This is a genomic window from Gordonia namibiensis NBRC 108229 (genome assembly GCF_000298235.1).
Taxonomy (GTDB): domain Bacteria; phylum Actinomycetota; class Actinomycetes; order Mycobacteriales; family Mycobacteriaceae; genus Gordonia; species Gordonia namibiensis.
Map to the genome: position 1 here is coordinate 1 of NZ_BAHE01000043.1, position 43,565 is coordinate 43,565.

27 protein-coding genes are annotated in these 43,565 nt (G+C 68.9%); 21 read left to right on the top strand and 6 right to left on the bottom strand.

Going from position 1 to position 43,565, the window contains the following annotated elements; genetic code table 11:
• Positions 1-13 precede the first annotated feature (13 nt).
• On the top strand, positions 14-9,880 hold the full coding sequence (locus tag GONAM_RS18100; RefSeq protein ID WP_217997550.1) for a non-ribosomal peptide synthetase: 9,867 nt from the start codon (positions 14-16) through the stop codon (positions 9,878-9,880).
• On the opposite strand, the gene GONAM_RS18105 is transcribed toward GONAM_RS18100, so the two are convergent.
• The 4 genes from GONAM_RS18105 to GONAM_RS18120 all read right to left on the bottom strand — a co-directional run bounded on the left by GONAM_RS18105 (position 9,852) and on the right by GONAM_RS18120 (position 15,059).
• Positions 9,852-12,227, bottom strand: coding sequence for a HelD family protein (locus tag GONAM_RS18105; RefSeq protein WP_006868212.1), 2,376 nt, complete (start codon positions 12,225-12,227; stop codon positions 9,852-9,854). The two genes, GONAM_RS18100 and GONAM_RS18105, sit on opposite strands and share 29 nt — an antisense overlap.
• A complete protein-coding gene (locus tag GONAM_RS18110; protein ID WP_006868213.1) occupies positions 12,224-12,883 on the bottom strand; it encodes a hypothetical protein in 660 nt (219 codons plus the stop codon). The genes GONAM_RS18105 and GONAM_RS18110 overlap by 4 nt, the downstream gene beginning before the upstream one ends.
• 91 nt (positions 12,884-12,974) lie before the next feature.
• On the bottom strand, positions 12,975-14,093 hold the full coding sequence (locus tag GONAM_RS18115) for a DoxX family protein (RefSeq protein ID WP_006360764.1): 1,119 nt from the start codon (positions 14,091-14,093) through the stop codon (positions 12,975-12,977).
• A gap of 285 nt (positions 14,094-14,378) precedes the next feature.
• A complete protein-coding gene (locus GONAM_RS18120; protein WP_006868214.1) occupies positions 14,379-15,059 on the bottom strand; it encodes an MBL fold metallo-hydrolase in 681 nt (226 codons plus the stop codon).
• A 265-nt stretch (positions 15,060-15,324) separates the two neighbouring features.
• Between GONAM_RS18120 and uvrA the strand changes: the two genes are divergently transcribed.
• Complete coding sequence (gene uvrA / locus GONAM_RS18125) at positions 15,325-18,207, top strand: excinuclease ABC subunit UvrA (protein WP_006868215.1); 2,883 nt, start codon at positions 15,325-15,327, stop codon at positions 18,205-18,207.
• A 90-nt stretch (positions 18,208-18,297) separates the two neighbouring features.
• Here the strand turns inward: uvrA and GONAM_RS18130 are convergent, their stop codons facing one another.
• Both GONAM_RS18130 and GONAM_RS18135 read right to left on the bottom strand, forming a co-directional pair.
• A complete protein-coding gene (locus GONAM_RS18130) occupies positions 18,298-18,600 on the bottom strand; it encodes a hypothetical protein (protein ID WP_006868216.1) in 303 nt (100 codons plus the stop codon).
• Positions 18,601-18,985: 385 nt separating this feature from the next.
• Positions 18,986-19,411, bottom strand: a complete 426-nt coding sequence (locus GONAM_RS18135; RefSeq protein WP_006868217.1) for a DUF1844 domain-containing protein — start codon at positions 19,409-19,411, stop codon at positions 18,986-18,988.
• A gap of 315 nt (positions 19,412-19,726) precedes the next feature.
• Here GONAM_RS18135 and infC point away from each other — a divergent pair, with 315 nt between their 5' ends.
• From infC to tyrS, 19 genes are all read left to right on the top strand, one after another.
• Complete coding sequence (infC, locus tag GONAM_RS18140; protein ID WP_081712428.1) at positions 19,727-20,329, top strand: translation initiation factor IF-3; 603 nt, start codon at positions 19,727-19,729, stop codon at positions 20,327-20,329.
• 120 nt (positions 20,330-20,449) lie between these two features.
• Positions 20,450-20,644 (top strand): 50S ribosomal protein L35, encoded by a 195-nt coding sequence (rpmI, locus tag GONAM_RS18145; protein ID WP_005200211.1) that lies wholly within the window; start codon positions 20,450-20,452, stop codon positions 20,642-20,644.
• Positions 20,645-20,687: 43 nt separating this feature from the next.
• On the top strand, positions 20,688-21,068 hold the full coding sequence (gene rplT, locus GONAM_RS18150; protein ID WP_005178731.1) for a 50S ribosomal protein L20: 381 nt from the start codon (positions 20,688-20,690) through the stop codon (positions 21,066-21,068).
• A gap of 47 nt (positions 21,069-21,115) precedes the next feature.
• On the top strand, positions 21,116-21,925 hold the full coding sequence (locus GONAM_RS18155) for a TrmH family RNA methyltransferase (protein ID WP_006868218.1): 810 nt from the start codon (positions 21,116-21,118) through the stop codon (positions 21,923-21,925).
• Between the two features lie 46 nt (positions 21,926-21,971).
• On the top strand, positions 21,972-24,440 hold the full coding sequence (locus GONAM_RS18160) for a Tex family protein (RefSeq protein WP_040536891.1): 2,469 nt from the start codon (positions 21,972-21,974) through the stop codon (positions 24,438-24,440).
• A gap of 272 nt (positions 24,441-24,712) precedes the next feature.
• Positions 24,713-26,140 (top strand): acyltransferase family protein, encoded by a 1,428-nt coding sequence (locus tag GONAM_RS18165; protein WP_006868220.1) that lies wholly within the window; start codon positions 24,713-24,715, stop codon positions 26,138-26,140.
• Between the two features lie 95 nt (positions 26,141-26,235).
• On the top strand, positions 26,236-27,288 hold the full coding sequence (pheS, locus tag GONAM_RS18170; protein WP_006868221.1) for a phenylalanine--tRNA ligase subunit alpha: 1,053 nt from the start codon (positions 26,236-26,238) through the stop codon (positions 27,286-27,288).
• A gap of 56 nt (positions 27,289-27,344) precedes the next feature.
• Positions 27,345-29,816: a phenylalanine--tRNA ligase subunit beta gene (gene pheT / locus GONAM_RS18175; RefSeq protein ID WP_006868222.1), complete on the top strand. Its 2,472-nt coding sequence runs from the start codon at positions 27,345-27,347 to the stop codon at positions 29,814-29,816.
• Positions 29,817-29,886: 70 nt separating this feature from the next.
• Positions 29,887-30,945, top strand: coding sequence for an N-acetyl-gamma-glutamyl-phosphate reductase (argC, locus tag GONAM_RS18180; RefSeq protein ID WP_040536893.1), 1,059 nt, complete (start codon positions 29,887-29,889; stop codon positions 30,943-30,945).
• Complete coding sequence (gene argJ / locus GONAM_RS18185; RefSeq protein WP_006868224.1) at positions 30,942-32,216, top strand: bifunctional glutamate N-acetyltransferase/amino-acid acetyltransferase ArgJ; 1,275 nt, start codon at positions 30,942-30,944, stop codon at positions 32,214-32,216. The genes argC and argJ overlap by 4 nt, the downstream gene beginning before the upstream one ends.
• A complete protein-coding gene (argB, locus tag GONAM_RS18190) occupies positions 32,213-33,139 on the top strand; it encodes an acetylglutamate kinase (protein WP_006868225.1) in 927 nt (308 codons plus the stop codon). Before argJ ends, argB begins: the two co-directional genes overlap by 4 nt.
• Complete coding sequence (locus GONAM_RS18195) at positions 33,136-34,383, top strand: acetylornithine transaminase (RefSeq protein WP_006868226.1); 1,248 nt, start codon at positions 33,136-33,138, stop codon at positions 34,381-34,383. Before argB ends, GONAM_RS18195 begins: the two co-directional genes overlap by 4 nt.
• Positions 34,380-35,303, top strand: coding sequence for an ornithine carbamoyltransferase (gene argF / locus GONAM_RS18200; protein WP_006868227.1), 924 nt, complete (start codon positions 34,380-34,382; stop codon positions 35,301-35,303). Before GONAM_RS18195 ends, argF begins: the two co-directional genes overlap by 4 nt.
• 27 nt (positions 35,304-35,330) lie before the next feature.
• Positions 35,331-35,837: an arginine repressor gene (locus GONAM_RS18205; protein WP_006868228.1), complete on the top strand. Its 507-nt coding sequence runs from the start codon at positions 35,331-35,333 to the stop codon at positions 35,835-35,837.
• A gap of 159 nt (positions 35,838-35,996) precedes the next feature.
• Positions 35,997-37,196 (top strand): argininosuccinate synthase, encoded by a 1,200-nt coding sequence (locus GONAM_RS18210; RefSeq protein WP_006868229.1) that lies wholly within the window; start codon positions 35,997-35,999, stop codon positions 37,194-37,196.
• Positions 37,193-38,644, top strand: coding sequence for an argininosuccinate lyase (argH, locus tag GONAM_RS18215; RefSeq protein ID WP_005200198.1), 1,452 nt, complete (start codon positions 37,193-37,195; stop codon positions 38,642-38,644). The genes GONAM_RS18210 and argH overlap by 4 nt, the downstream gene beginning before the upstream one ends.
• An 85-nt stretch (positions 38,645-38,729) precedes the next feature.
• A complete protein-coding gene (locus GONAM_RS18220; RefSeq protein WP_006868230.1) occupies positions 38,730-41,726 on the top strand; it encodes an AMP-binding protein in 2,997 nt (998 codons plus the stop codon).
• Positions 41,727-41,731: 5 nt separating this feature from the next.
• Positions 41,732-41,947: a Trm112 family protein gene (locus tag GONAM_RS18225; RefSeq protein WP_005200196.1), complete on the top strand. Its 216-nt coding sequence runs from the start codon at positions 41,732-41,734 to the stop codon at positions 41,945-41,947.
• 75 nt (positions 41,948-42,022) lie between these two features.
• Complete coding sequence (gene tyrS / locus GONAM_RS18230) at positions 42,023-43,354, top strand: tyrosine--tRNA ligase (protein WP_006868231.1); 1,332 nt, start codon at positions 42,023-42,025, stop codon at positions 43,352-43,354.
• The last annotated feature ends 211 nt before the right edge of the window (positions 43,355-43,565 follow it).

Below are 43,565 nucleotides of genomic sequence, written 5' to 3' on the forward strand. Positions count from 1 at the left end.
GACCGCACCCGGCGTGACCCAGGTGGTGGCGTCCGTGATGGCACTGCCCGCCGGCGAGCAGCTCGTCGCTCATCTGACCGGCGCCGACGTCGATCTCGATGTCGTCCGGACCGTTGCCGAGAAACTGCCGGGATACATGCGTCCGACGTCCTGGGTGATCCTCGACGAGATGCCGTCCAACACCGCGGGCAAGATCGATCGCAAGGCACTCCCGCTTCCGATGTACGCGGCCGACGAGTACGTCGCCCCGTCGACACCCGCCGAGATCGCCGTCGCCGACGTCTTCGCCGATGTGCTCGGGGTCGACGAGGTCTCGGCCGGCACCAGCTTCTTCGACGCCGGCGGGAACTCGTTGGCAGCAACCCGTCTCGCGTCGCGACTGGGACGAACGCTCGGCATCCCGGTCACCGTGCGGGATGTCTTCGACGAGCCGACCGTTCGCGGCCTCGCCGCCCGCGTCGAACGTTCCGGCGCCGATCCCGCGGCGCTCGGCCCGGAGGTGGGCGAGAGGGCATCGTCGCCGCGTCCCGACGTCCTGCCGCTCTCCAGTGCGCAACGACGTATGTGGTTCATCAACCAGTACGAACCCGACGCCGCCTCGTACATCATCCCGTTCGGATTCCGTATCCGCGGGCAGGTCGACGCCGATGACGTCCGGTCCGCGATCGATGACGTGATCGCGCGGCATGAGATCCTGCGGACCACCTACCCTCTCGGGCCGGACGGCCGACCGCACCAGGTCATCGCCGACGATGTCGACTTCGATTGGCGTCTGGTCGATTCCGATGCCGAGGCGATGGCCGTCACCGTGGTGCCGTACGACCTCACCCGGGACCTGCCGGTGAGGGCACGTCTGCACCGCGACCCGGCCGACGGTGCATTGCTCGTGCTTGCGATTCACCACATAGCAGCGGACGGTGCGTCGGGACCGGTCCTGGCCCGCGACCTGCTTACCGCCTATGTCGCGCGACGTGACGGCCGCGCACCGGACTGGGCGCCCTTGCCTCGCCAGTACGCCGACCACGTCCTGGAACTCCGGCAGGGCGACGCGACCGCGGCCACCCGACGCCAGTGGTGGGCGGACCGCCTCGCCGGTGCTCCGGCGCTCCTCGAGCTCCCGACCACAGACCCGCGGCCGTCGACCCGCGACACCCGCGGTGCCACGGTCGACTTCACGATTCCGGGCCGCACCGCGTCGGCCGCCGCCGATCTCGCCCGTGCCACCGGGACCACGACGTTCATGGTGCTGCACGCCGCGCTCGCGGCACTCCTGAGCCGCCTCTCCGGGAGCGGAGACATCGTCATCGGCACCGCCACCGCCGGCCGCGACGGCGAGACCGACGACCTGATCGGCATGTTCGTCAACACCGTCGCCCTGCGCAGCCGGGTCGCGACGGATGGCGGGTTCGCGGACCTCCTCCACGAGATCCGCGACGACGACCTCGACGCCCTCGCACATGCCGACGTGCCGTTCGACGAGGTGATCGACGCGCTCGGGACCACCCGGGCCGCGTCGTATGCGCCGCTCGTCCAGGTCCTGCTGACGACGACCGACACCGCAGACACCGCAACGCTGCCTCCGCGTTTGTCGACAGAGCTCGCCGGCCTCGACATCAGTCCGGTGCCCGTGACGGACGACTCTGCCAAGTTCGACCTCACGGTCGCGGTGCGCACCGACGGGGCGGCGGGCGCACCCTGGCGCGGCACCCTCACCTACGCCACCGACCTCTACGACGATGCCGACGCCCGGCGCCTGGCCGACCGATTCGTCGGCCTCCTCGTCCACGCGGTCGCCGACACCGCGACGCCGGTCGGCGATCTCGATCTGCTCGCCATCGACGAGGACACGGGGCCGCTGGTCTCCGGTGACCCGGACCCGGCCGTCGTGACCCTGCCCGAACTGCTCGCCGCCGCCGTCCGGTCCCGCGGCGACCACCCCGCCGTCATCGACGAGCTCGGCAGCTGGACGTATGACGAGCTGGACCACGCGAGTTCGCATCTCGCCGCCGAACTCACCGAGCACGGCGTCGGCCCGGACGACGTCGTCGTGTGCGCATTGGGACGGTCGGCACGGGCACAACTCGCGCTGTGGGCGATCGCCAAGACCGGCGCGGTGTACTGCCCGGTCGATCCCCGCCATCCCGCGGATCGCATCGCCCGCGTGGTGGGAGGCGCACGCGCCAAGGTGGGTCTCACCGACGGCTCGGTGCAGACGTCGGCCGGGGTGCACTGGATGCTTCTCGACGCCGACCGGGCCGCCGAGCTGAGGTCCCGAGCGCCTCGGCCGGCTCCCGCGATCCGGCGCCCGGTGTACCCCGACGACGGTGCGTACATGATCTTCACCTCGGGTTCGACCGGGATGCCCAAGGGTGTGCTCGTCACTCACCGGGGCCTGGCCGGCGTGGCCGCAGTGCTGCGTGACCGTCACGGTTCGGGGCCGCAGGCCCGATGGCTGGGTATCAGCTCACCCGCCTTCGACGCCGCGATCCTCGAGATCCTCGGCGCCTACGGCAGCGCGGCCACACTCGTCGTCGTCCCGCCGGAGATCTACGGTGGACGTGAACTGGCCGACTTCGTCACGACGCATCGCACGACACACGCATTCCTGGTGACCTCCGTGGCCGCGTCACTACCCGACCCCGCGTCGTTGCCGTTCACCAACGTGCTCGTCGGCGGCGAAGCCGTCCCCGACGCCGAGAAGGACCGCTGGGCCGCGCACACCGCCTTCCACAACGGTTACGGACCCACTGAGACGACGATCATCAGCGTCACCTCACCGGCGGTCGGCCTCGACGAACCGGTCCGGCTGGGCCGTCCCGCGCCCGGCGCCACCGCGCACGTCCTCGACGGCCGACTCCATCCGGTGCCGCCCGGCGTCGTCGGAGAGCTGTATCTCGCGGGCGGGGAACTCGCCCGCGGTTACCAGGACCGCCCGGCCCTCACGGCCGAGCGTTTCGTGTCGGCTCCGTTCGGACCACCGGGCAGCCGCATGTACCGCACCGGGGACCTCGTGCGCCGATCACGCACCGGCGAACTGACCTATGTGGGGCGCAGCGACTTCCAGGTGAAGCTGCGCGGCCAGCGCCTCGAACTCGGTGAGATCGAGGCGACGCTCACCGCACACCCGGCCGTGCGCAACGCGGTCGTCATCGGCGTGGGAGACCCCGTCACCGAGCTCGCCGGGTACGTCGAGCCCCTCGACCCGGTTGAAGACCTCGACGTCGCGGATCTCCGCGAACAGCTGGCCGCTCAGCTGCCGCCGTACATGGTTCCGGCGAAACTCCAGGTCCTGGAGCACCTCCCGCGCAATCCGGTCGGCAAGATCGACCGCAGGCAGCTTCCGGAGATCGACACCGTCGACGCGACCGACGCCCACACACCGCCCGCGGGTCACACCGAACGAATCCTCGCCGCGATCGTCGCCGACATCCTCGACCTCGAGAAGGTCTCGGCCACTGCAGACTTCTTCGCCATCGGCGGGAACTCGCTGTCCGCGACCCGATTGAGCGCGCGTGCCGGAGACCAGTTCGGCGTCCGCCTGGGTGTCCGCGACGTCTTCGAGTCGCCGACCGTGCGCGGGCTCGCGCGGCGCATCGAGACCGCCTTCGACACGGAGCCGCCGCAGGCGCCACTGGTGCGCGTCGTCGACCGCCCAGACCGGATTCCGTTGTCGTATGCGCAGCAACGCATCTGGTTCCTCAACCGGTTCGAACCGGAGTCGGCGGCCTACACCATCCCGTTGGCCGTACGACTACGCGGTCCGCTCGATTGGTCGGCGCTGCGCAACGCCGTCGTCGATGTGCTCGCGCGGCACGAGATCCTGCGCACCGTTTTCCCGGCCGACGCGGGTGAACCCTTCCAGCGAATCCTCGACATCGAGGAAGCCCGAACGGCATTGCGGTGGGAAACCGACACGCTGCCCGCCGATCCGCTCACCGCCGACGACCTGTCCGTGCTCCTCGGGCCGCCCGGCTTCGACATCACCACCGAGATCCCGCTGCGCGTACGTCTCCTGGCAGCCGGAGACGACGGCCCGGACGGTGACGATCACCTCCTCGTCGTCCTTCTCCATCACATCGCGGCCGACGGCGAGTCGATGCGACCGTTGCTGTCCGACCTGTGGACGGCGTACCTCGCGCGGGCCGAGGGACGGCCACCGGCGTTCACCGAGCTACCGGTCCAGTTCGCCGACCACGCACTGTGGCAACGGCAGACCCTCGGCGATGTCGACGCCCCGGACTCGGTGCTCGGCAAGCAGGTCGGGTACTGGGTCAACAGGTTGTCGGACCTGCCCGACCTCCTCCCGTTGCCGACAGATCGTCCGCGGCCGCCGGTTGCCTCTCAGCGTGGCGGCCGTGTCACCGCGGAGATCCCGGCCGACCTGGCCGCACGGATCTCCGCGGCGTCCCGGGATCGCGGGATCACCGACTTCATGACGATCCACGCCGCGCTCGCGATCCTCCTCGCCCGCCTGTCGGCGAGCCGCGACATCGCGATCAGCACGCCGGTCGCCGGGCGCGGCCACGCTCATCTCGACGACCTGGTCGGCATGTTCGTCAACACCCTGGTCCTGCGGACGGAGGTCGACCCGGCGATCGACGTCCGGGACTTCCTCGACCGCGTCCGCGTCGACGACGTCAACGCGCTCGCCCGCGCGGATGTCCCGTTCGACTACCTCGTCGACCGGCTGTCCCCGGCGCGATCCGAGGCCTTCGCCCCGCTGAGCCAGGTGATGCTGTCGGTGCTGCACGCCACGGGCACTGCTGGGACCGCCGACGCAGCCGAGGCCCCCGGCGGACTCCGTCTGGAACCTCTCGCGGTGTCCACCGGGACCACTCAGCTCGACCTGACCGTCGCGGTCAGCGTGGACCCGCAGGGTGCGTGGCCGGTCGAGATCGTCTACGCGACAGACCTGTTCGACGCGTCGACCATCGAGGTGATGATCACGCGGCTGATCCGGGTGCTCGAGGCTCTCACCGGTACGGAAATCGACGGTCGGCCGGTGGGCGAGATCGATCTGACCGACGACGCCGAGCGCACGCGGATCGCCGAACTGGTTTCCGGCCCGGACCTGTCCGTGCCGTGGTCGACGGTCTCCGAGGCGGTCGACGCCGCGGCCCGACGCACCCCCGGCGCGATAGCTCTGGTGGCGGGGGATCGGACGCTGACCTACGCGGAGTTCACCACCCGGGTGTCCGATCTCGCGCAGCGGCTCTCGGGCCACGGCGTGGGACCGGATGTCGCAGTGGGCGTGTGCATCCCGCGTTCGGTCGAGCTCGTCCTGGCGATCCACGCCGTGGTCGCCGCCGGTGGCGCCTACGTGGTCATCGACCCGGCAACGCCCGCGGAGCGACTCGCGGCGATGATCGACGCGGCGTCGATCTCGGTGATCCTGGCCGCAGACCCTCGACCCGAGGTCCTCGCCGGTGTCACACCGCACGTCCTGGTGGTCGACGCCGACACCCCGGTTGCCGACGACCACGCCGCGGCGGTGTCCCGCGCCGCATTCCGTCGGGTGGTCGACCCCGACAACGCGCTGTACACGCTGTTCACCTCCGGATCGACGGGAACACCCAAGGGCGTCACGGTCAGTCACCGGGCAGTCCTGAACCGTCTCGCCTGGATGCACATCCGGGAACCATTGAGCGACGACGACGTCGTGATGCTGAAGACCCCGGCCACCTTCGACGTGTCGGTGCCGGAACTGTTCGCGCCACTGATGGCCGGTGCCCGGCTGGTGATCGCCGAGGACGGTCGGCACATCGACCCTGCCTACGTCCTCGACGAGGTCCGGCGCCAGGGGATCACGTCGATTCACTTCGTGCCGTCGATGATGGCGGCGTTCGCCGAGTACGTCGGCGACAACCCCGAGCGGCGCGCGGCCCTGGCGACGTTGCGGCGCATCAACGCCTCCGGCGAGGCGCTGCCCGCGGCCACTGCGCATGCGATGGGTGCGCTCGTGCCGGCTGCGGACATGGACAACCTATACGGGCCCACCGAGGCCGCAGTCGAGGTCACCGTATATCGCCTCGGCACCGACGAGGTGACCGTGCCGATCGGCCGGCCGATCGCGAACACCACGACCTGGGTCCTCGACGACCGGCTGCAACCCGCACCGGTCGGGGTCGTCGGCGAACTCTATGTCGGCGGTGGGCAGCTGGCTCGCGGCTACGCGTCCCGGCCGGATCTCACCGCCGAGCGCTTCGTCGCCGACCCCACCGGCCGTTCAGGCGCCCGTCTGTACCGGACCGGCGACCTGGTCCGATGGAATGCGGAAGGTGAACTCGAGTACCTCGGGCGCTCCGACTTCCAGGTGAAACTCCGCGGACAGCGCATCGAGCTGGCGGAGATCGAATCGATCCTCGCGCAGATCAACGGCATCACGCACGCCGCGGCGACCGTCCGCAACGGACCGACGGGCGAGGTCCTGGTCGGTTATCTCGCCGGCGACGTCGACCTCGATGTGGTGCGGGCCCGCGTTGCCGAGACACTGCCGCAGTACATGCGGCCGACGCAGTGGGTGATCCTCGGCGACGTCCCGCTGACCGCCACCGGCAAGCTCGACCGTCGTGCGCTGCCCGCTCCGGCCGCGGTGTCAGCCGAGTTCGTCCCGCCCGCCGACGGAATCGAGCGCGCCCTGGCGGCGGTCTTCGCCGACGTCCTGGCACTCGACGAGGTCTCGGTGACAGTGCCATTCTTCGACCTCGGCGGGCATTCGCTCGCCGCACTGCGTGTCGTGGCCGGCGTCGCCGAACGTCTCGGGGTCGACATCGACATCCGCGACATCTTCCGCGCACCGACCGTACGAGAGCTCGCGCGTACGCTGACCCAGCGGCGTCTGTCGGCGCAGCCGTTGAGCCGTCGTCGGCGCCCCGCGCAGATCCCGCTGTCGTATGCGCAGCAACGGATCTGGTTCATCAACCAGTTCGATGTGGCATCGCCGGTGTACAACATGCCCGTCGCCTTCGATGTGCTCGGCGACCCGGACCTCGCCGCGCTGCGCGAGGCCTTGCTCGACGTCATCGCCCGACACGAACCGTTGCGCACCGTCTACCCGATGGCGGTGGATGGGACACCGGTACAGCTCGTGCTCGACACGAGCGACGCGGCAACCCGCTTGCGCTGGAACGAGACAGCCGACGTCGACGCCGCGATGGCGGTCTGCGCCGAGGGATTCGACGTCACCGTCGACCTCCCGGTGCGGGTCGCGATCGCGCCCATCGACGGCGGATACCGCGTCGTCGTGGTGATCCACCACATCGCCGGTGACGCCGCATCCCTGCAGATCCTGACCGGGGAACTGCTGGTTGCATACCAGGCGCGAACGTCGGGAACGAATCTGCCCGCACCGGAGCCGCTTCCGGTGGGTTACGTCGACCACACGCTTTGGCAGCGTGCGACTCTCGGCGACCTCGACGACCCGACCTCGCTGATGGCTGCCCAGTTCGACTACTGGTCGACGGCGCTCGACGGCATCCCCGCGGCGCTCGACCTTCCGACGGACCGGCCGCGGCCGCCGGTGATCGATCACCGGGGCGCACGACTGCCGATCGAATTCGGGCCCGAACGCAGCGCCGCGGTCGCCCGTACCGCCCGGGCGCACGGGCTGACGCCGTTCATGGTGTGCCACGCCGCATTCGCCGCGGCGCTCGCCAGACTCGCCGACGTCGACGACGTGAGTATCGGTGCCGCGGTCTCGGGTCGAGGGCAGGCTGCGACAACGAGGATGATCGGCATGTTCATCAACACCGTCGTCCTGCGGACGAAGATCGGCGCCGACGACACCGTCGCCGATCTGCTCGATCAGGTACGCGACACCGATGCGGCGGCCTTCGCGCACGCGGACATCCCGTTCGAGACGCTCGTCGAACGTCTCACGCCCGTCCGGTCCACCGCGCACGCCCCGCTCGTCCAGGTCATGATCAACTACCTTGCCGACACCTCGGCCGGACACAGCGATCAGTTGGCGGGGATGACCGAGTTCGCGGACGGATTCCACGTGCAACCCGTCGATCCCGGGCCGCCGCCCGCCAAGGTGGACCTGACCCTCGGGCTCGCGGAGACGACCACCCCCGACGGGGCCGTCATCACCGGCGAGATCGATTACGCAGCAGCACTCTTCGATCCGGAGACGGTCGCGGTGTTCCGCGATGTCTTCGAGCGGATCATCGATGCGATCACCGCGGACGAACCGACCACCACCCTGCTGGGTGAGATCGACTTGGTGACCGAGGACGATCGTCGCCGGCTCGGTATCGAGGGAGCGCCGGGCGCGGTCGTCGTCGACACCTCCGGGCGGGCGCTGCCGGCCCGAATCCCCGGTGAACTGCGCACCGCCGGCGCATCGACCGGTGTGCTCGCACGGTGGCTGGACGACGGCGCGGAACCCCGGGTCGAGGTCCTCGGCCGGCTCGACCGTCAGGTCCGGAGAGGCGGGCTGCGCGTCGATCTCGACCTGGTCGAGACGGCCCTCGCCGGACTCGACGGAGTGCGAGCGAGTGGCGTCGTCGCTGTCCGGAGTGGCGACGGCATCGAGATCCACGGGTGGGTGAGCGTCGACCCCGAAGGCACCAGCGCCGACATCACCGCCGACGATGTTCGTCGCGCTGCCGTCGAAGTCATTGCACCGCACTGTGTCCCGTCGGTCCTGACCGTCGTCGACGAGATCCCGGCCGGGGACGACGGACGACCGGACCACGCGAAGATGTCGGCGGTGATCCGGGAGGCCGGTCACGAGGCGCACGTCGCGGAGCAGCCGGTGGCGCCGGCCGGGGAGTGGGAGGAACTCGTCGCCGAGTGCATGTCCACGGTCACCGGGGTTGCGGTCACGAGCGCGGCCCAGGGATTCTTCGACGTCGGTGGGACGTCACTGTCCGCGGTCCGTCTCGTCGCCGAACTCCGTCGTCGCACGGGCATCCCGGTCGAGGTCGCCTGGGTGTTCGCCGGACCGACGCCTCGCGACCTCGGCGCGCGGCTGGCGGCACACCTCGAACCGGAACCCGTGGACGCGGATGCGTCCGACCCGACGAACGGCGGCGTCGTCGTACCGCTGCGTCGGGAGGGTGCACGGAACCCGGTGTTCTGTGTGCATCCCGCCGATGGATTGGCCTGGTTGTTCGGTGGCCTGGCGCCGTATCTCGACGACCGCCCGGTGTACGGCCTCCAGGATCCGTATGTGGTGGCCGGCGATCTCCCCGACGCCACGGTGCACGATCTCGCCGTACGCTACGTCGACGAGATCCGACGCATCGCTCCCGAGGGCCCATACCATCTGCTGGGGTGGTCGATTGGTGGCCTGATCGCACAGGAGATGGCCGTCGAACTGCGGTTGCGCGGCGAGGACGTCGGATTCCTGGGTCTGCTCGACAGCTACCCGGCCGACGACGTCGAGCTGGCGACGAGCTGGACGGACGACGGGGAGATGTCGGTGGACATCGACGCCCGAGAGCTGGCCTCGGAGTTGCTCGGCGGTTGGCGTGAGGTCATCGACGTCGACGAGCTCGTCGACCCCGACGACGCGGGATCGGTTGCGCCCGAGACGATCGCCGCCGCAATCCGGGACAAGGTCACCGGACTCGGACTGCTCGATGCGGAGTCCTTCGACCGGATGCTGACGCGTATGACGAGTTCTGCCGAGCGCACGATCTCGCACCGGCCACGACCGTACGACGGCGACACCATGCTCATCGTCGCCGCCGACAGCGACACCGAGGAATCGGCGGACGCCGGCCCGAACCGCTGGGTGCCCTACCTGGGCGGCGGCATCACGCGGATCGACATCGACACCGACCATCTCGGCATCGTCGGCAGCGACGCCCTGTCGGAGTTCGGACCGCGGATCGACGCGGCGATCAGCGACGCGGAGTCGCGGCGTCGGTGACGGCAGGCAGATCCGCCAGCACCGCGGGCAGCGGCTCGTCGTGCACGACCAGCAGACGCTGAGTGGCACGGGTCAGCGCGACATACAGGTCGCTGAGACCGCGCGGTGACTGGGCGATGATCCCGGCGGGCTCCACCACGATCGTGGTGTCGAACTCGAGACCCTTGCAGGTCCGGACCGTGTAGACCTTCGGTGCTGCCACACCCTTCGCGTCGAACGCGTCCGGGTCCAGGGCGGCGGCCACCACATCGACCAGCGTGTCGGGGACGACGACGGCCGTGAGTCCGTCGGGTTCGGCGAGATCGACGGCGTGGAACACGCCTGCCGCGATGCTCGCCGCGTCACCGGTGTCGTCCACCGCGATCGCCACCGGTTCGATACCATTGCTGCGCAACGAGGTCGGCGCGGTCTCGCCGTTGCCGATCTCGTCCAGGACGCGAGCGGCGTAGGTCATGATCTCGCTGGGCGTGCGGTAGTTCACCGACAATTCCTTGAACTGCCAGCGCTTCGCGACGTATGGCTCGAGGACCTCACCCCACGACCGGGTGCCCGCTTCGTCGGAGGTCTGCGCGGTGTCACCGATGATGGTCATCCACCGATTCGGGATGCGGCGCATCACCATTCGCCATGCCATCGGCGAGAGCTCCTGCGCCTCGTCGACGATCACATGACCGAAGGTCCAGGTGCGGTCGCCGTAGGCGCGTTCGGCGGTGGTGGCGCGTCGGGTCTCGGTCTGACGCGACGCCAGTTGTTCGGCGTCGATCAGGTCGTAGGCCATCAGGATCTCGGGATCGAGCTCGTCCTCGAGATCCTGTGGGGCCGAACCGGTCAGGATGTCGAGAGCATCCTGCGCCTCGGCGAGCTGACGCCGCCAGCGTGCACGTTCGGCGCGTTCGGCGTCGTCGGTGCCGTATCCGATGAGTTCGGCCAGCTCGTCCAGTAGCGGCACATCGGCGGGGGAGAAGTCCTCCCCGGTGATCGAGAAGGTGCGCGGTTCTCGCAGTAGCGCAGCCCGGTCGTCGTCCGACCAGCCGGGGGTAGCCCTACGAATGGCGCGCTCGTCGGTCAGCAACTCGCGCAGCATGTCCTGCGGCGTCAGCGTCGGCCAGAACTTCAGCAGCGCCGCACGGATGTCGGGGTCCTGGCTCATGTCATCGCGGATGTCGGCGATGTCGGCGGGGCTCAGCAACTGTGAACCGTCGAGCAGGCTGGAACCGATGGTCGAGGCATGGCGCCGGGCGAGTTCGGCGAGACCGGCCTTGAGGAAGGCGTTCTGGGACTGATTGTGGGCACGCCGCGTCGAACGGGCCTTGGCCCGTGCGGCTTTGACCAGTTCGGAGTCGATCTCGACCCGGTAGCCGTCGAAATCCACCGGCTCCGGCCTGGACGGCAACGACTGCTTCGCCCGCACCGCTCGTTTGAGGACGTCGACCATTCGCAGGCCGCCCTTGACGCCGGTGGTGACACGCCGGTCCTCACTGCGGGCCCGGACGCCGGGGAACAGGTCGCCGATCGTCGAGAGAAGTACGCCGGACTCACCGAGCGACGGCAGGACCTGACCGATGTAGCTGAGGAAGTCGTCGTTGGGTCCGATGATGAGAATGCCGCTGCGCGACAGGATCTCCCGATGTGTGTAGAGCAGGTAGGCGGCGCGGTGCAGCGCGACGGCCGTCTTGCCGGTGCCCGGTCCGCCTTGGATGACCGTCACACCCCGGTGCGTCGACCGGATGATGAGGTCCTGCTCCCGCTGGATGGTCTCGACGATGTCGGTCATCTCGCCGGTCCGCGCAGCATTCAACGCGGCGACGAGGGCGGATTCGTTGACGACGTCGCCGTGGCCGAAGTCGTCGAGGAGGGCATCTCCTGCGGTCAGCGATTCGTCGCTGACCCCGCGGACCTTGCGGCTGCGGGTCCGGATGTGGCGACGACGGGCAACCTCTTCGGGCGCTGCCGGGGTGGCGAGGTAGAAGGGGCGCGCGAGCGGTGCACGCCAGTCGAGCAGCAACGTTGCGTCGGTTGCGGTGTGGTCGTGCGTCCCGTCGTCACCGAGGCCGTCGTCGAGGACACCGATACGGCCGATCCGCCGGATCTCACCGTCATCGAGGTCGAGGCGGCCGAAGTACAGGTTGTGTTCGGCGGCATCGAATTTCGCGAGATCCTCGTTGTACATCCGCTCGTAGGACTCGCGCTCCGAGAGTGCCTGCGGGGTTCCACCGCGCTCGCTCAGGGTCGAGGACAGGCGGCGCTGTGTGGTCTGGCGCATCCGATCGAGACGGCCGTAGACGCGGTCGAGGTGTTCCTGTTCCTCGCTGATCCGAGGGTCGGTGTCGGGGGACAGTGCGGTCACGCCACAACTCCTCGCGCGTCGACGGGCCACGCCGACCGTGACAGTCGGGCATCGTTGATCAGCCCGGTCACCCGAGCCGCGTGATCGCCGGTTGCCAGTCGTGCGCAGACCTCGGCCGCTGCGCCGTGCAGGGCAGGGTCGTCGAGATGCCGCTGCAGCCAGCCGAACACGCCGGCCTGGCTGCCGAACGGCAGCGGCGCGCGGGTCGCGGGGTCGGCGAGGACTCCGTGACGCGACACGTAGATGTCGAACTCGTCCGGAGTGGCGGGAGCGTCGGCGGGCAGCCGAGGGTCACCGAGAAAAATGAGGGGATGGTCGTGCGTGTTCACTGTCCGTCGATCGTAGTTGGGTTCGGTGAGGTCCAGCGCCTCGGACTGCGGGGGTGAGAGCCAGGCGGCCACCGTCTCCAATGTGCCGTGACCAGTGCGAACGGGTGCCGCGGGAACGTATCCACGTGCCGCGACGTGGGCGGAATGACCGACTGTGATGTTGGCGACGCGTACCCGTGTCAGGTGCAGGACGCCAGCGGGGTCCAGGTGGCCGAGCTTCCGACGCAACACGCTCGGCGCCGCATTCGAGCCGACCGCCACCACCAGGCGCGTACCGGGTGGGGGAGCAGACTGCGGGTCCCGCTCGACCACAACGGACGCGGACACCCAGGGATAGTTCTCTGGTGGGTGTGCCGCGTCCGTGTGGTCGTCGGTGGTGCTCAGCGTCGTCCTCGCATCGGGCTACCGGGCGGGACGGTCAGCCGCGTGCCTTGCGCCAACGCTTGCGACCCTCGTCTGCGGTGTGCGCCGCGGTCTCCTCGGCGGCGGCCGCGAGATGCCGGGCGGACTCGGCGAGTTCGGCCGACCGGGCGCGTGCGAGTTCGGCGAACTCAGCCGAACGGTCCCGGGCGATGTCGGCGAACTCGGCCGAACGGTCGCGGGCGACATCGGCGAACTTCGGCGCGTTCTTCGCGGCCTGCTTCTTGGCCTTCTTCGCGCGCTTCTGCGCCTGCTTGGCCAGCTTCGGTCCGCGCTTGCGTGCGGTCTCGGCCAGTTCCGACGAGCGATCGAGCGCGGCGTCGGCCAGGCTCGACGAACGCACGATGGCGGCGTCGGCGAGAACTGGTGCACGGTCGCGCAGGCGGTCGGCGACCTCGGCCGCGGTGTCGGCGGCCCGCTCCGCGATCTCGAGCGAACGCTTCTGCGCGGACTCGGCCAGTTCGGGGGCGTGCTCGCGGAACTTGGCCGCGGCCTCGGCCGTCCACTCCGCGGAACGCTCGGACAGCACGTGGGCGCCCTTGCTCAGCAGGTCACCGGCCTCGGCCGACCGCTCGCCGACGATCTCGGCGCCCTCGTGGCCGCGTTCGACGAGGGTGTCCCAGGTCGAGTGGCCGGCAGCGGCGCCGATCGGGAGAGCCGCGGCGACGGCGCTGGCCTTCTGCTTGCCGCGCCACGCGAGCGACGGCTTGCCCTCGGTGTCCACAGCGGCCAGCAGCACGCCGCCGAGCAGGCCGATGTTCTTGATGAACGCGTCGCGCTGGGCTTCCTTGCGGACCGGGTCGGCCTCGTTCCAGAAGTCCGTGCCGGCGGCCGTCGTCGGGATCAGGGTTCCGGCCAGGACCACCGAGGCGAGACGCGGGAACTTGCCGGTCGCCAGCAGGATGCCGCCACCGATCTGTGCCGCGGCGTTGATCTGGACCAGCGTCTCGGTGTTCTCCGGGACCTTGTCCGCGACCTCCGGCGGCAATGCGGTGCGCGCCTTGTCGACGAGCGGCGCCGCGGACTGCGCGATCGGTTTCGGGCTCCGGATGGCGTCGACGCCACTGGCGACGAACGCTGACGCGAGGAGCGGGCGGGCGATACGGCGGAGAATCATCGGTCACAACCTTCTTCGATCGAGTGCGGTTCGAGATCCGTCGGGGTACAGCGCATTTCTGGCCTGATCAACGCTACCCGCCCTTCGGATACATGCAGGTGAATCGACTCTTCGTGATCCGTTCGGGAACTTCGGGAGCACCGAGGTCACGATCGGGAGAGCGTTTCGGGTGTCAGATATCCGGGGAGACCCATCCCCAAACCTGAAGCAAACCCGCCTCTTTTCCGTAAACCCACCCCCGCACGAGGGGGCGCGTTTACGGAAAAGGGGTGGGTTTTGCGGGTGTCACCAGCCGCGTTCGCGCCACTCCTGCAGCGACGGACGCTCGGCACCGAGGGTGGTGTCCTTCCCGTGTCCGGGGTAGACGACGGTCGAGTCGCCGAAACGGTCGAACAGCTTGGTGGATACGTCCTCGATGAGGGTGTCGAAGTCCTCGGACTTCCAGGTCTTGCCGATGCCGCCGGGGAACAGACAGTCGCCGGTGAACAGGTGGACGGTGTCGCCGTCGGTCAGAGCCAGGGCGATGGAACCCGGGGTGTGGCCGACGAGATGGATCGCCTCGAAGCGCAGGTCGCCGACCTCGATCACGTCGCCGTCGTCGACGAGACGATCCGGTGTGACCGGCAACTCGGGGGCGTCGAACCGGCCGGCAGCGGTGGGGACACCGGTGTGTTCGGCGACGGCGGCGAGCGCCTGCACGTGGTCGAAGTGCTGGTGGGTCGTGAAGATCAGTGCGGGCTTCCCGCCGACGGCGTCGAGGGTGGCGATGATCGTGTCCGCATCGTTCGCGGCGTCGATGATCAGCTGGTCGCCGGTGACCTTCGAGGTCACCACGTACACGTTGTTGTCCATCGACCCGACGGACAGTTTGACGATGGTGGCCGAGTCCAGAGTGCGTCGCTGCGGGGTCTTCGATTCGGAGAGATCGCCGGTGTAGGAGTCGCTGATCGGTGTCGCTGAGGTCATGCGACAAGGCTATGACACCGCTCGGCCGGTGTGTGACGCTCGCGACGGTCGGGCGTGGTCTGGGCGCGGGTATCGTGGACTATCGGTCCGATGGTGTATGCGCGGATGGCGAGACCGATCGTCCGGCCCGCGGGCCTCGAATCCCATCCGGGCCGACGCATGCGGAACAGAATTGTCGGTGCCTGTCGTTACGGTGCCCATGCGCTACCCGTGCGCCCCGGTGAGTTTGAGAAGACTCTGACTTGAAAAGAATGTTAGGACTGCAGTGGTTGATCGTCTGATCGTCCGAGGTGCCCGCGAACACAATTTGCGCGGCATCGATGTCGACCTCCCTCGGGACAGCCTCATCGTGTTCACCGGGTTGTCGGGGTCGGGCAAGTCGTCCCTCGCCTTCGACACGATCTTCGCCGAGGGGCAGCGCCGCTACGTCGAGTCGCTGTCGGCCTACGCGCGGCAGTTCCTGGGCCAGATGGACAAGCCCGACGTCGACTTCATCGAAGGTCTGTCACCGGCGGTGTCCATCGACCAGAAGTCGACCAACCGCAACCCACGGTCGACGGTCGGCACCATCACCGAGGTCTACGACTACCTGCGTCTGCTCTATGCCCGCGCAGGTAAGGCGCACTGTCCGATCTGTGGCGAGGCGATCGCCAAGCAGACGCCGCAACAGATCGTCGACCAGGTGCTCGCCATGGAGGAGGGCACCCGCTTCCAGGTTCTCGCACCGGTGGTCCGGACTCGCAAGGGCGAGTTCGTCGACCTCTTCGCCGAATTACAGACCCAGGGCTTCTCACGCGCCCGCATCGACGGCGTCGTCCACCAGCTGACCGACCCGCCGAAGCTGAAGAAGCAGGAGAAGCACGACATCGAGGTCGTCGTCGACCGCCTCGTCGTCAAGGCCGGCGCCAAGCAGCGTCTCACCGATTCGGTGGAAACCGGTCTGCGTCTCGCCGACGGCATCATCGTGCTCGACTTCGTCGACCTCGAAGAGGACGACCCGAATCGCGAGCGCCGGTTCTCCGAGAAGATGGCGTGCCCCAACGCCCACCCGATCGCGATAGACGACCTCGAGCCGCGCTCGTTCTCGTTCAACTCGCCCTACGGTGCCTGCCCCGAGTGCGACGGCCTCGGGATCCGCAAGGAGGTCGATGAAGAACTCGTCGTGCCCGACCCGGAGATGAGCCTCGCCGAGGGCGCAATCGCGCCGTGGTCGACCGGTCACAACGCCGACTACTTCCTGCGCCTGATGTCGGGTCTTGCCGACCAGATGGGCTTCGACATCAACACCCCGTGGAAGAAGCTGCCGGTCAAGGCTCGTCGAGCGTTGCTCAACGGCAGCGACCACCAGGTGCACGTGAAGTTCCGCAACCGCTACGGACGCACCCGCTCGTACTACACCGAGTTCGAGGGCGTCATGTCGTTCCTCGCCCGGCGGATGGACCAGACCGAGTCCGAGCAGATGAAGGAACGCTACGAGGGGTACATGCGCGACGTGCCGTGCCCCGCCTGCCAGGGTGCGCGTCTGCGCCCGGAGATCCTCGCGGTCACCCTCGACCATCCCGAGTACGGCCCGAAGTCGATCGCCGAGGTCTGTGCGCTGTCGGTCGCCGACTGCGCGAACTTCCTCGACAACCTCCACCTCGACGAGCGTCAGGCCGCGATCGCCGGCCGCGTGCTCAAAGAGGTCCAGGCCCGTATCCGCTTCCTGCTCGACGTCGGACTGGAGTACCTGTCGCTGTCGCGTGCGGCCGGATCGCTGTCGGGCGGCGAGGCCCAGCGCATCCGCCTCGCGACGCAGATCGGCTCCGGACTCGCGGGCGTCCTCTACGTCCTCGACGAGCCGTCGATCGGTCTGCACCAGCGCGACAACCGTCGACTGATCGAGACCCTCACCCGACTCCGCGACCTGGGCAACACGCTGATCGTCGTCGAGCACGACGAGGACACCATCCGGTCCGCCGACTGGATCGTCGACATCGGTCCCCGAGCCGGTGAGCACGGCGGTCACGTCGTGCACAGCGGCAGCTACAAGGACCTGCTGAAGAACCGCCAGTCGCTGACCGGTGCGTACCTCTCGGGCCGGGATTCACTCCCGGTCCCGGAGATCCGCCGGCCGATCGACCGCAAGCGTCAGCTGACCGTCGTCGGTGCACGTGAGCACAACCTGCGCGGGATCGAGGTGTCGTTCCCGCTCGGCGTCATGACGGCGGTGACCGGTGTGTCCGGCTCCGGCAAGTCGACGCTGGTCAACGACATCCTCGCAACCGTGCTCGCCAACAAGCTCAACGGCGCACGTCAGGTTCCCGGCCGCCACACGCGGATCAAGGGACTCGACAACCTCGACAAGCTCGTCCAGGTCGACCAGTCGCCGATCGGACGCACCCCGCGCTCCAACCCGGCGACCTACACCGGCGTCTTCGACAAGATCCGCACGCTGTTCGCGGCCACCACCGAGGCCAAGGTGCGCGGCTACCAGCCGGGCCGGTTCTCGTTCAACGTCAAGGGCGGCCGCTGTGAGGCCTGTACCGGCGAGGGCACAATCAAGATCGAGATGAACTTCCTGCCGGACGTCTACGTCCCGTGCGAGGTCTGCCACGGTGCCCGCTACAACCGGGAGACCCTCGAGGTCCACTACAAGGGCAAGACCATCGCCGAGGTGCTCGACATGCCGATCGAGGAGGCCGCCGACTTCTTCGAGCCGGTCACCTCGATCCATCGCTACCTCAAGACCCTCAACGATGTCGGTCTCGGTTACGTCCGCCTCGGACAGCCGGCCCCGACCCTGTCGGGCGGCGAGGCGCAGCGCGTGAAGCTGGCTGCAGAGCTGCAGAAGCGGTCGATGGGACGCACGGTCTACATCCTCGACGAGCCGACCACCGGCCTGCACTTCGAGGACATCAAGAAGCTCCTCGCGGTGATCAACGGCCTCGTCGACAAGGGCAACACGGTCATCACCATCGAGCACAACCTCGACGTCATCAAGACGGCCGACTGGGTCATCGACATGGGACCCGAGGGTGGCAGCGGCGGCGGCACGGTCGTCGCCGAGGGCACGCCCGAGGACATCGCGGTCGCGCCGGGCAGCCACACCGGCAAGTTCCTCGCCGAGATCCTCGAGGTCGACGAGACGATCGCGTCAGCGGGCTGACAGGCACAGCAGAATCGCCACTTCCGTTGCAGCAGCGCTGGTTACAGCCGGCACCTCTGCTCGGGAGTGGCGATTGTGCGTACGGCTGGGCTACTGGCCCATCGACTTGCGGATCTCCTCGAGACGCTTCTTCGCTGCCTCGTCGCGCTTGCGCATCATCTCGTCGACGCTCTGACCTTCGGCACTCGCCTCGGCGAGTTCCTGGAAGCCGATGGCGGTGGTGATCCGGTTCTCGATCTTGTCCCGGACGAAGTCGAAGGTCGGGACACCGCTGTCGGTGTAGTCGGGATCGGGGAGGGTTCTCGGCACCGGACCGGTGTGCACGATCTCGGCGTCGATGACGTCGTCAGACGGGGGCGTGTTCGGTGCGTCGGACTCTCCGGGATTCGTCATGAGTCCAGGTTAGTGGTTTCGACACGCCTCGTCGCTACGCTCCTCGCCTGCTCAACCAGCAGAACCCTGCCGGGCGAGTAGCGACGACCGAGCGAAGCGAGGACGCCGCTGCAGATTTGTTCAGCAGAACCCTGCCGGCCGAGTAGCGACGACCGAGCGAAGCGAGGACGCCGCAGCAGGATTCGTTCAGCAGAACCCTGTCGGCCGAGTAGCGACGACCGAGCGAAGCGAGGACGCGGCAGCAGGATTCGTTCAGTAGGACCCTGCCGGCCGAGTAGCGACGACCGAGCGAAGCGAGGACGCGGCCGCAGATTCGTTCAGTAGGACCCTGCCGGCCGAGTAGCGACGACCGGGCGAAGCGAGGACGCCGCGTATCGAGGTCCGCCTACTTCTTCGGGGCCCTCACCGGGCCGGTGTACTTCTCGCCGGGTCCTTCGCCGGGCTCGTCCGGGTATGCGCTGGCCTCACGGAAGGCGAGCTGCAGGCCCTTGAGGCCGTCGCGGATCGGGGCGGCATGGATGCCGAGGTCGGCCTTCGACGCATCGACGAGGCCGGCCAGGGCGGTGATGAGGGTACGGGCCTCGGGCAGGTCGATCCGGTCCTCCGGGGTGCCCTCGGCCAGGCCCAACTTCTCGGCGGCGGCACTCATGAGCATCACGATCGACCGGGTGATGACCTCGATGGCCGGAATATCTCCCAGGTCACGGACGTTGTCGAAGTCGGTGCGTGCCGCATCATCGATGTCGGCGCCACTGCCCGTCGCACCCTCCTGGGGTGTCGGTGCTTGTGACGAATTGGGGTTCTCGGCCATGGCTGTTAGACTCCCATAGCACGACCGCCCTGGTATGCGCCGGGGTCGTAAGTGGAGTTCCGCTCCCACCGTTCGACGCGAGTCCTCGCCTGGCGAGTTCGCCGCAGTCGCACGGTCCGGTTCACGCCGATCGTCGCAGATCGCATCCTGGTGATGCGACTGGGAAGATCGGCCGCGCTGTGCCCCCGGGGTGCAGTGAAGAGAATCGGTCGGTAACGGAGCCCCGCGGACATCGTCCCGGGGCTCGTTTGCTGAGGTTTGCGCTCGTTCTCCTGCACACGACCCTCGCCACGACGCGACGGTTACCACTGCAGGATTGAACTAGGAGGCCCCATCAGCACTGAGACCCGCATCAACGAGCGCATCCGCGTCCCTGAGGTCCGACTCGTCGGACCCAACTCGGAGCAGGTGGGCATCGTGCGTGTTGAAGATGCGCTTCGCTTGGCTTACGAAGCCGACCTCGACCTCGTCGAGGTGGCTCCCGACGCCCGTCCGCCGGTCTGCAAGATCATGGACTACGGCAAGTTCAAGTACGAAGCGGCCCAGAAGCAGCGCGAATCGCGTCGCAACCAGCAGATGACCGTCATCAAGGAGCAGAAGCTCCGCCCCAAGATCGACGACCACGACTACGAGACCAAGAAGGGTCACGTCGTCCGGTTCCTCGAAGCGGGGTCGAAGGTGAAGGTGACCATCATGTTCCGCGGCCGCGAGCAGTCCCGTCCTGAGCTCGGCTACCGCCTGTTGCAGCGCCTGGGCAACGACGTCGCCGATTACGGCTTCGTCGAGACCTCGGCCAAGCAGGACGGTCGCAACATGACGATGGTCCTCGCCCCGCACAAGGGTGCGAAGACCCGCCAGAAGGCGCAAGAGAGCCGCGAACGTTCCGGCGGCCCGAAGAACGCGCCGGACGAGAGCTGAGCCGTTCGGCCGGACGCGGGTGCATGCCCCGTCCCGGTCGAGATCACGAGACGTGAACCCGGATTCCAGCCGGACCTGGTCAGGTTCGGCTGCCCGAGTTCGCCCGACAGAAGGAAAGACATGCCTAAGAGCAAGACCCACAAGGGCACCGCGAAGCGATTCAAGGTGACCGGCAGCGGCAAGATCGTCCGTCAGAAGGCCAACCGCCGCCACCTGCTGGAGCACAAGCCCTCCAAGCGCACCCGTCGTCTCGACGGCACCACCGTCGTCAGCGAGAACGACACCCCTCGCATCAAGCGCCTGCTGAACATCTGACGCGCGCGAACCCAGACCTCTGACAAGCAAAAGGATTTAACACATGGCACGCGTGAAAAGGGCAGTGAACGCCCAGAAGAAGCGTCGGTCCACCCTCGAGGCCTCGAAGGGCTACCGCGGACAGCGGTCGCGCCTCTACCGCAAGGCCAAGGAGCAGCAGCTCCACTCGATGACCTACGCCTACCGGGACCGTCGCGCCCGCAAGGGTGAGTTCCGGAAGCTGTGGATCGCGCGTATCAACGCTGCGGCCCGCGCCAACGACATCACCTACAACCGCTTCATCCAGGGCCTCAAGGCCGCTGGTGTCGAGGTTGACCGCAAGGTGCTCGCCGACATCGCGGTGACCGATCCCGAGGCCTTCACCGGCCTGGTCGAGGTCGCCCGCAAGGCCCTGCCGGCCGACGTCAACGCCCCGGCTGCCTGATTGCGCCACACCACACACGACCCGCGAGTCGCCCGAAGGATGATCCGATGACGGAGATCCTGTCCGAGCGATCCTCGCGGGTCGTGTCGTATGCAAAGCTCCATCGCGCTGCCGAGCGGCGCGAGCAGGGGCGTTTCCTCGCCGAGGGGGCCAACTCGGTGTCCTCGGCTCTCGCGGTCGACCGCGCCGAGGTGGTGCTGGTCGCCGATGAGGACCAGTTGCGGCACCGGGAGATCACCGACACCGCTGAGTCGGCGGGTGTCCCGGTTCTCGTGATCTCGGCCCGAGCGGCGTCGAAGCTCGCCGAGACCTCGACCCCGCCCGGGATCTTTGCGGTCTGCCCGCTGCTCGACGTGCCCCTGCAGACCATCCTCGCCGACGAGCCGCGGTTGCTCGCGATCGCCGTCGAACCGCGGGAACCCGGGAACGCCGGCACCCTCATCCGATGCGCCGACGCGATGGGCGCCGACGCCGTCGTGCTGCTCGGTGACGCCGTCGATCCCCACAACGGGAAATGCGTCCGCGCGAGCGCCGGGAGTGTCTTCACCGTGCCGGTGGTACGGCAGCGCGCCCTGACCGAGGGGCTCGACGCCATCTCGGACGCCGGCATCTCGCTGCTCGCGACCGCCGCCGACGGTGAGGTGAACCTCGACCACGCCGCCGAGGTGCTGTCCGGCCGGGTCGGCTGGCTCTTCGGCAACGAGGCCCACGGCCTGCCCGCCGACGTCCAGACGGCCGCCGACCACCGCGTCTCCATCCCCATCCGCGGACGCGCGGAGAGCCTCAACGTCGCCGCCGCGGCAGCGATCTGTCTGTACGAGAGTGCGCGCGTCCACAATGCGGTGGGTCGCGGCTGACAGCTGTCCGAGGCGGCCGGTAGGGTCGGCGATCGTGTCAGAAACCGTGTCACCCGCCTCCGCGCCCCAGCCCGAGTCCGCTCCCGCAGTTCCCGCCCCAGCGGAGGCCGCGACCCCGCAGACGGTGCCCGCTCCCGACCCCGCAGTCGTGAACGCCCGCATCGCGTCGGCGATCGCCACCGAACTCGGCGTCGGCGTCGGTCAGGTCCGGGCCGCGATCGAACTGCTCGACGGCGGGTCGACGGTCCCGTTCGTCGCCCGGTACCGCAAGGAGGTCACCGGCGGTCTCGACGACACCCAGCTGCGCACCCTCGACGAGCGTCTCGGCTACCTCCGCGACCTCGAGGCCCGGCGTCAGGCGGTCCGCGAGTCGATCGCCGCACAGGGCAAGCTCGACGCCGAACTCGACGCTCGAATCCTCGCGGCCGACACCAAGGCCCGCCTCGAGGACATCTACCTGCCCTACAAGCCGAAGCGCCGCACGAAGGCCCAGATCGCCCGCGAGGCCGGACACGAGCCGGTGGCCGACGCGCTGCTGTCGGACCCGACCACCGACCCGTCGACCTTCACCGCCGAGCAGCTCGACGGTGCCCGCGCGATTGCCGTCGAACGGTTCGCCGAGGATGCCGACCTGGTCGGTGAACTGCGTGAACTGATGTGGCAGACCGGCGTGCTGCGGACCGCCGTCCGTGAGGGCAAGGAGTCGGCCGGCGCCAAGTTCGCCGACTACTTCGACTTCTCCGAGCCGTTCACCTCGATCCCGTCGCACCGGGTGCTCGCCGTGCTGCGCGGTGAACGCGAGGAGATCTTGTCGGTCACCCTCGACGCCGATCCGGAGGCGGCTGACCGCCCGGCCGGACCCGGCCCCTACGAGCAGCGCATCGCCGCCCGGTTCGGGATCTCCGACCAGGGCCGTCCCGCCGACCGCTGGCTTGCCGACACCGTGCGTTGGGCGTGGCGCACCAAGCTGTTCGTCGGACTCTCCCTCGACGTCCGGATGCGGTTGCGTCAGGCCGCCGAGGCCGACGCGGTGGCGGTCTTCGCGACCAACCTCAAGGACCTCCTCCTGGCCGCACCCGCCGGTGCCCGCACCACGATGGGACTCGACCCCGGCCTGCGGACCGGTGTGAAGGTCGCTGTGGTCAACGAGACCGGCAAGGTCGTCGACACCGCCACCATCTACCCGCACGAGCCGCGCCGCGACAAGGCCGGCGCGCTCGCGGTGCTGGGAGCGCTCGTCCAGAAGCACGGCGTCGACCTGATCGCGATCGGCAACGGCACCGCATCCCGCGAGACCGATGCGCTCGCCGGCGAGCTGATCGCGGCCATCAAGGACTCCGGCAAGAAGCCGCCGACCAGCGTCGTCGTGTCCGAGGCGGGCGCCTCGGTGTACTCGGCGTCGGCATACGCGTCGAAGGAACTGCCCGACCTCGACGTGTCGATCCGCGGTGCGGTCTCCATCGCCCGCCGCCTCCAGGACCCGCTCGCCGAACTGGTCAAGATCGATCCCAAGTCGATCGGCGTCGGCCAATACCAGCACGACGTCTCCGAGACCCTGCTCGCCCGCTCGCTGGGTGCCGTGGTCGAGGATGCGGTGAACGCGGTGGGCGTGGACGTGAACACCGCGTCGGTGCCGCTGCTGTCCCGCGTCTCCGGTATCACCGCCGGTCTCGCGGAATCGATTGTCGCCCATCGTGACTCGAACGGCGCCTTCCGCAGCCGCAAGCAGATCACCGATGTCCCGCGCCTCGGACCCAAGGCGTTTGAGCAGTGTGCCGGCTTCCTCCGGATCACCGACGGCGACAACCCGCTCGACGCGTCCAGCGTGCACCCGGAGGCCTACCCGGTCGTCACCCGGATTCTCGACAAGGTCGGCACCGACGTCCGTTCGCTGATCGGCGACACCGCGACCCTCACCAAGCTGCGTCCCGACGACTTCGTCGACGAGACCTTCGGTCGTCCGACCGTCATCGACATCATCGCCGAGCTCGACAAGCCGGGTCGCGACCCGCGCCCGGAGTTCAAGACCGCGACCTTCGCCGCCGGCATCGAGAAGGTCTCCGACCTCACGCCCGGCATGGTGCTGGAAGGTCAGGTCACCAACGTGGCGGCCTTCGGTGCCTTCGTCGACGTGGGCGTCCACCAGGACGGCCTGGTCCACGTCTCGGCCATGGCCCACCGCTTCGTCTCCGATCCGCACGAGGTCGTGAAGTCCGGCGACATCGTCAAGGTGAAGGTCATGGACGTCGACGTCGAACGCAAACGGATCGGCCTGTCCCTGCGCCTCGACGACGAGCCGGGAGCCGGCAACACCGGTGGCAAGGGCGGCGCCCGTGCGCCCCGCAGCGACAACGGCGGCAATCGCGGTGGCGGTCAGCGCCGCAACGAACATCGCGGTCAGGGCGGTCGCGGCAACCCGGGCAACCGTGGTGGCGGCAACAACCGCAACGACCGCAGGCCCGCGCCGAGCGGTGCGATGGCCGACGCCCTCAAGCGCGCCGGCTTCGGCAAGTAGCTCTTTCGACAACGGTCCCGGCACGAGTGGTGCCGGGACCGTTGTTGTCTGCGCCCATACCCCGACCAGCTGAAAAGCGCCCCTGAGATCGGCCCTCCAGAGGTCGACTGACGACACTGTGTCGCCGGCTCGCCTGTGGAGGGCGGATTCCGGGGGCGGATTTCGGGGGTGGTTTTCGGGGGCGGATCGTGGAGTGAGGCTGCGGGGATTGCCGACCCCGGCCGAGTAATTCTGCTCAGGTCCGGCAGCGCAGACCTGACAACACTCGATGCATGCTCACGACGTCACACCGCTGGAAGTCCGGGAGTCTGCCGACACCACTCGAACTGGCGGCACTCACCGGAGACAGGGATCGGGTCATCGACCTCGTCCGCATCTGCTCGTTGCTCGTGGTGGTCGCCGGTCATTCGATCATGCTGACCGTCGACACCTCCGACGGCGCGATCCACCTCGGCAACACCCTCGCGGAGGTGCCGATCCTGCAGCCGGCCACCTGGCTGCTCCAGGTGTTGCCGCTGTTCTTCTTCGCGGGGGCCGCGGCGTCGACGCATGGCTGGATGTCCCGGGCTCCCGGCGACACCCCGTCTGCCGGGCACTGGCTGTTCACGCGCACCCAGCGTCTTCTTCGGCCGCTCGGCTGGTACCTCGGAGTCGTACTCGTCGCGCTGGCCGGACTGACGACCGTCGGCCTCGACGCCGCGGCCGATGTCGTCGCACGCCTCGGGGTGCAGTTGCTCTGGTTCCTCGGTGCGTACCTGCTCGTGCTTGCCGTAGTCCCACTGCTGCAGCGGGTCCGCACATCTCTCCACGTGGCGATCGCACTCGGAACCTGCTGGGGGAGTACTGCACTGATCGACGCCGTCCGACTCGCCGACGGCCCGTCGTCGCTCAGCTACCTGAACTTCCTTACCGTCTGGACGATCCCGGCCGTACTCGGTGTCGCCTACACGCGGCGAATCGTGCGTCCGGGAACCGCGGCGGCCGTGGCGATCGGCGCCCTGATCCTCGACACCGCGCTCGTGCAGTGGGGTCCGTATGAGGTCTCGCTCGTCACGGTGCCGGGTCAGCAGCTGTCGAACATGAGCCCGCCCAGTCTGCTTCTCGCGGGTCACGCGATCGTGCTGTGCGCGGGCGCCATCGCGCTGCGTCGGACGCTGGCGTCGATCGCCGCCCGCCCGCGGGTGTGGTGGTGGGTCGTCCTGGGCAACCGCGGTGCGATGACGCTGTACCTCTGGCACCTCCCGGTGCTCGCCGCGGTCATCGTCCTGGGCGCGGTCATGGGTCTGGATCGCGCCGACGTGCATTCGGCGTCGTTCCCGATCGTCGTCGGCGTGCAGACGATGCTGCTCGTCGCCTTGATGATTCCCGTCGTCGCGATGCTGTCGCCGCTGGAGAACCGGCCGCTCCCGTGGTGGGACGAGCCGGTCGCCAGCTGCGCTGGACGCATGCGGGACCTGACCCTGACGGCCGCCCTGGTGTGCCTCGGCGTCGCGGTCCTGATGACGTCGCGGTACGGGCTGTTCGGGGACGGCCGTACGTGGCTGATCTTCGGGATCGGATGCGCGGCGACGGCACGTGTCCTCGCTCTTCGGCGCGTCCGGCGTCGCGGAGCGGACGCACTTCCCGGAGGTGACGCCTCCCTGCAGGTCAGCGCCTCGCGGCGGTCGACTACCCTCGATGGGAGTCATCGCCGCCGTTGACGGTCGCCTCGAGCCGGTTCTCCGCGCCCGACCCGCCCTCCGCGTGACGACGACGCCGTCCACCCACCGACCCACGCATGAGGAGCTCGCCGACCGTGGCCACTTCCGCCGACGAAACGGTATTCCCCGGACCCGACGACCTCGAGGCGGCGGCGACGTCGGCCGTCGAGGCCTTCGAGGCGGCGGCCGATCTCGAGCAGCTGTCCGCGGCGAAGTCCGCGCATCTCGGCGACCGATCGCCGATCGCACTGGCCCGTCGCGCCCTCGGCAGCTTGCCGAAGGAGCAGCGTTCGGAGGCCGGCAAGCTCGTGAACCAGGTTCGGGGTCGGGTGACCGCGGCGCTGGAACTGCGGACCGCGACCCTCGAGGCCGAACGTGACGCGGCGGTCCTCGTCGCCGAGTCGGTCGACGTGACGCTGCCCAGCGGTCGTCGCCCGGTCGGCGCCCGCCATCCCATCACCGTCATCGCCGAGCAGGTCGCCGACGTCTTCGTCGCCATGGGTTGGGAGATCGCCGAGGGACCCGAGGTCGAGACCGAGCACCACAACTTCGACGCCCTCAACTTCCTGCCGGATCACCCGGCGCGGTCGATGCAGGACACCTTCTACATCGCGCCCGAGGGTTCGCGCCAGGTGCTGCGCACGCACACCTCGCCGGTCCAGGTGCGCTCGATGCTCAACCGCGACCTGCCGATCTACGTGGCCTGCCCGGGTCGTACCTTCCGCACCGACGAGCTCGACGCCACCCACACGCCGGTCTTCCACCAGATCGAGGGACTCGCCGTCGACAAGGGTCTGACCCTGGCGAACCTGCGCGGCACCCTCGAGACCTTCGCCCGCGCGCTGTTCGGACCGGAGACCACCACCCGGATGCGCGCGTCGTACTTCCCGTTCACCGAACCGTCGGCCGAGGTCGACGTCTGGTTCCCGGCCAAGAAGGGCGGACCCGGCTGGGTCGAGTGGGGCGGCTGCGGCATGGTCAACCCGAACGTGCTGCGCGCGAGCGGAATCGACCCGGATGTCTACTCCGGCTTCGCCTTCGGCATGGGCCTGGAACGCACCCTGCAGTTCCGCAACGACATCTCCGACATGCGCGACATGGTCGAGGGCGACATCCGGTTCACCCTCCCATTCGGTCCGGCCGCCTGACCGGCCCGGCGAGCATCCTTCGACTTCCACGACGCGACGAAAGTAGTTGATACACAGTGCGTGCACCACAGTCCTGGTACACCGAGGTCCTGCGCTCGGGCGATCCGAAGTGGTCGGCGACCACCGAGGAGATCGACGCGGGGTTCGTCCGCGTCGGTTTCGAGATCGAGGACATCGAGAAGTTCCCGGAGATCACCGGTCCGCTGGTGATCGGTCGCGTGGAGACGATCGAGGAGCTCACCGAGTTCAAGAAGCCGATCCGCTTCTGCACCGTCGAGGTGGGCGAGGCGGAGCCGCGCGGGATCGTCTGCGGCGCTCGGAACTTCGCCGAGGGTGACCTGATCGTCGCCGCACTGCCCGGCGTCGTGCTGCCCGGCCCGTTCGAGATCGCCTCGCGCAAGACCTACGGCCGCATCTCGGACGGCATGATCTGCTCGGTCTCCGAGCTAGGCATCGGCAACGACCACAGCGGCATCCTGGTGCTGGCCCCCGGCACCGCCGAGCCCGGCGCCGACGCCCGTGAGGTCCTCGGACTCGACGACGCCGCGATCGACGTCAACGTCACCCCGGACCGCGGTTACGCCTTCTCGATCCGCGGTCTCGGCCGCGAGCTGGCAAGCAGCTTCGAGGTGCCCTTCGTCGACCCGGGTGTCGTTGAAGCCGATGTGATCGCAGAGGGCACGCCGTGGCCCGTCGCCATCGAGGACGGCTCCGGCGCCACCCGCTACACCGCGCGCGTGATCACCGGCGTCGACCCGAAGGCGATCTCGCCGTGGTGGATGCAGAAGCGCCTTCTGGTCGCGGGTATCCGGCCGATCTCGGCGATCGTCGACGTCACCAACTACGTGATGATCGAACTCGGCCAGCCGCTGCACGCGTTCGACGCAGACCGCATCACCGGCACCGTCACGGTCCGCTCGGCGAAGCCGGGGGAGAAGCTGCGCACCCTCGACGAGGTAGACCGCGTGCTCGACCCCGAGGACGTCGTCATCGCCGACGAGACCGGTCCCATCGCCCTCGCCGGCGTCATGGGCGGCGGCGCCACCGAGGTGGGTGACTCGACGACCACCGTGCTGCTCGAGTCGGCGACCTTCGACCCCGTCCGTGTGTTCCGCACCGGCAAACGCCACAAGTTGACCTCCGAGGCCAGCAAGCGCTTCGAGCGCATCGTCGACCCGGAGATCACCGCGGTCGCCTCCGATCGGGCCGCCCAGCTCATCGTCGAGATCGCCGGCGGGACCATCTCCTCACCGCTGTCCGAGGCGCGTGTCGCGACCCCGCTCCCATCGGCGATCACCATCGCCGCCGACGAGCCCGACCGCGTCGCCGGCATCGGCTATCCGGCCGGCACCACCGCCGCACGTCTCACCGAGGTGGGCTGCGTGGTCACCGGCACCGACCCCCTCGACGTCGTCCCGCCGTCGTGGCGTCCCGACCTCAAGCAGCGCGCCGACCTCGTCGAAGAGGTGCTGCGCCTCGAGGGCCTCGAAGACATCCCGGCCGTCGTGCCGCGCGCACCCGGCGGCACCGGTCTCACATCGGAGCAGCGTCGTCGGCGCAGCGTCGGACGCACCCTCGCCCTCGACGGGTATGTCGAGGTCCTCCCGTACCCGTTCATGCCGGCCGGGGTCTTCGACCTCTGGGATCTGCCCGCCGACGACGAGCGCCGCCGTACCGTCAAGGTGCTCAACCCGCTCGAGTCGGACCGGCCCGAACTCAACACGACGCTGCTGCCGGGCCTACTCGAGATGGCCGCCCGCAACATCGCCCGGGGCCAGCGCGACCTGTCGCTGTTCACCATCGGCCAGGTCGTGATCGCCGGTGACCACGTCGCGCCCGTCCCCGCGCTCGACGTGACGCGGCGCCCCACCGATGAGGAGATCGCGGCGCTCGACGCCTCGCTTCCGCATCAGCCGCTGCACGTCGGTGTCGTTCTGACCGGCTTGCGCGACCCTGCGGGGCCGTGGGGTCCGGGACGCGCCGCCGACTACCTCGACGCCTTCGAGGCGGCTCGCACGATCGCGCGTGCCGCCGGAGTGGAGGTGGAACTCACCGCCGCCGATCACCGGCCGTGGCATCCGGGCCGCTGTGCCCGCCTGACCGTCGACGGACGCACGGTCGGCTACGCCGGCGAGCTCCATCCGGCGGTGCTCGAACGCGCCCACCTCCCCAAGCGTGCGTGCGCGGTCGAGATCGACATCGATGCCTTGCCGCTCCGCGAGGTGCTGCCCGCTCCGGCGGTGTCGGTGTTCCCGGCCGTCCTGCAGGACGTCAACGTGGTGGTCGCGGCCGACGTGCCGGCCGCCGAGGTCCGGTCGGCGCTGCGCGACGGCGCGGGTGAGCTGCTCGAGGACATCGCACTTTTCGACGTCTTCACCGGTGAGCAGGTCGGTGAGGGCAACAAGTCGCTGACGTTCTCGCTGCGCTTCCGCGCGAGCGACCGTACGCTGACCGAGGACGAGGCCAACGCCGCGAAGATGGCCGCGGTCGACGCCGCCGCCGAACAGGTCGGCGCCCGCCTCCGCTGACCCGCGGGGGAGACGCCATCGCCACCACCCCGTTTATGTATTGATTTGCACGCCGGTGCATAATGATTGCATGGCTTCGACAAGCTCAACCAGCAAGGTGAAAGTGGCAGTGGCCGGCGCGAGCGGCTACGCGGGCGGTGAGATCCTCCGACTCCTGTGTGGACATCCCCGTCTGCGGTCCGGCGAGCTCGAGATCGGTGCGCTGACCGCCGGCGGCAACGCCGGCACCACGCTCGGATCCCATCATCCGCACCTGTTGCCGCTGGCAGAGCGGGTTCTCGACGAGACCACCCCGGAGATCCTGAGCGGGCACGACGTGGTCTTCCTGGGTCTTCCGCACGGTGCATCGGCGGTCATCGCCGACGCCCTGCCGCCGACCACGCTGATCATCGACTGCGGCGCCGACTTCCGGCTGCGCGACGCCGGCGACTGGACCTCCTACTACGGCGGGGATCATGCAGGCACCTGGCCGTACGGCCTGCCCGAGCTCCCCGGCAATCGTGAGGTCCTCAAGGACGCCAGCCGGATCGCCGTCCCGGGCTGCTACCCGACGGTGTCAATCCTTTCGCTGCTCCCGGCGATCGCGGCCGGCCTTGCCGAGCCGCACGTGACCGTGGTCGCGGTCAGCGGCGCGTCGGGTGCCGGGCGTTCGCCGAAGGTCGATCTGCTCGCCTCCGAGGTCATCGGGTCCGCCCGGGCCTACGGTGTCGGCGGCGTCCACCGGCACACCCCGGAGATCTCGCAGGCACTGTCGGAGGCGGCGCAGCAGCCCGTCACCGTCTCGTTCACCCCGATCCTCGCGCCGATGGCCCGGGGCATCCTCGCGACGTGCACCGCACGGACCACCGCGACCGGCGACGAGGTCCGCGCGGTCTACGAAAAGGCCTACGCCGATGAGGAATTCATCCATGTCCTGCCGGACGGCCGCCTGCCGGCCACCGGTTCGGTCATCGGTTCCAACGCCGTCCAGCTCGGGGTGACCGTCGACGAGCGCGCCCAGACCCTCGTGGTCGTCGGCGCCGTGGACAACCTGACCAAGGGGACCGGCGGCGCCGCGGTCCAGTCGATGAACCTGGCGCTGGGCTGGACAGAGAACGAGGGACTGAGCACCGTGGGAGTTGCACCATGACAGGCGTCGAGGGAACCGGAATCCAGGCCTCACAACCGGATCCGGACCGCATCGAGGGCGGCGCCCCCGGCGACACCCCGCGGCTCGTCCGCGAACAGGGCGTCACCGCGCCGCTGGGCTTCCGTGCTGCGGGGATCGCGGCCGGTATCAAGGTGTCCGGCAACCCCGACCTCGCCCTCGTGTTCAACGAGGGCCCGGATTACTCGGCCGCCGGCGTCTTCACCAGCAACCAGGTCAAGGCCGCACCCGTCCTGTGGTCCCAGCAGGTTCTCACCACCGGCAGGCTGCGCGCGGTGATCCTCAACTCGGGCGGCGCCAACGCGTGCACCGGGCCCGGCGGATTCCAGGACACCCACAAGACGGCCGAGGCCGTCGCGGAGGCGTTGAGCAACTGGGGGACCAGCACCGGCGCCGTCGAGGTGGCGGTCTGCTCGACCGGGCTCATCGGCGATCGCCTCCCGATGGACAAGGTCCTCGCCGGCGTCACCGAGATCGTCCAGGAGATGGGCGGCGGACTCACCGGCGGCACAGACGCCGCATACGCCATCATGACCACCGACACCGTGCCGAAACAGGCTGCGCTGCACCATCCCCAGGGGTGGAACGTCGGCGGCATGGGCAAGGGCGCGGGGATGATGGCGCCCTCGCTCGCGACGATGCTCGTGGTGCTCACCACCGACGCCGCGGCCACCTCCGAACAGCTCGACACCGCCCTGCGTCGGGCGACCGCGCGGACCTTCGACCGGCTCGACATCGACGGCTCCATGTCCACCAACGACACCGTGCTGCTGCTGAGCTCGGGTGCCAGCCAGATCCCGGTCGACCAGGACGATCTCGACGAGGCCGTCTTCGCGGTCTGCGACGACCTGGCCGCCCAGATGCAGGCCGACGCCGAGGGTGTCACCAAGCGGGTGACCATCACCGTCACCGGTGCACGGACCGAGGACGATGCCCTGGTCGTCGCCCGGTTCGTGGCCCGCGACTCGCTGGTCAAGACCGCACTGTTCGGTTCCGACCCCAACTGGGGTCGGGTGCTGGCCACGGTCGGGGCCTCACCGGTCCGGATCGATCCGGACGTGATCGCGGTGTCGTTCAACGGATCCCCCGTGTGTGAGAACGGTTGCGGCGTCGAGGGGGCGCGGGACGTCGACCTGTCGGACGCCGACATCGACGTGCTCGTCGACCTGAAGCTCGGCGACGCCTCCGCGTCCGTCCGGACCACGGACCTCTCGCACGCGTACGTCGAAGAGAACTCGGCGTACTCGTCATGAGCGACACCACACCGGAATTCGGTGCACCCCGGATTGACCCGGCCGCACGCCTCGCGAAGGCGAAGGTCCTCGCCGAAGCGCTTCCCGCGTTGCAAGAACTCGCCGGCGCCACGATCGTCGTCAAGTACGGCGGCAACGCCATGGTCGACGACGAACTGAAGAAGGCCTTCGCCGCGGACATGGTGTTCCTCCGCGCCTGCGGCATGCACCCGGTCGTCGTGCACGGCGGCGGACCGCAGATCTCGGCGATGCTGAAGAAGCTGGGCCTGCAAGGAGAATTCAAGGGCGGTTTCCGGGTCACCACCCCCGAGGTGATGGACGTCGCCCGGATGGTCCTCTTCGGACAGGTCGGTCGTGAACTCGTCGGTCTCATCAACGCGCACGGCCCCTACGCCGTCGGCATCACCGGCGAGGACGCCCACCTGTTCACTGCCACCCGGCGGACGGTGCTCGTCGACGGCGTCGCCACCGACATCGGACTCGTCGGCGACATCTCTTCGGTGAACACCTCTGCGGTGCTCGATCTCGTTGCGGCGGGCCGCATCCCGGTGGTGTCGACCATCGCGCCGGATCGCGACGGAGTCGTGCACAACATCAACGCCGACACCGCGGCCGGAGCGCTCGCCGAGGCGCTCGGTGCGTCGCGGCTGGTCATGCTGACCGACGTCGAAGGGCTGTACACGGATTGGCCCGACCGTGGGTCGCTGGTGTCCCAGATCGACACCGACGCCCTGGCCGAGCTGCTGCCGTCGCTGGACTCCGGCATGGTTCCCAAGATGGAGGCCTGCCTGCGTGCGGTGACCGGGGGAGTCGAACGCGCCCACGTCATCGACGGCCGCGTCGCCCATTCCGTGCTCGCCCAATTACTGACCGAGAGCTCCACCGGCACCACCGTCGTCGACCCGCGTGAGGAGGACCAGTGACCGCACCGCTGCAACAGCGTTGGGGCCAGTCCCTGATGAAGAACTACGGCACCCCGCCGATCGCTCTGGTCGGCGGTTCGGGGCCGTACGTCACCGACGCCGACGGCAAGCGATACCTCGACCTGCTCGGTGGCATCGCGGTGAACTCCCTCGGTCATGCGCATCCCGCGATCGTCGAGGCCGTCACCACCCAGCTGCAGACGCTCGGACACGTGTCGAACCTCTACATCTCGCCTCCCGTCGTCGAACTGGCGGAGAAGCTGCTCGACCGCTTCGGCCACCCGGGCCGCGCGTTCTTCTGCAACTCCGGGACCGAGGCCAACGAGGCCGCCTTCAAGCTCGCGCGCCGGACCGGCCGGCCGGAGATCGTGGCCGCCGAGAAGGCCTTCCACGGCCGCACCATGGGTGCGCTCGCCATGACCGGACAGCCGTCGAAGCGCGCACCGTTCGAACCGATGCCGCCGGGAGTGCGGTTCGTGCCGTACGGCGACACCGAGGCGCTCGACGCCGCTGTCACCGATCAGACCGCCGCGGTCATCCTCGAACCGATCCTCGGTGAGGCCGGCGTGATCGTCCCGCCCGCCGACTATCTCGCCGCCGCCCGCCGCATCACCAGCGAGCGCGGTGCACTGCTGATCCTCGACGAGGTGCAGACCGGCGTCGCGCGGACCGGTACCTTCTTCGCCCACCAGCAGGTGGGTGTGGTGCCGGACGTGATGACGCTCGCCAAGGGACTCGGCGGCGGACTGCCGATCGGTGCGTGTATCGCCACCGGCCCGGCCGCCGAGCTGTTCGAACCCGGCCAGCACGGCACCACCTTCGGTGGCAATCCCGTTGCCGCGGCCGCCGCGCTCGCCGTGCTCGGGGTCATCGAGTCCGAAGGCCTCACCGATCACGTTGCCGCCGTGGGCAAGACGATCGCCACCGGCATCGAGGACCTTCACCACCCGCTGATCGGCGGTGTGCGAGGAGCCGGTCTGCTGCTCGGCGTCGAACTGACCGAGGCGCTGTCCGGGCGCGTCGAGGCCGCGGCCCGCGACGCCGGGTTCCTCATCAACGCGCCGGCACCCGACGTGCTGCGGCTCGCACCGCCCCTGATCATCACCGAGGAACAGGCACAGACCTTCGTCGAGGCGCTGCCGGCAATCCTCGACACCGCCGCGGCAGCGGCCTCGAAGGACACCGCTGCGGCAGCGGCCTCGAAGGACACCGCTGCCCAGAACGACAAGGGAGACAAGGCATGACGCGTCATTTTCTACGCGACGACGACCTCACCCCCGCCGAGCAGGCCGAGGTGCTGGCCCTCGCCGCCCTGGTGAAGGCGCAGCCGTTCGCCTTCCGCCCGCTCGAGGGCCCCCGCGGGGTCGGGGTGATCTTCGACAAGAACTCGACCCGCACGCGCTTCTCCTTCGAGGTGGGCATCGCCCAGCTCGGCGGTCACGCGGTGGTGGTGGACGGCCGCACCACCCAGCTCGGCCGCGAGGAGACCCTCGAGGACACCGGACAGGTGTTGTCGCGCTTCGTCGACGCCGTCGTGTGGCGCACCTTCGGTCAGGACCGTCTCGAGGCGCTCGCGTCGAGCGCGACCGTGCCGGTCGTCAACGCTCTGTCCGACGAGTTCCACCCGTGCCAGGTACTCGCCGACCTGCAGACGATCATCGAGCAGAAGGGGTCGCCCACGGGTCTGAAGATGACCTACCTGGGCGACGGCGCCAACAACATGGCTCACTCGCTCGGACTCGGCGGCGTCACCGCCGGGATGCACGTCACGATCAGCGCTCCCGAGGGTTTCCAGCCCGATCCGGCGATCATCGCCGACACCGAGCGCCGTGCCGCCGAGACCGGGGGATCGGTGCAGCTCGTGACCGACCCCGTCGAGGCGGTCTCCGGTGCCGACGTCCTGGTCACCGACACCTGGGTGTCGATGGGCCAGGAGGAGGACGGCAGGGACCGCACGGCACCTTTCCGGCCGTACCAGATCAACGACGAGTTGCTCGCCCACGCCGCCGCCGATGCGATCGTGCTGCACTGTCTGCCGGCGCACCGTGGCGACGAGATCACCGCATCGGTCATCGACGGTCCGCGCAGCGTCGTCTTCGACGAGGCCGAGAACCGTCTCCACGCGCAGAAGGCCCTGCTCATCTGGCTGCTGGAGCACCAGTGAGATGACACCAGAGAGCCAGGACCAGTTGTGACCGCCGGAGCCGAACCCACGGAGAACCGCCTCGCCGCGACCCGCGCGGGGCGGCATGCGCGGATCATCGACATCCTGTCGACCCACCAGGTGCGCAGCCAGTCGGAGCTGCAGCGGTTGCTGGCCCAGCAGGGGATCGATGCCACGCAGGCCACGTTGTCGCGCGACCTCGACGAACTCGGGGCCGTGAAGCTGCGGGCCGCCGACGGCGGTGCGGGGGTCTACGTGGTGCCGGAGGACGGATCGCCGGTGCGCGGGGTGTCCGGCGGTACCGATCGCCTCTCGCGCCTCGTGTCGGAGCTGCTGGTCTCCACCGACAGCAGCGGCAACCTCGCCGTACTGCGCACGCCGCCCGGCGCCGCGCACTACCTGGCGGCCGCCCTCGACCGTGCTCGACTGCCCGATGTGGTGGGCACGATCGCCGGTGACGACACGATCGTCGTCGTCGCCCGCGAGCCGCTCGACGGCGCCGAGCTCGCCCGACGGATCGAGGGCCTCGTGTAGCCCCCGTCCCGCTGCAGAACCACCGGTCGCGCCCGCCGACGGCCGGACAGAACGAGAACCGCAACCGAACACACCGCCAACCGAGACCCGGACGGTGTGGTCGGAACCCCGGGGCCGATGATGGACTCGGGTCATCGCTTAGAACAGGAGCTTCACCTCATGGCAGAACGTGTCGTACTCGCATACTCGGGCGGCCTGGACACCTCGGTCGCGATCAGCTGGATCCAGAAGGAGACCGGCAAGGAGGTCGTCGCCGTGGCTCTCGACCTCGGGCAGGGCGGCGAGGACATGGACGTCATCCGCCAGCGCGCCCTCGACTGCGGCGCGGTCGAAGCTGTCGTCGTCGACGCCCGTGACGAATTCGCCGACGAGTACTGCCTCCCGGCGATCACCTCGAACGCCCTCTACATGGACCGCTACCCGCTGGTCTCGGCGCTGTCGCGTCCGCTGATCGCCAAGCACCTCGTGACCGCCGCCCGCGATCACGGCGGCACCGTCGTCGCCCACGGCTGCACCGGCAAGGGCAACGATCAGGTCCGCTTCGAGGTCGGCTTCGCCACCCTCGCACCCGATCTCGAGGTTCTCGCCCCGGTCCGCGACTACGCGTGGACCCGTGAGAAGGCCATCGCCTTCGCCGAAGAGAACGACATCCCCATCAACGTGACCAAGAAGTCGCCGTTCTCCATCGACCAGAACGTGTGGGGCCGCGCCGTCGAGACCGGCTTCCTCGAGGATCTGTGGAACGCGCCGACCAAGGACGTCTACAGCTACACCGAGGACCCGACCGTCAATTGGAACAGCCCCGACGAGGTCATCATCGGCTTCGACAAGGGTCGTCCCGTCAGCATCGACGGCCGGCCGGTCTCCGTGCTGCAGGCCATCGAGGAGCTGAACCGTCGCGCCGGTGCGCAGGGTGTCGGCCGTCTCGACGTCGTCGAGGACCGTCTCGTCGGCATCAAGAGCCGCGAGGTCTACGAGGCCCCGGGCGCCATGGTGCTGATCCGTGCGCACGAGGAACTCGAGCACGTCACCATCGAGCGCGAACTCGGCCGCTACAAGCGCGGCACCGACCGCAAGTGGGCCGAGCTGGTCTACGACGGTCTCTGGTTCTCGCCGCTGAAGCGTTCGCTCGACGCGTTCGTGGACTCGACGCAGGAGCACGTCTCCGGCGAGATCCGTCTGGTCCTGCACGGCGGCAACATCGCCGCCACCGGACGTCGGAGCTCGGAGTCGCTGTACGACTTCAACCTCGCCACCTACGACGAGGGCGACAGCTTCGACCAGTCGGCGGCCCGCGGCTTCGTCGAGCTGCACGGACTGTCCTCCAAGATCTCGGCCAAGCGGGACCTGAATCTGTGAGTGGCGAGCAGACCGGCGGGACGACTAACGAGGGCTCGCTCTGGGGCGGCCGTTTCGCCGGTGGTCCGGCCGCGGCGATGGCCGCCCTGAGCAAGTCGACCCACTTCGACTGGGCCCTGGCGCCGTTCGACATCCAGGCCTCGAAAGCCCATGCCCGAGTGCTCAACAAGGCGGGGCTGCTCACCGATGACGACCTGACCGGCATGCTGGACGGCCTCGATCGTCTGGCTGCCGACGTCGCCGACGGGACGTTCGGTCCCGCGGAGTCCGACGAGGACGTCCACGGCGCGCTCGAGCGTGGACTCATCGAGCGGGTCGGCCCCGAGCTCGGTGGGCGGTTGCGTGCGGGCCGGTCGCGCAACGACCAGGTCGCCACGCTGTTCCGGATGTGGCTGCGCGCCGCCATGCGACGCGTCGCCCTCGGAGTGCTCGACGTCGTCGACGCGCTGACCGCTCAGGCGGCCGCGCATCCCGACGCGATCATGCCCGGCAAGACGCACCTGCAGGCGGCCCAGCCGGTGTTGCTCGGCCACCACCTGCTCGCGCACGCCCAGCCGTTGCTCCGCGACATCGATCGCCTCGCCGACGCCGACCGCCGGACCGCGGTCTCGCCGTACGGCTCCGGTGCCCTCGCCGGTTCGTCGCTGGGACTCGATCCGGCCGCCATCGCCGCCGACCTCGGGTTCGATGCCCCGGCCGAGAACTCCATCGACGCCACCTCCTCCCGCGACTTCGCGGCCGAGGCGGCGTTCGTGTTCGCGATGATCGCGGTCGACCTCTCCCGGTTGTCCGAAGAAGTGATCATCTGGAGCACACCGGAATTCGGCTACGTGACACTGGCTGACGCCTGGTCGACGGGCAGCTCGATCATGCCGCAGAAGAAGAACCCGGACGTCGCGGAGCTGATGCGCGGCAAGGCCGGGCGCCTGATCGGCGACCTGACCGGTCTCCTCGCGACGCTCAAGGCGCAGCCGCTGGCGTACAACCGGGACCTCCAGGAGGACAAGGAACCGGTCTTCGACGCGGTGGCACAGCTCGAGATGCTGCTGCCGGCCGTCACCGGTCTGGTCGCGACACTCGAGTTCCACACCGACCGGATGGAGGAGCTGGCCCCGGCCGGGTTCACCCTCGCCACCGACATCGCCGAGTGGATGGTGCGGCAGGGTGTGCCCTTCCGCGTCGCCCACGAGGTCGCCGGAGCCTGTGTCCGCGAGGCCGAGTCGCGGGGCATCGGCCTCGACGAGCTCGACGACGAGACGCTGACCGGCATCAATCCCTCGCTCACCCCCGCGGTACGCGAGGTGCTGACGGTGCGCGGTTCGGTCGAGTCGCGCAACGCGCATGGCGGTACCGCGCCCGATCAGGTACGACGGCAGATAGACGTGGTGTCGGCCCAGTCGGCCGACCTGCGCACACGATGGGACGCCGGTCCCGGAGGACGAGAGTAGAAACACTGCTCAGTGGGTAGAGTGACGTCCACCACCGACGTGTCGGTGGTGGACGTCTCGCTGACAACGGGGAGGAATCGACGCGATGGTGGGTTTGGACGGGCTCCCGGATCTGGGCGGCGTGGTCAGCCGGGTGGTGGCGACCGCTCAGAACGGACTCGAGGTGCTCCGCTTCGGCGGTCTCGAGACCGGGACCGAACCTGCTCCTTTCGCGATCGTCGAGACACACAAGATGTTCCGGCTGCGCCGGTACTTCCCGAACGAGCCGTCCACCGGCCCGAACATCGTGCTCGTGCCGCCGATGATGGTGTCCGCCAACGTCTATGACGTGACCGAGCACAACGGTGCGGTGTCCATCCTCCATCGCAACGGCATCACCCCCTGGGTGATCGACTTCGGGTCCCCGGACACCGAAGAGGGCGGGATGGAGCGCAACCTCGCCGACCACGTGGTGGCCATCAGCCACGCGATCGACCTGATCGTCGAGGCGACCGGCCGCGACATCCACCTCGCCGGGTACTCCCAAGGCGGCATGTTCGCCTACCAGACCGCGGCCTACCGGCGGTCGAAGGGGATCGCGAGCGTCATCACCTTCGGCAGCCCGGTGGACGTCCTGGCGGCGCTGCCCCTCGGATTACCCGCTGGTCTGGTGGCGCCGGCCGCCGAGTTCCTCGCCGAGCGGTCCTTCGTGCGGAACCTCTGGATCCGGGACTGGATGGCGCGCACCGGCTTCCAGCTACTCGACCCGGTCAAGACCGTGCGCAGCCGGATCGACTTCCTCCGCCGTCTCCACGACCGCGAGGCGCTGCTCCCGCGTGAGGATCAGCGGCGGTTCCTCGAGGCCGATGGCTGGGTCGCCTGGTCCGGCCCGGCGATCGCCGAACTGCTGCGCCAGTTCGTCGCCCACAACCGCATGGTCTCCGGTGGCTTCGTCATCAACGGCGACCTCGTGTCGCTCACCGAGATCACCTGCCCGGTACTGGCGTTCGTCGGCGAGGCCGACGACATCGGTCAGCCCGCCGCGGTGCGCGGGATCGTGCGCGCCGCACCGGATGCCGAGGTCTACGAATCCACCCTGCCGGTCGGACACTTCGGTCTGGTTGTCGGCTCCACGGCGGGCCAGCACACCTGGCCCACCACGGCCGACTGGGTGAACTGGTTGTCGGACAACGGGACCCGACCGGAACTCATCAACGAGATGTCGCTGGTCGAGCCGGGGCACGGCAGCGGTGTCAGCCTGTCCTCGCGCATCACCCACGGCGTGGGGTCGGTCGCCGATGCCGGCACCGCGGCCTCCCGGGAACTGCTCACGCTGGTGAACTCCGTGCAGCGGACGTCGCGAGCCGTCGCGTCGGAGTCGGTGCGCACGGTGCCACGACTCCTGCGCCTGGGCCAGATCCAGAGCGGAACCCGGATCTCGCTGTCGAAGCTGATGGCCGAGAACACCAAGAAGCACGGCGAGAACGAACTCTTCCTCTTCGAGAACCGCGTGCTCACCCACGCGCAGGTCGACGCGCGCATCAACAACGTCGTCGCCGGCCTCATCTACTGCGGCGTGCGGCCGGGGCAGCACATCGGCGTCCTGATGGACACCCGTCCGAGCGCCCTGGTCGTGGTCGCGGCACTGGCGCGGCTCGGCGCCGTCTCGGTGCTGTTGGCCGCAGACGCCGACGTGCGGGAGATGATGCGCCTGGCGGACAGCTCGGTCATCGTGACCGACCCGACCAACCTGGACCTCGCCGCCGCGGCGTCGGACCGGGTGCTCGTGCTCGGCGGTGGCAGCGGCGATTCCCGTGCCATCGACGGTGCCGACGGCAGGACGGTCATCGACATGGAGCAGATCGACCCCGACGAAGTCGACCTGCCCACCTGGTACCGGCCCGATCCCGGCCTCGCAGGAGACCTCGCCTTCATCCTCTTCAGTCGTGCACGGGGAAAGCTCGTTCCGTGGCCGGTGACCAACCACCGGTTCGCGATGTCGGCGTTCGGTGCGGCCTCGGCAGCGGCACTCTCCGACCGCGACACCGTGTACTGCCTGCCGCCCCTCCATCACGCGTCCGGTCTGCTGACGACCCTCGGAGCGACGGTGGTCGGCCGGTCCCGGATCGCCCTGTCCAACGGCATCGACCCGGAGACCTTCGCGACCGAGGTGCAGCGTTACGGCGTGACCGTGGTGTCCTACACCTGGTCGATGCTGGGCGACGTCGTCCGTGATCCGCGCTTCCGGATCAACCAGCACAACCCGATCCGGCTGTTCATGGGTTCCGGGATGTCGGCGGGCCTGTGGGAAGACGTGTGCAGCAGCTTCCCCCGGGCCCGGATCCTCGAGTTCTTCGCGACCGCCGACGGTTCGGCGATCCTGGCCAACGTCTCCGGCGACAAACTGTCCTCCGTCGGGCGGCCGCTACCGGAGACCAACCCGGTCGAGGTCGCGGCCTACGACATCGTGAACGATCGGCTGCTGATCGACGAGTCCGGTTTCGTCCGGCGTGCCGAGGTCGGCGAGCCCGGATTGTTGCTGGCCAAGGCCCGCCACAAGTTCGACACCAACGGCACGGTGCTGCGGGACGTCTTCACCAGCCGTGACCGGTGGGAGGTCTCGGGGCATCTGTTCGTCCGCGACGCCGACGGTGACCTGTACTTCCTCGGTGCCACCGACCGGGTGGTCCGAACCGAGGACGGACCCGCGTTCATCCCGCCGATCACCCACGCACTCTCGCGGATACAGGGCGTCGACCGGGTCGTCGCCTACGGCGTGGGGGAGCCGGGACACCAGGTGCTGGTTGCGGCACTGACCCTGTGCCCGGATGCCAAGCCCGAGTCGCTCACCGTCACCCAGCTGCGTATCGCACTCGGGGAGTTCCCCGCCGAGATCCGGCCGCACCTCATCCGCGTCGTCGACGAGATCCCGCACTCCGCGTCGTACCGCCCGTTGAGCACCGTGTTCGCGGCCGAAGGGCTGCCCAAGCCCGGACCGCGGATCTGGTACCGCGACGAGGAGGGGCGCTACCGGCGGTACACCAAGACGATCGCCGAGAAGCTGGACTGGAGCGGGTCGTCGGTCGGCGATGCCCTAGGCTGAGCGGCGTGACGACACGCGCTGAGGCCATCGACCCGATCGTGCGCGAGCGGCTGGCCTGCCCGCAGGACCACGGCCCGCTGATCGACGCCGGCGACGAGCTCTACAACCCGCGGCTGCACGTCGCCTACCGGATCGATGCCGACGGAATCCCCGTCATGCTCATCGACGAGGCACGCAAGGTCGACGACGCCGAGCACGAGCGTCTGATCTCCGGCCAGTAACTCCACGCATCGGCCCGACGCCTGCAGGTGTCACCTCGTCCGAGCTCCGATCTCGATGGATGACAAGATCGAGGGGTGAGTGCTGAGACTGAGGGAACCGCCAACACGACCGATGAAACCGTCCGGACCGGGGACGCTCCCGTCGACATCCTGGACGAACTCGGCTGGCGAGGTCTGATCGCGCAGTCCACCGACCTCGATTCACTGCGAGAGGCGCTGGCGGACGGGCCGATCACCTTGTACGCGGGTTTCGACCCGACGGCGGCCAGCCTTCACGCCGGCCATCTCGTGCCGCTGCTGACCCTCAAGCGTTTCCAGCTCGCCGGTCACCGCCCGATCGTTCTCGCAGGTGGTGCCACCGGTCTCATCGGTGACCCACGTGAGGTGGGGGAGCGTACCATGAACGCTCCCGACACGGTCGCCGAATGGGCCGGTCGGATCGATGCGCAGCTGCGCCGATTCGTCGACATCGATGAATCGGAGACCGGCGCACTCGTCGTCAACAATCTCGACTGGACCGGACAGCTCTCCGCCATCGAGTTCCTCCGCGACCTCGGCAAGCACTTCTCGGTGAACGTCATGCTCGCCCGGGACACGGTGAAGCGGCGTCTCGAGGGTGACGGCATCAGCTACGCCGAGTTCAGCTACCTGCTACTGCAGTCCAACGACTTCGTCGAGCTCAACCGCCGGTACGGCTGCGTGCTGCAGATCGGTGGCTCGGATCAGTGGGGGAACATCATCGGCGGTGTCGACCTCGGACGCCGCCTCGACGGATTGTCGCTGCATGCGCTGACCGTGCCGCTCGTGACCTCGTCGGACGGAAAGAAGTTCGGCAAGTCCACCGGTGGCGGCAGCCTCTGGCTCGACCCCGAGCTCACCAGCCCGTACGCCTGGTACCAGTACTTCGTGAACACCGCCGACGCCGACGTCATCCGTTACCTGCGGTGGTTCACCTTCCTCGGACGTGAGGAGATCGCCGAGCTCGAGCAGGCGACGGAGGAGAAGCCGCACCTGCGTCTCGCGCAGAAGAAACTCGCCGCCGAGATGACCACCCTGATCCATGGTGAAGAGAACACGCGCGCCGTCGAGCTCGCCAGCCAGGCACTGTTCGGACGGGCCGAGCTCGACGAACTCGACGAAGCCACGCTGGCAGCAGCGGTGGGCGAGACCGTCATCGCCGAGTACTCCGCGGAGCGGCCCACCATCATTCAGCTCCTCGTCGACACCAAGCTGTCCGAGAGCAACAAGGCCGCGCGCCGCGCGGTGTCCGAAGGCGGCGCCTACGTGAACAACACGAAGATCACCGATCCGGAGTGGCAGCCGGCGGACTCCGACCTCCTCCATGGCCGGTGGTTGGTCGTGCGGCGAGGCAAGAAGAGTTTTGCCGGCGCGAAGCTAGCCCTCTGACCAGGGGATTTGACGCGTTGTTCGCGGCTGTGTAACTTAATCGACGCACCGCAGAGAGCAACTCCCCCGGAGCCGCAAGCACCGGGGAAGCAAAAGTGCCCGAGCCAGTCGCTCGGGCCGCCTGTGCGGGGCCACTCCCAAGAACAAGATCGCAAGTAATACTTGCGCTCTGGGAGAGCTCATCGGAGCCGGACTCAACACGAGGACGTCC

Coding starts and splice junctions, on each gene's coding strand:
- GONAM_RS18115 (WP_006360764.1), bottom strand. CDS start 14,093: ATGATTCTCCGCCGTATCGCCCGCCCGCTCCTCGCGTCAGCGTTCGTC.
- GONAM_RS18120 (WP_006868214.1), bottom strand. CDS start 15,059: ATGACCTCAGCGACACCGATCAGCGACTCCTACACCGGCGATCTCTCC.
- GONAM_RS18130 (WP_006868216.1), bottom strand. CDS start 18,600: ATGACGAATCCCGGAGAGTCCGACGCACCGAACACGCCCCCGTCTGAC.
- GONAM_RS18135 (WP_006868217.1), bottom strand. CDS start 19,411: ATGGCCGAGAACCCCAATTCGTCACAAGCACCGACACCCCAGGAGGGT.
- rpmI (WP_005200211.1), top strand. CDS start 20,450: ATGCCTAAGAGCAAGACCCACAAGGGCACCGCGAAGCGATTCAAGGTG.
- rplT (WP_005178731.1), top strand. CDS start 20,688: ATGGCACGCGTGAAAAGGGCAGTGAACGCCCAGAAGAAGCGTCGGTCC.
- GONAM_RS18155 (WP_006868218.1), top strand. CDS start 21,116: ATGACGGAGATCCTGTCCGAGCGATCCTCGCGGGTCGTGTCGTATGCA.
- GONAM_RS18165 (WP_006868220.1), top strand. CDS start 24,713: ATGCTCACGACGTCACACCGCTGGAAGTCCGGGAGTCTGCCGACACCA.
- argC (WP_040536893.1), top strand. CDS start 29,887: ATGGCTTCGACAAGCTCAACCAGCAAGGTGAAAGTGGCAGTGGCCGGC.
- argJ (WP_006868224.1), top strand. CDS start 30,942: ATGACAGGCGTCGAGGGAACCGGAATCCAGGCCTCACAACCGGATCCG.
- argB (WP_006868225.1), top strand. CDS start 32,213: ATGAGCGACACCACACCGGAATTCGGTGCACCCCGGATTGACCCGGCC.
- argF (WP_006868227.1), top strand. CDS start 34,380: ATGACGCGTCATTTTCTACGCGACGACGACCTCACCCCCGCCGAGCAG.
- GONAM_RS18210 (WP_006868229.1), top strand. CDS start 35,997: ATGGCAGAACGTGTCGTACTCGCATACTCGGGCGGCCTGGACACCTCG.
- GONAM_RS18220 (WP_006868230.1), top strand. CDS start 38,730: ATGGTGGGTTTGGACGGGCTCCCGGATCTGGGCGGCGTGGTCAGCCGG.